This window comes from Acidimangrovimonas sediminis (assembly GCF_002871005.1).
Taxonomy (GTDB): Bacteria; Pseudomonadota; Alphaproteobacteria; order Rhodobacterales; family Rhodobacteraceae; genus Acidimangrovimonas; species Acidimangrovimonas sediminis.
In genome coordinates this window covers 1-55868 of sequence record NZ_PHSN01000027.1, presented here as the reverse complement: position 1 = coordinate 55868, position 55868 = coordinate 1, and the positions used below count along the sequence as shown (strand labels likewise).

Genomic DNA, 55868 nt, shown 5'->3' with positions numbered 1-55868 from the left:
GATCGTGTCGATCGTGCAGCCCTCGCGCAGACAGGTCAGCACGTCGGCGAGGCGGCGGCGGTGGGCGCGGTGCATCAGCACATCGCCCACCGCGACCATCGGGGCGTTCAGTTCCAGCGCCAGCGCGGCGCAGGTGTCGAACCAGGCCTGATCCGAGCCATCATAGCGCGGCGCGGCACCGAGAAAGACATGGCCGGGGTAGCGCCGCCCCAGCGCCCGGATCGAGGCACGCACGGCCTCGGGCACACCCGCCGCCGCCGCCAGCCGCGACATTGGGCCAAGCGCCGCGCGGGGGGCGGCGCCCGGGGACGGCGGCGAGGGGCGGCGGGGCCCGTCATCCGGCCCGCCTGGCGGTCCGTCTTCCGCGAAGCGGCGCGCTGTGCCCGGCGGGGGGCCACCCGCTGCCCCGCCTGCCGTCTTTCCAGCCGTCTTTCCTGCCGTTTTCCCGGGTCCGGCGGCGGGCTGGGGGCCGGGTGACTGGGGCCCGGATGAGTGGGGGCCGGGTGACTGGGGGCGGGGTGGCCGGGTTGGTCGCCGGGCGGGCGGCAGGGCGATCAGGATCATGCCCGCGCAGCCCTTCAGCAGGTCAGCGCGGGTCAAGTGGCACTGTCCCTTGGCAGCCCGCTGCTTGCCCTGGCTGAGAAGCCTTGAGAGCCGGTGATAGGCGGCGCGGTCAGTGGGTAGCGCCAGCCAGTCCACCGGATCGTCGGCGAGCACCAGCCGCGCACCGACGATCAGCCGCGGCAGCCCGGCGTCGGGCGGCGGATCGGGGCGGGCCACGTCCTGCGGATCGCCCACCTCCTGCCGCGAACAGCCGTCGATGCGGTGCTGCGACCGGATGCGGAGCCTGCCGGCCTCCTGCCGTGCCGCCTCCCCCGCCTTTTCCCCGGTCCCCTCTCCCGGGCCTTCGTGCTCCCCCGCCCTGGTGTCGGGTCGTTCCGCCACCTCCTGCTTGCCCGCCTCCTGCTTGCCCGCCTCTTGCTCCCCCGACTTTTCCTTCACCGACTGTTCCTTCAACGCCCGGTGCAATTCACGCAGCGCGGAATGCGCGCGCACCACCCCCGCCAGTGAGTTGCGGTCGGTGATGGCGAGGGCGCTCAGCCCCAGTTCGGCCGCGCGGGCGATCAGCTCCTCGGGGTGGGAGGCGCCGGTGAGGAAGGTGAAGTTGGAAGTTGTGCAGAGCTCGGCATAGGGGGCGCTGCCCCCGTCCCGCCCGCCGCTGCGCGCCGACCGGGCCTCCCCCGGGATATTTTCGCTCAGAAGAAGAGAAGGCGTGGACATGCGGGGCCGGGAACACTGGGGGAGACCGGCGGGGGGCGTGAGGGCCGGACCGCGGCGCCGGGTAGGAGACGGGACGAGCCGGGCCGGGCGACCGGTACCGGACGGCGGGAGGCGGGGTGGCGGGCGGTGCCGGTGGCTTCGGACACGGGGTGGAGGGCGCAAGGAAGGCAGGGCACAAAAGGAAGATGGGGGCCGCCCGGCAGCTGCGCGGGGGACCGGGCGGTGGCGGGGTGTGGAGCGGGACGCGCCGCATGCCCCGGGGCGCGGGGCAAGGGCAAGGGGCCGCCGGGAGAGAGCCGGGGTGCAGTCATCCGAAATCCCCCTGGACGAACCAGGCCGGGGCCTCGGGCGTGTGGAACAGCCACAGGCGGCGGCCTTCGCGGGTCTCGACCCGCCAATAGTCACGCAGGCCCCGGTGCCAGGCCTCGTCCTGCATCCACCATTCCGGCGTGAGGCGTTCCGGTCCCGTCGCCCGCGCGGTGGTGAGCGTCAGCCGGCGCCAGCGGAAGCGGCCGGGCGGGCGGGGGCCCTCGGCCAGGATCGGCTCGGGCGGGAACATCAGGACGGGGCGGGGGCGGGGCGGAGCCCAGCCCCCGCCAGGGCGCGACCAGGCGGCGGGCACCGTGAGGAAGGCGCGTTCCGGGATGTGGCTGTCGGCGGGCAGGAACCGGTGGATGTTTTCGATCCCGATGCGGGTGCCGATGCGGGTGATCAGGTCGTCGAGACGGGCCGAGCTCCGGGCGGCCTCACGCGGGTCGCCGGCACGCACCGTCAGCTGGCGGGCGGGCAGCGGCTCCACCTCCACCGCCTCGAGGCGGAGCTGGTCGAGGCCGAAGCCCGCGTCGACCTCCTCCACCCCGCGCTGGAAAAGCGGCAGGATGCGGGCCGGATCGCGCAGCGCGGCGGCAAGGCGCAACTCGACCTGCGCGTGGCCCCGGTCGACCCGGCGCAGCGTCAGGCACAGCCGGCGCGCGCCGACCTCGCGCGCCAGCAGGCGGGTGCAGAGCGCCTCGAGCAGGCGCCCGGTGCCGGCCATCACATCCTCGACCCTTCCGATCGGCTCGGGCAGGGTCAGCCGCACGGCCTGGCGCGGCGGCTCGGGCAGCGGGGCCACCGATTCGGGCTGCCGTCCCAGCGCTTGGTCGAGCCGGGCCAGCACCCCGGGACCGAAGCGCCGCGCGATGGGGGCGCGGGGCGTCGCCTCCAGATCCGCCACCCGGCGCAGGCCGAGACGTTCGAGCCCGGTCACCGCCTCGGGATCGAGCCGGAGCGCGGCCACCGGCAGCGGGGCCAGCGCCGCGCCCTGCCCGCCCGGCGGCGCGATCCCCTCGGCGAAATGCGCCAGCGCCCAGGCCGCACCCCGGGTGTCGGCCAGGCCCAGCCGCACCGTCAGCCCGGCCCGTGCCATCCGCGCGCCGAGATCGTCCAGCAGCGCGGCCTCGCCCCCCGCCAGGTGCGCCGCACCGGTGATGTCCATGACCAGCCCGTCCTCGCCCTCGAGTCCGACCCATGGGCAATACCGCGTGGCCCATCGCGCCAGCACCGCCAGATGTCGCGCGTCGCCACGCGGATCGGCCGGGCGGCTGACCAGCCCCGGGCAGAAGGCGCGCGCGTCGGTCGAGGTCATGCCACGGTAGAGCCCGGCCGCCTCGGCCGCGGCGTTCAGGCAGTGGATCCGCTCGGTATTGGCCTGGCGCTGGGTCAGCACGAAAGGTGGGGTCTGCCCCTGCAACGGCCCCTGCCCCGCGCCCTTCAACGGCCCAGACCCCTGCCCCGCGCCCACGGTACCACCGCCCCCGTCCAGCGGACGCAGGCGCAGCGCGCGGTCAGTGGCCAGGCGCGGAAACCACATCGAGACGATGCGTCTGTGCCCCCCATCGAACATCCCAGGCTCCAATTGTTCCTGATTTGTTCTTTGTAATTTCCCAGCGCATGCGAGTCGAGTCCTCCGGTGCGCCATGATCGGAGGCGGCAGCCAGCACCGGGGTGCAGCGCCAGCGGGTCTCGGCAGCGTTCGAGCCCATGCTCGACCCGCCGGGGCCGCGGTGGCTGGCCGGACCCTCGGGGATCAGGCACAGGCCCGTCGCCTGCCCCGCCCGGGCCGCCAGTTGCAGCCGCCGCCCCTCGCGCAGGTCGAGCGGGCGCGAGGTTTCCAGCACCACGAGGGCGATCACCCCGTCGCGCAGCGCTTCCTCGGCGACGGCGAGGGCGTCGGTCTGGTCGCGAGTCGCCGCGATCAGCAGGCGCGCGGGGTCGAGATAGGCGGCAAGGCCCTGCGGGTTCAGCCGCTCGATCCGCCACGATTCGCGGATCCACAGAAGCGGCCCCTGCACGCCGTCGCCGGCAATGGCGGCAAAGACCGGCGCGGCGGGGCCGAAGGCCTCGTGCACGCGCGCACGGCGCAGGGGGAAAAGATCGCTCAGAGGGCCGGTCATGCGCCGCAGGGTAGCGCGGGCGGACGGGGAATCAAATGGGGTGCCCAGCGGGGCAGGGGCGACAAGGCGGCGAAGGCCGCGGCGGAGCGCGCCCGGGGCGGCGGGGACGGAGCCGAGAACGGGCACGACACCGGGCAGACCTGTGGGCAGACCGGCGGCCAGACGGACGGCCAGACCGACCGCCATACCGACAGGGGCCGCGCCGCCCCCTACCCGCCGGCGATCACGAAGCGGACGAAGGCGCGGGCGGCGGCGCTCTGGCCCTCCTCGCGCCAGATCAGGGCGACCTCGTGTTCCGCCGCCTCCTCCTCGATCTCGACATAGGCGACGTTGGCGAAGGCGGCGCCGGCCAGCGAGCGGGGCACCAGCGACACGCCCATCCCCTGCCCCACCAACGCGACCACCGTGAACCAGTGCTGGATCCGGAAATCCGGGTCCGGCGTCAGCCCCGCGGATTGCAGGAGCCCCGCGATCCGGTCGTGGTAATGCGCGGCGAACTCGCGCGAGAAGACCAGCAGGCGTTCTCCCGCCAGCTCGCTCAGCCGTACCCGGCTGCGGCCGGCCAGCCGGTGGCCCTGCGGCAGGCAGCAGACCAGGCGCTCCGTCTCCAGCGGGTGGTGAGCGATGCCCTCGGGCAGCGGCACGCCGTGGATGAAGCCCACATCGGCCTGCATCCGGCCGATCGCCTCGATCTGCCGGGTGGTGTTCATCTCGTGCAGCACGAGGTCGACGCCCGGATGCGCCTCGGCGAAGGACTGAAGGAGGGGCGGCAGGCGACGAAACAGCATCGACGGCACGAAGGCCACCACGACCCGCCCGCCGCCGCCGCGGGCGGCCTGCACCGCGCTTGCCTCGGCCCGGCCGAGCTGGCCGAGGATGCGGCGCGCGTGTTCGGCAAAGACCGCGCCCGCGGGGGTCAGCCGCACCATCCGGTTCGAGCGTTCCATCAGCGCGACGCCGACCTCGCCCTCCAGCTGCTTGAGGCTGGCGCTCAGGGGCGGCTGCGAGATGTGCAGCCGCTCGGCGGCACGGCCGAAATGCAGCTCCTCCGCGAGGGCAAGGAAATAGCGAAGCTGGCGGAAGGTGATGGCCATGGGCCGGATGATAGGCAAAACCCTATCGAAACTTCCAGAGATAGTATTGGAAATCAGATCACGAAACCGCTTCCCTCCGGCGGCAGACCAGGGAGGCCCAGATGACAGACGCGATCCACCGTAACATTCCCGACAGCGCCGGGCGCAACGCCTTTCGGGCCGATCCGGCGATGGCAGACCTCCTGCGGGTCTACCTGCCGCCCGACATGCTCGACCTTGCGCTGCCCCGGCTCGACCGGATGGGCGCGCTGACGGGCGGGCGGCTCGAGCAGCTGGCGCTGCGCGCCGACAAGAACCCGCCGGTCCTGCACATCCGCGCCCGCAACGGCGCCGACGAAGAGCGGATCGAGAAGCACCCCGCCTACGAGGCGCTGGAACAGGTGGCCTTCGGCGAGTTCGGGCTTGCGGCGATGTCGCATCGCGGGGGCGTCTTCGGAGCGGAGGAAAAGCTGCCCCCGCTGGTGAAATACGCCCTCGTCTACCTCTTCGTGCAGGCGGAATTCGGGCTGTGCTGTCCGCTCTCGATGACCGATTCGCTGACCCGCACGCTGGTGAAGTTCGGATCGCCCGAGCTGGTCGCGCGCTACCTCGACCGGCTGACCAGCCAGGACATGGACAGCCTCTTCCAGGGCGCGATGTTCATGACCGAACAGATCGCCGGCTCCGACGTCGGCGCGATCGAGACGGTGGCGCGGCAGGAGGACGGCACCTGGCGGCTCTACGGTGACAAGTGGTTCTGCTCGAACCCCGATGCGGCGCTTGCGATGGTGCTGGCGCGGCCCGAGGGCGGCGGCGACGGCACCGGCGGCGCGGGAACGAAGGGGCTGTCGCTCTTCCTGCTGCCGCGGCACCTGGCCGACGGGCGGCGCAACGCCTACCGGATCCTGCGGCTCAAGGACAAGCTGGGCACCCGGTCGATGGCCTCGGGCGAGATCGCGCTGGAAGGGGCCGAGGCTTATCTGGTGGGCGACCCGGGACAGGGGTTCAAGCAGATGACCGACATGATCAACATGTCGCGGCTGGCCAATGGCGTGCGTTCGGCGGGGATGATGCGGCGCTCGGTCAACGAGGCGCTGTTCATCGCGGGCAACCGCCGGGCCTTCGGCAAGCGGCTGGACGAGATGCCGCTGATGCAGCGACAGCTGGCGAAGATGCTGGTCAGCGCCGAGCAGGGCCGGGCGATGGTGTTCCATACGGCGCGGGTGCTGGCCGCGGCGGACGCGGGAGAGGCCACGATGGCCAAGGTGCTGCGCATCCTGACCCCGCTGATCAAGTTCCGCACCTGCCGCGACGCGCGCAAGGTGGCAGGCGACGCGATGGAGGTGCGCGGCGGCTGCGGCTATATCGAGGAATGGTCCGACGCCCGGGTGCTGCGCGACAGTCACCTTGGCTCGATCTGGGAAGGGACGTCGAACATCGTGGCGCTGGACGTCGCCCGCGCGGTTCGGCGCGAGGGGGCGCTCGAGGCGCTTGGCGGCTATCTCGACGGGCTGGCGCAGGAGACAGAAGCGGTGCTTGGCCCACAGCCCGCGCTGACCGGGGCCTTCCGCCGCGCCGCGGAACTGATGGCGGCGGTGGCCGGCGACCGGGCGCGCGAATCCGAGGTGCGCACTGCGGCCTCGGCGCTCTACCACGCCACCTCGGCCGGGATCATGGCCTGGGAGGCGGCGCAGCTCTCGCGGAGAAACACGGCGGCAGGGGGGGACCGGCTGGCGCTGGCTCAGGCGGTGGTGTGCCACAAGCTGACCGCCCGCGATCCGCTGGCCCCCGCCACTGACGACGACCTGTCCGGGGTCCTTGCACGCGCCCTGTCCGACGCGGCCGCGATGCCGGAGGCGGCGGAATGAGCGGCGCGGCAGAGAGGAAAGGCGCCCTCGACGGGATCCGCGTGGTCGACCTCAGCCGCGTGCTGGGCGGGCCCTTCGCGGGGCAGGTGCTGGGCGATCACGGCGCCGACGTGATCAAGGTCGAACCGCCGCAGGGTGACGAGACGCGGGAATGGGGGCCGCCCTTCCTCGATGGCACGGCGAGCTATTTCCAGGGGCTGAACCGCAACAAGCGGGCGATCGCCCTCGACCTGCGCACCGGGCCCGGGCGGGAGGTGCTGCTGGCCCTGCTGGCCGAGGCCGACGTGCTTCTGGAGAACTTCAAGACCGGTACGCTGGAAGGCTGGGGGCTGGGGCACGAGGCGCTGGCCGAACGCTTCCCGCGGCTGATCCACTGCCGCGTCTCCGGGTTCGGCGCCGACGGGCCGCTGGGCGGGCTGCCGGGCTATGACGCGATCCTTCAGGGGATGAGCGGCATCATGAGCGTGAACGGCACGGCCGAGGGCGGCCCGACCCGCGTCGGCGTGCCGGTGGTGGACATGGTGACAGGCCTCAACGCGGTGATCGGGGTGCTTCTGGCCCTGCAAGCGCGCCATGCCACCGGTCGGGGGCAGTTCGTCGAGGCCGCCCTTTTCGACACGGCGATCTCGCTCCTCCACCCGCACGCCGCAAACCATGCGCTGAACGGCAAGGTCCCGGGGCGGAGCGGCAACGACCACCCGAACATCTCGCCCTATTCGACCTATGCGACGGGAACGCGGGAGATCTCGCTCACCGTGGGCAACGACCGCCAGTTCGCCCGCCTCTGCGACGAGATCGGCGCGCCCGGGATCGCCGAGGATCCGCGCTTTGCCACCAACGGCGGGCGGGTGACGCATCGCGCCGCACTGCGCGAGGCGCTGGAGTCGGCGATGGCCACGCTTGACGGCGTGGCGCTGGCCGACCGGCTGATCCGGGCGGGGGTGCCGGCCGGGCCGGTCCTCAACGTGGCCGAGGCGCTGGCGCTGGATCATACCGCGCATCGCGGCATGACCGTGCAGATCGGTCCCTACCGGGGCCTTGGCGCGCCGGTGAAGCTTTCGGCCAACCCCGCCAGCTACCGCCTGCGGCCGCCGGGCTATGCCGAGCACCGAGAGGAGATCCTCGACGCCGCCGGCGTGCCCGGCCCCCGTCGGGCGGAACTGCGCGCCGACGGGGTGGCACCGGTCGCGCGGCAGGGGTGAGGGGCAATACCGGGCCGCCCACCACACCCCCGGCCCACCTCCCCGGGGCGTATCCTGGCAAGAAAGAAGGCAGGAGAACGCCCGCTTGTCACGGAGTCGTGAGCTTGGGGCACGCAGACCTCAAGGCGCTTGCAAGAAATGAACCATCGTTCACTTATCGTGGCAGGGTCCGGGGAGGGACCCGAGGGAGGATGCCATGACGATGCCGAGGGACGGCGCCGCCCACGTGGCCGGCGCCACCGACGAACCGCTGATCGAGACGACCATTCCCGCGCTTCTGGCCGCGACGGTGGCGCGGTTTCCGGACCGCACGGCGGCGGTCTTTGCCGCCGAGGGGATCCGCTGGACCTGGGCCGAATTCGCGGCGCGGGTCGACCGGCTGGCCGCGGGATTCCTGCGGCTGGGCCTTGCCCGCGGCGACAGGCTGGGGATCTGGGCGCCGAACCGGTCGGAATGGCTGCTGACCCAGTTCGCGACGGCGCGGATCGGGGTGATCCTGGTCAACATCAACCCGGCCTACCGGCTGCACGAGCTGGAATTCGCGCTGCGCAAGACCGGCTGCCGCGCCCTGGTGCTGGCCGAGAGGTTCAAGACCTCGGATTACATCGGCATGATCAACCGGCTGGCGCCGGGCCTTGCCGCCTCGGCCCCTGGACAGCTTGCCTGCCCCGCCCTGCCGGACCTGCGCCATGTCATCGTGACAGGTGCCGCCGACCACCCCGGCTGCATCCGCTTTGCCGAGGTCGAGGCGATGGGCGGGGATGCAGGCGCGGAAGACAGCGCCGCGATCGCCGCGCTGGACGCGATCACCGCGACGCTGGACCGCAACGACCCGGTGAACATCCAGTTCACCAGCGGCACCACCGGCGCCCCCAAGGGCGCCACGCTGACCCACCGCAACATCGTCAACAACGCGCATTTCGTGACCCGCGCCATGGAAGCGACCGAGGATGACCGGATCTGCATTCCCGTCCCCTTCTACCATTGCTTCGGCATGGTGATGGGCACGCTGGGCTGTGTCACCAAGGGCGCCGCGATCGTCGTCCCCGCAGAGGGGTTCGACGCCGGGGCGACGCTTGCCTGCGTCGCGGCCGAACGCTGCACCGCGCTTTACGGCGTGCCGACGATGTTCGTGGCGATGCTGGAACACCCGGAGTTCGCACGTTTCGACCTGTCGTCGCTGCGCACCGGCATCATGGCCGGCGCCCCCTGCCCGATCGAGGTGATGAAACAGGTGCAGTCGAAGATGCACATGGGCGAGGTGACGATTGCCTACGGCATGACCGAGACGAGCCCCGTCTCGTTCCAGTCCGGCACCGACACGCCACTTGAGAAACGGGTTTCGTCGGTCGGCCGCGTGCAGCCGCACCTCGAGGTCCGCATCGCCCGCGAGGACGGCACCACCGCCGGTGTCGGCGAGCAGGGCGAGCTGATGACCCGCGGCTATTCGGTGATGTGCGGATATTGGGGCGAGCCGGAGAAAAGCGCCGAGGTGGTCGATGCCGAGGGCTGGATGCGCACCGGCGACCTCGCCCGGATCGACGCCGAGGGCTATTGCAACATCACCGGCCGGGTGAAGGACATGATCCTGCGCGGCGGAGAGAACATCTACCCGCGCGAGATCGAGGAATTCCTCTACACCCATCCGGACGTGAGCCAGGTCCAGGTCTTCGGCATCCCCGATCACCGCTACGGCGAGATCGTCGCCGCCTGGATCGTGCCGCGCCCGGGCACCACGCCCTGCGAGGAAACGATCCGCGATTTCTGCCGTGACCAGATCGCGCATTTCAAGGTGCCCGCGGTGGTGCGTTTCAAGCCCGAGTTGCCGATGACCGTCACCGGCAAGCCGCAGAAGTTCCTCATGCGCGACGCGATGATCGAGGAGCTGGGGCTGGCGGTGGAAGAGACCGCCTGACAAGGCCCCTCGACCCGCCGCCGCCCTTCCCCCGCGTCAGCCCCATGTTGACAGCGGCGTGAGGCGGCTTCCGGTTAGCTTGCACACGCGACAGCCGGCACGTATGTTAATAGCCGAAACATGCGGGGAGGGCGGTGCCGTGGACGGGTTGCAGACCGAGGGAGCCTCTCCCGCCGGCCGAACGACGGCAGACGGGGAGACGCAAGACCGGGAGACGCAAGGCCGGGAAGAGACGTCCCACTTGCAGACCGGTGGAGGACAGGTGGGCCGCGGGCTGACAGGCGATGAGGCGGCAACTGGCGGGCTGACAGGCCGCCCGCGTCCGCGCATCGGACGCGTGGTCTGGACGCTTGTCGATCTCATGGTGAACATGGGGGCGCCCTACCTGATCTACTCCTGGGCGCAGCCGCAATGGGGCGAGGTGAACGGGCTGTTGGCGTCCTCGCTGCCGCCGATCCTGTGGAGCCTTGGGGAATTCGCCATGCGTCGGCGCCTGGATGCGCTGTCGCTGATGGTGCTGGCCGGAATCGCGCTGTCACTGCTGGCCTTCGTCGGCGGCGGCTCGGCCCGGATGCTCCAGCTGCGCGAAAAGCTGGTGACACTGGCAATCGGGCTCGCCTTCCTGGTCTCGGCGCTGATGGGCCGGCCGCTGATCCTGTCGCTCGCACGGGCCTCCATGGCGCGGCGGTCCGGGGCGGACCTGGCGCGGTTCGAGGCGGCGGTGCAGGGTGGCGCGCTGCGGCGGATGATGTGGATGATGTCGCTGGTCTGGGGCGCCGGGCTGGTGGCCGAATTCTGCCTCGCCGTGGTCCTGATCTACGCCATGCCGATCGACCGCTTCCTGATCGTCGGCCCGGTGATGAGCTATGCCACGCTGGGGCTGCTCGGCCTCTGGACCGTGCTATACCGGCGTCGGGCGGTGCGGGGGATGCGCGCCGGGGGCTGAACCTCCGGCGGCAGGCATCCCCCGGCGCAAGGCCCACGCGACAAGACCGGCGCACCACGCTCAGGCCCGAAGGCCCGCGCGCCGCGCCGACCGGCTGCCGCCGTCGGTGCCACCCCCATCGAAGCGCACCACCTTGTCGTCGGATCCCCCGGCCAGGCGGAACCGTTCGACCAGCGCCGAAAGCTGTTCGGCCTCGCCGCGCAGAGCGTGGCTTTCGTTCGTCGATTGCTCGACCATCGAGGCATTGTGCTGCGTCACCTCCGACAGCTGGTTCGCACCGGCCGAGATCTCGGTCAGGCCGGTTGATTGTTCCTCCTGCGCGGCGGCGATGCCCGACACCAGGCTGGAGAGGTTGGCAACCGCGTCGAGCACGCTTTGCAGCGTCTCGCCCGCCTGTCCCACCAGCTTCACCCCCTGCCCGACATGGCCCGAGGATGCCGAGATCAGGTTCTCGATCTCCTTCGCCGCCTCGGAAGAGCGCTGCGCCAGATCCCGCACCTCCGAGGCGACGACGGCAAAGCCGCGCCCGGCCTCGCCCGCGCGGGCGGCCTCCACCCCCGCGTTCAGGGCCAGAAGGTTGGTCTGGAAGGCGATGTTGTCGATCACCCCGATGATCTTGGAGATCTGGCTCGACGAGGTCTGGATCTCGCCCATCGCGTCGACCGCCTGGCGCATCACCTTGCCGGAGGTCTCGGCATCGCCCCGCGCGGCGCGCACCGCCTGGTCGGCCTGGGCCGCGTTGGCCGCGGTGCCGCGCAGGCTGGTGGTGATCTTCTGCAGCGCGGCGCTGGTCTCCTCGAGCGTGGCGGCCTGGCTTTCGGTCCGGCGCGACATGTCGTCCGAAGCCCGGGCGATCCGCCCCGCCCCGTCGTTGATGCTGCGCGAAGAGCCGATCAGCTGCGCGACCAGCTCCTCGAGCTTTTCGCGCGCCGCGTTGAAATCTCGGCGCACCTCCTCGTATTCCGGCGCGAAGGGCCGGTCGAGCACCACCGTCAGATCACCCTCGGCCAGCGCCGAAAGGCCGCGGCGCAGGTCCTCGACCACAACGGCCTGAAGCTTGGCCTGCGCTTGCGCCTCTTCCTCGACCTTCATCCGCGCATGTTCCAGCCGGGTGACGTCGCTGCCGATCTCGGCGATGCGGTCAAGCTGCCCCTGACGGTTGAACACCGGGTTCATGACCACCTCGACAAAGACCTTGGCACCCGACTTGGTCGGCCGCTCGACCTTGCGCGTCACGGTCAGCCCGCCGCGCAGGCGCTGCATGCCGATGCGGGTATCCTCGTTCGGGCCGAACAGATCCTCGAAGGTCTTCCCGATCACCTCCTCGCCCCAGCCGAAGACCTCGGTGAACCGCTCGTTGAACTTGTGGACGCGGAACTCGGCGTCGTATTCGATCATGGTCTGGTTGCGGCGCAGCGCCTCCATGATGGCGAAGTTGATCCGGGTCTCGGCCACGTCCTGCCATTCCAGCGCCGCGCCGACATAGGTGCCCGTCTCATCGTGGATCGCCTCGATCACCAGTTGCAGCCGGGTCTCTCCCAGCACGATGTCGGCGGTGTAGGGAAGGTTGGCCGGATCGGCGAGCAGCGCGCGCTGATGGGCCGGATCCCGGTGGAACTTGTCGATGTTCACGCCGCACAGGTTGTCCGGGTCGAAATCCGGCCAGAGCTTGTGCAACTCGGGCAGGTTGTCGCTGAACACCTTCTTGAGCGCATCGTTGTAGTCGACGATGTTGAGGTCGCGGTCGACCAGCATGAAGGCCGCCGGCGCCGCCGAGAAGGCGCGCGCCTTGAACAGCGCCATCTTCTCTGCCTTCTCGTTGGCCTTGAGCTTGGCGCGGAAGGCCTCGAGGTTGCGGGCCATCGCGCCCGTCTCGTCGCCGCGGGACTGGTATGGCACGTCGAAATCGTAATCGCGGGCGGCGATCCGGTCCATCGCGCCGCCGACCACGGACAGCGGCTTGACGATCTGGCGCGCGGCCAGGTAGCCGATCAGCGCCGCCAGCGCCAGCGAGATGGCCATGAGCGCGAGGCCGCGGTTGCGCAGCGCGACCGCCCCGGCCATCAGCTCTGCCCTGTCCTGCTCGGCCAGCAGGGCCCAGGTCTGGCCGAAGATACCGATCGGCTGGAAGGCGGCGATCACCGGGGCCCCGCCTGCGATCGCCTTGGCCCGCATCACCACACTGGCCGTACCCTCCAGCGCGGCGGTCAATGCGGGCGTCGCCGCCACCGGATCGAGCAGCTTGCCCCCCTGCCCGTCGCTGCGCCGGGTGTCGTCGGGCCCGACAAGGACCACCCGGCCGGTCTTGCCCAGCCCAATCCTGTCCTCGGCCAGCGCGTCCAGCCTGTCGACGGAAAGCTGGACCGCGACCACGCCGATTACGGTACCCTTCCGGTCCTTCACCCGCTGCGCGAGAAACGCCGCGGGCGCGTCGTTCGACGGCGCGTAGGGGCTGAAATCGGCAAAGACGGGCTTGTCCGCGCCGCTGCCCATGGCCGCCCGGAACACCGCGCCCAGCCCGGTGCTGGCAAAGCGCCCGGTTTCGACGTTGGTCCCGAAATCGCTTTCCTTGAACACGGTGTAGACGACATTGCCCGCCGGATCGAAAAGGAAGATGTCGTAGAAGCCGCGCAGATCCTTCACCTGGCGCAGCGACGGGTGATAGGCGCCGTGCGCCCCGCTCCAGCCGCTGCGATCCGTGGCGCGGTCGAGCCGGTCCTTTTCCCCTGTCTTGTTCGGGTTTTCGTCGATGTAGAGCCGGCGCAGGTAGGCGCCCGGGCCGTCCGGATATTGCGTCTTGTCCTGCGCCATCTTCGCCCAGCCATTGGCGAAGAGACGCAGCGAATTGATCACCGTGCCGCTTTCGGCAAGCGCCTTCACCTCCGTCTCCTGGCGCTGCGCCCAGCCCTCCAGCGCGCGGCCCCGGGTCGCGGCGATGGCGGCCAGACGGTCGCGCGCCTCGTCCTGCAGGGTGGAGCGCGCGCTTTCATAGCTGGCGAAGGTGACGATCCCCGCTATGGCGACCACCACGGCGATCGCGAGAAGGGGAATTCTGACGGCGAGGGAGGAGAAATTCGGCTTCATGAACGCTTCCCATGTGGCGGGCCTCCCGGGGCGGGGGCACGACAGGATCGCGTCTGGTCATGGCAGCAACAGGTAAACGAAGCCTCAACCGTCCTGAAAAACCTTTGCCCGGGCATCCGTGGGCATTGGCGGGCATCTGCCCCTCAAGGCGCAGGCGCGGTGCTGCGCATCTCTCCGGCGGCGGCACGCACCGCCTCGGCCAGCTGGGTAAGCTGCTTGGTCAACGGGCTGGTGCGGCGCCAGACCATGCCGATGGTGCGCTGCGGCCGCGGCGCCGGAAAGGCCGAGACCGCGACCTCGGCCGAGCGTGTCTCCACCGGTACCGCCATCTCGGGGATCAGCGTCACCCCGATGCCCGCCGCGACCATCTGCACCAACGTCGACAGCGAAGAGCCGTCCAGCATCTCGCGCGGGGGGGCAGATTGCAGGTCGCAGAACGACAGCGCCTGATCGCGGAAGCAATGTCCCTCCTCCAGCAGCAGAAGGCGCATCTCGCGCAGGCGATCGGGCCCGGGCACCGGCCTGCCCGCATCTGCCGCAGGCCGGACGAGGACGAAGTCCTCGTCGAAGAGCGGCACCTCGCGCAGGCTGGGCTCGGACGCTGGTAGCGCCACGATCGCAGTGTCGAGCCGCCCCTCGGCCAGATCTGCCAGCAGCTTCGGCGTCACTGTCTCGCGCACCCGGATGTCGAGGCCTGGGCTCTCGATCGCCAGCCGCCCGATCAGCCGAGGCAGGAGATAGGGCGCGACGGTCGGGATCACGCCGATCCTCAGCCTCCCCGCCAGACGCTCGCGCGAGGCGCGCGCAAGATCGCCCAGCTCCTCGACCTGCCGAAGGATGCCCTGCGCCCGGTCGGCGAATTCCTCGCCGAAGCCGGTCAGCCGCAATTGCCGCCCACCGCGTTCGAAAAGCGGGGTGCCGAGGGTTTCCTCCAACTCCTTGATCTGCATCGACAAGGCAGGTTGGGATACGGCGCAAGCCTCGGCCGCGCGGCCGAAATGCCGGTGCCGGGCGAGGGCCTCGAAGTAGCGCAATTGCCGAAGGGTCAAATTGATCATAAGACTATCTTATTATTTCGATCAGAAGATTCAACTTAATCTAATGGAACAACCCTGCTACCTCTGGTCGCGGGAGAGAGATTGACCCGAGTCCGGCCGCCTCCGGCCCCCGTTCAGACACTGGCGCGGGGTTTCTCGGCGCGGGCGCGGCACTCGCTTCCACAATTCCGGGGGGGGGGCCTCTCCCGGCGTGCGGCAAAAGGCAATCGGAGACAGAGAGATGGACGGAAACGATATGGGCAAGACTGGCGGCTGCCCGGTCTTTCACGGCGGCAACACCCATGCGGGGATGCGCGCGAACCGCGACTGGTGGCCGAACCAGCTCAACCTGAAGATCCTGCACCAGAACACGCCCGCGTCGAGCCCCCTGTCGAAGGGCTTCGACTATGCCGAGGCGTTCAAGGGCCTCGACCTGGCGGCGGTGAAACAGGACCTTTTCGCGCTGATGACCGATTCGAAATCGTGGTGGCCCGCGGATTACGGCCATTACGGACCGTTCTTCATCCGGATGGCCTGGCACTCGGCCGGGACCTACCGCATCGGCGACGGCCGCGGCGGCGCCGGCTCGGGCACGCAGCGCTTCGCACCGCTGAACTCCTGGCCGGACAACGTGAACCTCGACAAGGCCCGGCGCCTGCTGTGGCCGATCAAGCAGAAATATGGTGACGCCCTGTCCTGGGCCGACCTCTTCGTGCTGACCGGCAATTGCGCGATCGAGTCGATGGGCCTGAAACCCTTCGGTTTCGCCGGCGGGCGCGAGGATGTCTTCGCCCCCGAGGAAGACATCTACTGGGGCAAGGAAAGCGAGTGGCTGGCCACCTCGGACAAGGCCGACAGCCGCTATTCCGGCGACCGTGAGCTGGAGGATCCGCTGGCGGCCGTGCAGATGGGCTTGATCTATGTGAACCCCGAAGGGCCGGACGGCAACCCCGACCCGATCGCCTCGGGCCGCGACATCCGCGAGACCTTCGCGCGCATGGCGATGAACGATTACGAGACGGTTGCGCTGACTGCGGGCGGCCACACCTTCGGCAAGACCCATGGCGCGGGCGATGCCGCGCTGGTCGGGCCCGAGCCCGAGGCCGCGCCGATGGCGCAGATGGGCCTTGGCTGGGTCTCGTCCTACAAATCCGGGAAGGGCGCGGACCAGATCGGGTCGGGCCTGGAAGGGGCGTGGACGCCGAACCCGATCAGCTGGGACATGGGCTATTTCGACGTGCTCTTCGGCTATGAGTGGGAGCTGACGAAAAGCCCCTCGGGCGCCTGGATCTGGCATGCGAAGGACCTCAAGGCCGACGATCACGCCCCGGATGCGGGCGACGGGACCAAGCGGGTGCCGATCATGATGTCGACCGCCGACATGGCGATGCGGATGGATCCGATCTATGGCCCGATCTCGCGCCATTTCCACGCCAACCCCGAGGAATTCGCCGACGCCTTCGCCCGCGCGTGGTTCAAGCTGACCCACCGCGACATGGGGCCGAAAGCGCGCTACCTCGGTCCCGATGTGCCGAAGGAAGACCTGATCTGGCAGGATCCGATCCCGCCGGTGGTGCACAAGCTGGTGGATGGTGCCGACGTCGATGCGCTCAAGGCGCAGATCCTGTCCTCGGGCCTGACCGGGCCGGAGCTGATCCAGACCGCCTGGGCCTCGGCCTCGACCTTCCGCGGGTCGGACAAGCGCGGCGGGGCGAATGGCGCCCGCATCCGCCTTGCGCCGCAGAAGGACTGGGAGGGGAACCAGCCCGAACAGCTGGGCCGGGTCCTTGCCAAGCTTGAAGAGATCAAGGCGGGCTTCAACAGCACGGCCGGGGGCGGCAAGAAGGTCTCGCTTGCAGACCTGATCGTGCTGGGCGGCACCGCGGCGGTGGAACAGGCGGCCCGGGCTGCGGGCCACGCGGTTGAGCTGGGTTTCACCCCCGGGCGCGCGGATGCCACCGCGGACCAGACCGACGTCGACACCTTCGATGTGCTGGAGCCGGTCTCGGACGGCTTCCGCAACTACCAGAAGAAGCAATACTCGGTCTCGGCCGAGGAGCTGATGGTCGACCGCGCCCAGCTGATGACGCTGAGCGCACCGGAAATGACCGTACTGGTGGCCGGCCTGCGGGTGATCGGCGGCAACGCCTACGGCTCGAAGCACGGGGTCTTCACCACGCGCGAGGGTCAGCTGACCACGGACTTCTTCCACAATGTTCTCGACATGGATACCGAGTGGGTCGCGCTGGACGACAGCGAGCAGGAGTTCGAGGGCCGCGACAGGGCGACCGGATCGGCGAAGTGGACCGCGACGCGCTCCGACCTCGTGTTCGGCGCCAACTCGCAGCTGCGCGCGATCTGCGAGGTCTACGCGGGTTCCGGCAACGAGGCGAAGTTCGTGCAGGACTTCTGCGACGCCTGGACCAAGGTGATGGAGCTCGACCGCTACGACCTCGCCTGACCGGCGGGACATGACACCGGGCCGGGGCGCGTTCCGCGCGTGCCCCGGCCTTCCCAACCCTCAGGCAGTGGCGCCAGACACCCGCTTGCGCATGAAGACGCGCCGGAACCCGTCCTGTTCGGCCCGCGCGTATTCCTCCCACCCGAGCCTGGGGTAGATCTTCAGGTTCTCGTGCATCATCTCGTTGGTGTAGAGGCGAAGCTCCTCCAGCCCCTGCGCCCGCGCGAAACCCTCGGCGAACTCCAGCAGCAACCGCCCGAGGCCGTGCCCCTGGTGCGCCCTGCCCACGGCCACGTTGTCGACAAGCAGATGATCGGGCCCCGGCACCAGCACGATCAGCCCCGCGACCGCCCCGTCGACCGTGACCACCCAGGCCTGCCCCGCTGCGACCAGCGCGGCGTAATCCTCCGTCATCGGTGCGGGCGGGCGCCCGATCCGCGCGACATAAGGCGTATAGGCCCCGATCACGATCTCCTGCATCGCAGGCACGTCCACGGACGCGGCCTTGCGAATGTCGATCCCCTGCATGTTTCCATGGCCTCCGGCCTACCTCTGCCCCGGGCCAGCCTAGCGGCCCCACCGCCGCAATGGAACGTCGCGAAACAGTGCGGCTGGGCGTGTCGGGCGGGGCTTTCCCTCGCCCCCCACAGGCGGCAGAATGACGCCATGCCCAGACGCATCGCCCTCTTCTCCCTCCTCGTGCCGGATTACGACGCGGCACTGGCTTTCTTCACGGCGATCGGCTTCGACTGCCGCGAGGATACCGACCTCGGCGGCGGCAAGCGCTGGGTCCGCATCGCGCCGCCCGGCGCAGAGACCGAGATCCTCCTCGCCCGCGCGGCGGGAGAGCGTCAGGAGGCCGCGATCGGCGAACAAGGCGGCGGCCGGGTCTGGCTGTTCCTCGAATCGCAGGATTTCGACGCCGATTGCCATCGGTTGGCAGCGGCAGGCGCGCGGTTCGAGGAGGCGCCGCGCGACGAACCCTATGGCCGCGTCGCGGTCTGGTCCGACCCCTGGGGCAACCGCTGGGACCTGATCCAGTTCGCCCGGCCCGACCGGGGCGGGACGGCGCCTTAAGCGCCCCGGCCCAAATTCCTTCGAAGGAATTTGCAAAACTCTTCGAAGAGTTTTGGTCTTCAGCCCGCCGCGTAGGTCTTCTTGATTTCCGCCACCACGGGGATCATGAACTGCTGGCCGATGTGGTCGACCTTGCGTTCCAGCCCCGCCTCTTCGAGGAACTCCATCACCGCCTCGCGCACATGCATCCGCCCGTCGCGCTTCCAGAACAGGTCGTCGCCCGCGATCACCCCGCCCTGGCGCACCTTGCGGGCCGCAACGGCAAGGTCCTGCTTCACGAAATCGTACAGGTGGTTCCCGTCGATGTAGATCCAGTCGAGGTGATCGTCGGGCAGGCCTTCCAGCACCTCGGCGGAAAAGCCCTGGTGCAGCTTGACCTCGGGCCGCTCGGCGAACTTTGCCGCCACGTGGTCTCGCATCGACCCCATGAAGGCATCATCCGAATGCTTCTTGTGAGTCTGCTCGCCGTCCGGACGATCCGACAGAAGGTCCCACGGGTCGATCAGGATCAGCTCACGCGGGCGCGTCACCTCGAGGATGTAGTCCGAGAAGGCCCCGTTCCACACGCCGATCTCGGCGCAACGGCCGCCGCGCGGCATCTGGGCCAGCATGCGCAGGCGCTTCTGGTGACGGTTGGGCGCCTTGAGTTCCAGCTCGCTGCCCTCGGGCACGCGGTAGGGCGGGGGCAGGTCGGTCAGGTCTTCGGCGTGGCTCCCGGCCATGTCGTCTCCTCTCAAGCTTCTTGCGGCAACGCGAGGTCGAGCACGCCCTCGCGCACCATGGCGCGCAGCACCCGCGCGCCGTAATCCGGCGTTCCATGCACGCCGTCTTCCTCCAGCATTGTGGCAGGAACGAGGCCCTGCGGCTCGGCGGCGAAGGCGCCTGCCGGGTCGAAGACCGTCAGCCCCGCGTCGCGGTACCAGTCCACCAGGATCTCGCGCACCGCGCGGTAGTTCGGCCGTTCGAAGGCCGGCGGCGGCACCACGAGGATCAGCCGCTCCTGCCGGGCCCAGCGACGGGCGATGCGGAAATGCCGCCGGCGGTGATGTTCGAGGTAATCGCGCAGGAACGCGCGCGATACGATGTCGGCGCCCTCGGGGAACCCTTCGTCCCGCGGCAGCATCTCGTGCCCATTCCAGCCGATCGGCGGCACCAGGCGGCCAAGGTGGAAGCCCAGGGTCGAGACCACCGGCATGCCCTCGGGCACCACCTTGTCGCGTCCGACCCGTGCCCTGAGCTCGTCCATCATCCGCCCGGCCTGCGGCAGGCCGCGCGGCGTGATCCCGTTGTCGTTCAGCGCGAACCGCCCCTCGTGCCAGGTCGAGCCGGACCACGACGCACCCTCGGCCCTCAGCCCGAGTTGCCGCGCCCCCGCCAGCAGCGCGGCGCAATGGCTGTCGCCGATGAAATAGACCTGCGGTTCCCGTTCAGCCTTCATTGAACTGCTCCAGCACGATCTCCTCGCAGACCAGGTCTTCCGCGGCCATGGCCGCCTCCGAGGCCTTCACCCGCGCCGCCTCGGCATCGCCGTCGGACGCGCGTTCGGGCGGGCCCGAGATGTCGAGGCCGGCAAAGAAATGGGTCATCACGAGGCTCACCCCCTCGGGGGCGATGGTGCGCAGGTTCGGTTCGAAAAAGGCCGCGCGGATCGGCGGTGCCGCGATGATCTCGTAGGAGGGGAAGTAATCCACCTCGTCGCGCGCATGGGCCAGATCCCCCGCCACCGCACGCAGCACCGACTTGGAATGCATCGTCGCGGTCAGCACATGTTCGCCCGAGGCGGTGGCCACCAACGGCACCGGAGAGACGGTGAACAGGAACCTCAGTCCCGGGTTGACCGCGCGCATCTTCTCCATCGCGGTCTCGAGGTCCTGCCGGATCCGCATGTAATCGTAGTTGAGGAAGACGTGGCGCCCGGCGTCGAAGGTGCCGACCCCGGTGCCGGGGCAAAGCGGCCAGACCTGACCCGTCTCGGCGTCTTCCCAGCCCTCGGTCAGCCCGAGGGTGAAGATGAACACCTCGGCCTCGGCAAAGGCGCGGCGGAAGGCCCGGGCCGTGGTGGCGAGCGAGGCGCGCGCCTCCGCGGCGCTCTCGAAGCCCTCCGGCTCGATCTTCGGGCGCAGCGTGTCATGGAACCGGCCCTCGGCGTCCTGCCAGATCTCGATGGCGTCGGGGCCCGCCTCCCCCAGCGCCAGCCGGGTCCAGAGAAGAAGCTGGGCGGCGGTGTAGATGTTGCCGGTGCGGGCGGTGAAGACGCCGTAATTGTATTTCTTCGCGATCTCGTCGGGGGTTCGGCCGGGCCGCGCCTCGGCCTCCTTCCAGTTCAGCCCGCGCGCGACGAGGGCGCGGCTGATGTGCTGGGCAAAGCAGGACCCGAAGGTCGAGAAGCGCGCATCCGACGGCAGGGTCCAGGGCGAGGCCCAGAGACCCTCCATGCCGAACAGCCCGGCCTCGGCGACGCCGGTGCGCCAGAATGCCTTGGGGGGAAGGTCCCGATAGGGGTTGTCTGCCACGTGCTCACCCTGCCTCGTCAACATGCGCACGACCCTTTGGCCGGTCCGCACCCGACGCGGAATTTCCGCGCCTTTTCACCCGGGGCGGCTGTGTCCCGCCCTCTTTCGCGCATCATGCCAAAGACCCCGCGGCCATGCCAGTTCTTTCGCGCGCCGGACACCGCCTGGAAGGCCCGCGCGTATCCATTCAGCGCCCGCCAAATATGCGCCCCCCGCCCCGCACTGCGCCGGTGCCGGCGCCGGTGCCGCGCCATGGGCGCCGCGTCCCGTGAGCGGGTGCCCGCCTTGCACCCGGCGGCCCGTTCCCTAGAGTCCGCCCGAGAGCCACCGACGACTGCACCGACCACTGCAGCCACGGCGGCACAGAGAACAATACGGAGAGACTGCCATGATCAGGACGCTTGCCACGCGCGAGATCTACCGCAACCGCTGGATGCGCCTGCGAGAGGATGATGTCGAGTTTCCCAACGGCGCGCGCGGCATCTACGGCGTGGTCGAGAAACCCGATTTCGTGGCGGTGGTCCCGGTCGATGCCGAGGGGCGGATCCACCTCGTGCAGCAGTACCGCTACCCGGTGGCGGGCCGGTTCTGGGAAGTGCCGCAGGGCGCGTGGGAAGACAGCCCCGACGCCGACCCCGAGGCGCTGGCGCGGGGCGAACTGGCCGAGGAAACCGGGCTGCGCGCCGAGACGATGATCCGGGCCGGGCAGTTCTTTCAATCCTACGGCTATTCCACCCAGATCTGCCACCTCTTCGTGGCGCGCGACCTGACCCCGGGCCCGACCGCGCTGGAAGAGACCGAGAGCGACCTGATCTCGGCCAGCTTCGCCCCCGCGGAACTGCGCGCCATGCTGGCGGGCGGCGAGATCCGCGACCAGACCACCCTCGCCGCTTTCGGCGCCCTGCTGGTGCGGCCCGAATTCGCCACGCTCCTCGGCTGACACCTGCGCCGGACCGGCGACGCGGGGCGCCTGGTCACAGAAGCAGGGGCCGGCTAGCGCCCGATCCGGTGCATCACCCGCAGGCGGACCTCTTCTGGTTCCTCCCCCAGCGCACGCATCAGCGCGACCAGGTCGCCGCGCGTGCCGTGCAACTGGTCGACCAGCCCCATCACCATGCCGAGCGCATCGTCGGGCAGGTCGAAATCGTCGCAGAGGTCGCACAAAAGCTCCATCCTCGCGACATCGACCTGGCGATAGACCGCATGGCCCGCGGAATCGGCGGGACGGATCACCTCGGCCCTGACGAACCGCGTAAGCCGCGCCCGGTCGAGCCGGGCGACGGCGGCGATCGCTTCTTCCTCGGACAGGAAACCGGTCTTGCGGGTCATGCCTTCACCCCCTTGCGCGGATCGTAGCCGTGGGTCTTGCGCCAGCCTTCCATGAATTTCGCCAGATCGTCGTCGACGGTCTTGGGCATCGCGATGCGCAGCTCGATGCGCTGGTCGCCGGGCTTGCGCCCCCCCGCCTTCTGCCCACCCGCCTTCTGTGCCGGCGGCTCGATCCCCCGGCCGCGCAGCCGCAGCACCTGACCGCTGGTCGCGCCTTTCGGCACCGTCACCTTGACCGGGCCGGCGATCGTCGGCACCTCGACCTTGGCACCAAGAACCGCCTCGTCGAGCGTGATCGGCAAGACCATCACGATGTCGTCGCCGTCACGCGTGAATACCGGGTGCGGCGCGACCGAAAGCGTCACGTAGGCATCGCCGGGCGCGCCGCCGCCATGGCCCGGCCCGCCCTTGCCGCGCAGCCGCAGGGTCTGACCGTCGCTCACGCCCTTGGGGATCCGGACCTCGAGATCGCCGCCGCCCGGCAGGGTGATCCGCATCGACCCGCCGTTCGCCGCGTCGAGGAACGGCACCTCGAGCGCGTATTGCGCATCCGCACCCCGGGCGCGGAAGGCATGGTCGCTGAAGCCCTGGCCGCCAAAGCCCTGGCCCCCGAACCCTTGGCCCCCGAAGCCCTGCCGGTCGAAACCCTGACCGCCTTGCCGCGCCTGGCGGCGCAGGAACTCGGCAAAGATGTCGGCCTCGTCTCCGTAACCCTCGTAGCGCGGGCCCTGGCGATAGGGGTTGCCCTGATCCTCGGCGAAATCGCGGTAGAACTGGCGTTCGCGCGGTTTCTCCTGACCGCTGGCATCAATCTCGCCGCGGTCGAACCGGGCCCGGGTCTCGGGGTCCTTCAGCAGGTCGAACGCCGCGTTGGCGGCCTTGAACCGCGCCTCGGCGGTGGCATCTCCGGGGTGCAGATCGGGATGGCTTTCCTTCGCGATCTTCCGGTAGGCCTTCTTGATTTCCTCGGCGCTGGCCTTCTTCGCCACGCCGAGCACGTCGTAGGGATCGTCGCTCATCGCCTTCCCGCGGGTTGAGTCCTTCGGCCCGAGTAGAGCGCCATCCGCGCCCCGCCGCAACCGCAGCTGACGGTTTCCACGGCGCCCGCGGCAAAGCGTCCGGGCCGTGCCGCACACCGCGCCTCGGGCACGCCGGGTGGCGGGGTCACTTCTTGGCGGGTCCGAAGACGGCGAGGTCGACCTTCCGGCCGGTGCCGATGTTCAGCCCGGTGACCGTACCCAGACGCCGGGCACCCAGCACCCGGGCGGCGTCGGCATCCGGCACCACGGCGGCAACGCATCGGTCGGAGGACAGCGCGGCCGTCAGCGCGGGCAGCGTGGACGCGACCACCGGGCCCGGCGCGAGGAAGACGAGCGACGGTTCGTCATAGCCGATCTCGTAAAGCGTGATCTGCTTGCAGGCGGCGTCGGGCGGGATCAGTGTGGCGATCGCCGGCGCAGGCCAGAGCGCGGGCGTCGCCGCCGCACTTGCCAGCGCGCCACCGGTGACACCCGCGCCCACCAGCCACAGGCCCAGCAAGGCGGCCTGCGGCAGGGCGGCGCGCAGCGCGGCATGGGTCAGGGCCAGCCCCAGCCCCAGCACCACGAACCCGGCGACGAGTGGCAGCACCGGCATCGCCCCCAGCGAGATGCAGTAGCCGCCCACGGCCGCAAGCATCAGCACCGGCAACGCCCCCAGCACGTAGAAGGCCCAGCGGCGCCCCTTCACCAGCGGCCGCACCGCCGCGCCGGACCAGACGATGCCGATGGCAAGCGCGAGGGCGGGATAGAACGGCAGCACGTAGTGCATCAGCTTGGTCGGCGCCGCCTCGAACACCAGCCAGCCGGGAACGGCCCAGGCCAGCGCGAAGGCCACGCCGGCGCGGTGCCGCGCGGCCCAGATCGCGGGCAGCGCGAGGCCGAGCGCGATCGCGGCCGGCTGGAAGGTGAACCACAGGAGCGCGAGGTAGGTGCCGGGCGGCGCGCCGTGGCTTTCCTGCGCCCCGGCCACCTTGCCCAGCAGGTCGCGCCCCAGCGCCGCGTCCCAGAAGCCCATGCCCGAGCGCCAGGTGATCGCCACGAACCACGGCAGCACGAGCAGGAGGTAAAGCATGATCCCCGGTTTCGGGCGCAGCGCCCCCAGCCAGCGCGCGCGCCGGTGGGCGATCGTCAGCGCAGCGATGGTCAGCGCGACCACGCCTGGCGCGATCGGCCCCTTCACCAGCGTGCCGGCCGCCAGCCCGCCCCAGAACAGCGCAACGCCGCCCCAGCCAAGCGGTGTCGGCGGGGCGAATTCCGCGGCACGGGCGTCGCGGTAGATGCGGGCAAGCGGCAGCTGGGCGCAAAGTATGGTCAGAAGCAGCACCGCGTCGGTGGTGGCAAGGTGCGCCTCCGCCCCCAGCACGAACATGCCGGCGAAGGGCAGACCGGCCGCCAGCCCCGCCGCCGCGCCGCCGAACACCATGGCCAGCCGTGCGGTCAGAACAGCCGCCAGCACCGCCGCGATCAGCGACGGGATCCGGTAATGCCAGATCGGCGCCGCGACGGGGCCGCCCGTCACCTCGGCCGCGGCGGCCTGAAGCCAGTAGATCCCCACGGGCTTCTTGTACCGGGGCTTGTCCTGGAATCGGATGTCGACGATGTCGCCGGTCGCGGCCATCTGGCTCGACGCCTGGGCAAAGCGCGCCTCGTCGCGGTCGACCGGCGGCAGCGTGGTGAACGCGGGAAGAAAGGCGGCCAGCGAAAGCAGCGCCACCAGCAGGCAGACGCCAAGGCCCGCGGCAAGGGGCGGCAGTCCGCAGAGGCGCGCAAGGGCCTGGTTCAGCCGGCGGGCGATCTGGGTCATGCAGCACTCGGGCCTGGTTCCGTGGTGCCGGATCGTTACATCGCCGGGCCGCGGGTGAAAAGCCCTGCCGGACCTGTGGCTTGCCTCAGCGGCTGGCCACCGTCATGACCGAGCCCGACAGCGCGGAAGCCGCGTCGGCCGTTTCGGCATTCGGGGCAAGCCCCTGCCAGCCGATCAACAGCAGGGCGGTCAGGCCCATCAGCGCGCAGAGCATCGGCTGGTTGACGCGGCGACGGTCGGCGGGGATTGCAAGAATCTGGTCCATAATGTGGCTTATACATGAAACGGCCCGGCGAATTGTGGCGAAATGGTGCAAATCGGCGCAACTCATCGTTTCCTCAGGCGAAATTTCCGGCAGCATTGTGGAACGCCTCCCAGGCATAGCCCCGCGGCCCCTCCGGCCCGCACTGCCCTTTCGCCCGGCGGACAGGCGCGGCGGCCGCCCCCCTCAGGTCGAGCGCCCCCGGAATGTCGGGGCTGGAGGGGGCTCGTTTCTCCTGTCCTGCCCTGCGCCGGACCGCCCCCGGCTGATCGTCCGGCGGCATCGCCCCGCGTCCGGTCGCGAACTTCACGAGATCGCGAGCATGCCCTTCCCGGGCCCTGCCGCCCCTTCCCGCAGGCCGCCGGAGAGCGACCCCGGCAAGCCCCGCGATCCGCCCACCCTTGCCGCCCCCGCCGCGGGCGCCTAGCATCCCCCGGCGGCGCCGGATCCGGCGATCGCAGGCGGTGGACGGAGGGGACATGAAGCCGATACCCTGCATGATCCTGGCGGGCGGCAAGTCGGAGCGCATGGGCACCGACAAGGCGCTGACAGACCTTGCCGGCGCACCGCTGATCGCCCATGCGATCGGCCGCCTCGCGCATCAGGTCTCGGCGCTGGCAATCAACTCCAACGGCGAGTCGGCCCTCTACGCGCGGTTCGACCTGCCGGTCCTCGCGGACAGCGTGGCGGGCCGGCCGGGACCTCTGGCGGGCATCCTGCGCGCGATGGAATGGGCCGCCCCGCAGGGGGTGAGCCATGTGATGACCGTGGCGACGGACATGCCGTTCCTGCCCTACGACCTTGCGCCCCGGATGCGGATGGTCATGCGGCCGGGGCGCATCGTGGTGCCGCATTCGCCCGCCGGGTTGCAGCCGGTCTGCGCGCTGTGGCCGGTCGAGCTTGCGGGGCCGCTGCGCGACTGGCTCCGGTCCGGTCCGACCCGGCGGGTGCGCGATTTCATGTTGCACCATCCGCATGACGTGCTGACCTTTCCGCCGCCCGGCCCGGATGCGCCCGATCCCTTCTTCAACGCCAACACCCCCGAGGACCTGGCGCTGGCCGAGGCGATCCTGGCTCCCGACAAGTCCGCCCCCGAAGAGAGTACCGCCGAGATCGCGGCGGAAGCCGGAAACAGCGACCTGGACGAGAGACACGACGAAATCGGCGACAGGGATTTCGACGAGAGCTTCGGCGACGGATTCGGCGACGATTTCGGGGAGGGGAACGACCTGGACGGGGAGGAAGGTTTCGCCGACGCCCCCGGCAGCCCGCCCCCTTCGCAGAGCGGCCGCACATGACCTCGACCCGGACTCACCCCGGCACAGCCCCGCGGATGCCCCCCGTATTCGGCATCACCGGCTGGAAGAATTCCGGCAAGACCACCCTGACCGAGCGTCTGGTGACCGAGTTCACCGCGCGCGGGCTGCGGGTGTCGACCGTGAAACACGCGCACCACGGGTTCGACATCGACCGGACCGGGACGGACAGCCACCGCCACCGCAGCGCCGGGGCCGCCGAGGTCGCGCTGGTGACCGGCGCACGCTGGGCGCTGATGCACGAGGTTCGCGACGGGCCGGAACCGACACTGGACGCGGTGCTTTCCAGGCTCGGTCCCTGTGACCTCGTGCTGGTCGAGGGGTTCAAGCGCGAACCGCAGCCCAAGATCGAATGCCGCCGCACCGCAACCCGCGACCGCGCACCGATCGCGCCGGGCGATCCCAGCGTCGTGGCGATCGCCGCCGACCACCCGGTCAGCGATGAGGGCCTGCGCCTCTTCGGCCTCGACGACATCCCTGCGATCGCCGATTTCATCGCCGAAACGCTCGGGCTGCCCCGCACGGCAGGCTGAGGGAGACAACAGGTGCCGGAGGTGATCGGAGGAGCGGGTGGCCCTGCCCTTCCCCTCCGCCCGGCTTTGCGCTAAGCCGCGGGCGACAGTTTTCCGAAGGGCCCGTGCGATGAAATTCACCCTGTCCTGGCTGAAGGATCACCTCGAGACCGAGGCCTCCCTGGATGAGATCCTCTATGCGCTTACCGACCTCGGCCTTGAGGTCGAGGAGGTCGAGAACCCGGCGGACACGCTGGGCGCCTTTCGCATCTGCCGGGTGATCGAGGCGGTGCAGCACCCGAATGCCGACCGGCTGCGGCTGTGTCGGGTCGAGACCTGGCCGAACGGCCCCGATGCGCCGTCGGAAGAGGTGCAGGTGGTCTGCGGCGCGCCGAACGCGCGCACCGGCCTGGTGGGCGTCTTCGCCCCGGTCGGGACGCATGTTCCCGGCACCGGCGTCGACCTGAAGCCCGGAGTGATCCGCGGCGTGGAATCGAACGGCATGCTGTGTTCGGAGCGTGAATTGGAGCTGTCGGACGATCACGACGGCATCATCGACCTGCCCGAAGACGCGCCGCTGGGCGCGCGGTTCATCGACTACCGCAAGCTCAACGACCCGATGATCTACATCAAGATCACCCCGAACCGGCCCGATGCCCTTGGCGTGCGCGGCGTCGCCCGCGATCTGGCGGCGCGCGGTCTGGGCACGCTGAAGCCGTTGGAAATCGCGGCGGTCGCGGGCACGTTCCCCAGCCCGGTCAGCGTGACCATCGACCCCGCGCTAAAGGATAAGGGCTGCCCCTACTTCGCGGGGCGGGTGATCCGCGGCGTCAAGAACGGCCCCTCGCCCGACTGGCTGCAACGTCGGCTGCGGGCGATCGGGCTCCGGCCGATCTCGGCGCTTGTCGACATCACCAACCTCTTCACGATGGACCTGAACCGCCCGCTGCACGTCTTCGACGTGGCCAAGGTGAAGGGCGGCGCGCTGACCATCCACCCGGCGCAGGGCGGCGAGGAGATCCTCGCGCTCGACGGCAAGACCTACACGCTGGCGCCGGGCATGATGGCGATCTCGGACGCCGAAGAGGTCGAGAGCATCGCAGGCATCATGGGCGGCGAGCTTTCGGGCTGCACCGAGGAAACGACCGACGTCTTCCTTGAAAGCGCCTATTGGGACCCGATCACCGTGGCCACGACCGGCCGCGCGCTGAAGATCAATTCCGACGCGCGCTACCGGTTCGAGCGCGGGGTGGACCCCGAATTCACCCTGCCGGGGCTGGAACTGGCGACGCAGATGGTCCTCGACCTCTGCGGCGGCGAGGCGTCGGAGGTGGTCTCCGACGGCGCGGTGCCCGACACGTCGCGGGCCTACAAGCTCGACACCGACCGTGTGCAATCGCTCGTCGGGATGGAGATCGCGCCCGAGACCCAGCGCGCGACGCTGACGGCGCTCGGCTTCACGCTCGACGGTGACATGGCGACGCCGCCGTCGTGGCGGCCCGACGTCCTGGGCTCCGCTGACCTGGTGGAAGAGGTGGCGCGGATCGCCTCGCTGACCAAGCTGGAAGGCAAGCCGATGGCGCGGACGCAGGCCGGGGTGCCCGCCCCGATCCTGACGCCCACGCAGGTGCGCGAGAACGCCGCCCGGCGGACGATGGCTGCGCTCGGCTACAACGAATGTGTGACTTACTCGTTCATCGACCAGGCCTCGGCCACGCTGTTCGGCGGCGGGGAAGAGGCGCTGCGTGTCGACAACCCGATCTCATCCGAGATGACGCACATGCGGCCCGATCTGCTGCCGGGCCTGTTGCAGGCCGCGGCCCGCAACCAGGCGCGCGGCTTCATGGATCTGGCTCTGTGCGAGATCGGCCCGGCCTTCACCGGCGGCGAGCCGGGCGAGCAGGTGCTGCATGCGACGGGCCTTCTGGTCGGGGCCTCGGCGCCCCGCGATCCCTTCGGGTCGCGCCGGCCGGTGGACCTTTACGATGCCAAGGCGGATGCCGAGGCGGTGCTGGCCGCACTTGGCGCGCCCGCCCGGACGCAGATCGACCGCAAGGTGGCGGGCTGGTGGCACCCGGGCCGGTCGGGCCGGATGACCCTTGGCCCCAACATGCTTGCGGCCTTCGGCGAGCTGCACCCCAAGGTGCTGGCCGAGCTGGGGGTGAAGGGGCCGGCGGTCGCCTTCACCGTCGCCGTCGCCAACGTGCCGCAACCCAAGGCCAAGGGCACCACCCGCCCCGCGCTGACGCTTTCGGGCCTGCAGGCGGTCGAGCGTGATTTCGCCTTCGTGGTGGATGCCGGCGTCGAGGCGCTGACGCTGGTGAATGCGGCGCAGGGCGCGGACAAGGCGCTGATCGAGCGGGTCGCCGTCTTCGACACCTTCTCGGGCGAGAAGGCCGAGGCGCAGATGGGCGCGGGCAAGAAATCGATCGCGATCACCGTGCGGCTGCAGCCCCGGGACAAGACCCTGACCGACGAGGAGATCGAGGCCGTGGGCGCCAAGATCGTCGAGAAGGTCGCCAAGGCGACCGGCGGCACGCTGCGCGGCTGAGCCGCGCGCGCCTGGGCGACACTGGGAACCCTGAGGCACTGCGAACCCTGAGACACGGGCCGGCGCGATCTTGCGCCGGCCCGGTCTTTTTCTGCGCCAATCCCCCGGAAACATGGTAAATGTTTTGGAGCCGCAAACAGTTGACCGGCCAGGCGGCGGCCGCGACCAGGGACAGACGAGGCGCAGGGATGCTCAAGGAATTCAGGGATTTCATTGCCAAGGGCAATGTCATGGACATGGCCGTCGGCATCATCGTCGGCGCGGCCTTCACCGCGATCGTCAGTTCGATGGTCAAGGACATCATCAACCCGATCATCGGGCTGTTCACCGGCGGCGTCGATTTCACCAACAACTACTTCGTGCTTTCGGGCACCGTGCCGGCCGCGGCCAGCCTCGACGAGGCGCGCAAGGCCGGGGCGTCGATCTTCGCCTATGGCAGCTTCATCATGGCGGTGATCAACTTCCTCATCATCGCCTTCGTCGTCTTCATGCTGGTCAAGATGGTGAACCGCGTGAAGGACGCCGCGACCAAGAAGGGCGAGCCGGTGCCCGCCGCGCCGAAGGGGCCGACCGAACTGGAAGTGCTGCTCGACATCCGCGACGCCTTGAAGAAGTGACCTGGGCTCGGCCGTGGGCTGCACGCCCCGGACCCGCCTGAATATTTCCACCAGGATGAAAGCCGGAGAGGGCCACGGTCGGCGGCCCCCTCCCCCCGGATCAGCGGCCGAAGACGTCGCGCCAGCGGCGGATGAACTGGGCGCGTTTCTGCGCGTCGAGCGCCACCAGCAGGACCGGGGTGATCGCGATGGGCCGCAGCACGCTTTCCGGCGGCGTACCCTCGTCGGTGCGGCTTACCATCACAAGGCCCGCGCGCGACAGGTCCTGCTGGCCGGCGGGCGAGAGCAGGAAATCCACCAGTCGCTCGGCCCAGGCGGCATGTCCCGCGCCCCGCGGGATCATGTAGCCGCGCGACAGCACCAGCGTGTAGTCGAGCGGCAGCACCACCCCCACCCCCGGGTCGCGCCGCGCGTTCACGTAGGATCCCAGCACGTTGTAGGCGATCTTGTAGGTGCCGTCCGACACCCCCTTGATGATCTCGGCCGAGCAGCAGGTCGCCACCGCATGGGCGCGACTGAACCCCTCGATCAGCGACCCGAAGGTCGAGGCCTCCAGGCTATCCTCGAACGCGAAAAGATAGCCCAGCCCCGAAGCCTCGATGTCGTAGGTCGCGATCTTCCCGTCGTAGCGCCGGTCGGACCGGCGCATCAGGTCAAGCAGGGCGAAGCGGGTGCGCGGCACATCCGCGGCAGGCACCAGATGGGTGTTGTAGATGATGACCGCAGGCTCCAGCGTCACGCCCCAGATCTCGTCGCGCCAGCGCCGCGCGGCGGGCAGCGACGCGGTCAGCGAGGACCGGTAGGGCTGTGCGCAGGCACGGTTGACCAGTTCGACCATCTGCTGCACCGCCGAGGACAGCACCGCGTCGGCGGCGGGACGGCCCGCGTCGCAGTCCCGGGCGGTGGCGGCGTAGAGGTCGTTGGAACCCCATTGCTGGAAATCCACCGCCACGCCGGGATTGCGCGCCACGAAATCGTCGATCGTCGGGCCCAGCACCTTGATGTCGGTGGTCGAGCGCAGCACCATCGCCGGCACCCCCTTGGGCCCGTAACGCTGCCGCGCCTCGATCGGCCCGGGCTGTCTCTGTGTCTGGGCCTGTTCCCGTGTCTGGGCCTGCGCCAACGCCGGCAGCAGCGACAGCCCGAGACAGAGGGAAAGCGCCCCCCGCCGCAGCGCCCACCCCCAGTCTCCGAGGAGCGTAGCGAGGAGGCGCCCGCCCCCCCGAGGCCACGAAAGGCGCCGCCCCCTCATGCCCCCGCCCCCGGCAGCACCAGCGCGGCCCGGAAGCCCCGCGGCACCGGCCGCAGCACGAGGGACCCGCCGTAGGCCTCGGCCACTTGCCGCGCGATCGACAGGCCCAGCCCCGCGCTCTCGCCGGTCGAGGCCGCGTTCTTCTCGAACCGCTCGCCGATCCGCGCCAGCACCTCGGGCGCGGGGCCCGGGCCGCTGTCTTCGACCCAGAGCACCGCGCGTCCCCCCTCGAACCCCGCGCCGATCCGCACCGCGCCGGCACCGTGGCGCAGCGCATTGCCCAGAAGGTTCTTCGCCGCCTCGCTCAGCGACAGCGCATCGCCCATGATCTCGACCGGGTCCTCGCCAATCTCGAGCACCACCTCGCGGCCAGGCGCCACCAGCTCGTGGTCGCGCCCCTCGATCACGTCGAGCGCCACGTCGCGCAGGTCGACGACCACGCGCCGCGCCGCATCCGTGCGGTGGATCACCAGCGCGCGGGACAGCATCTGGTCCAGCAGCTCCCCCAGCGACCGCGTCCGCCGCTGCAGGCGCGACAGCATCTGGGCGCGCCGCGCGGCATCGGGCTCCTCCGCCGCAAGCTCGGCCTGCACGCGCAGCGCGGCGACCGGGGTGCGCAGCTGGTGCGCAGTATCCGAGATCAGGTTGCGCATCGTTCCCACCTGCCGGTCGAGCCGCCCCATGAAGCGGTTCATCGCCCCCACCATCACGGCCGCCTCGGCCGGCACCGCCGTCTGCATCGGCGTCAGGTCGTGCGGGTCGCGCGCGGCCAGCCCCTCGGCCACCTGCGCCAGCGGGCGCAGCGCACGCGCCACCACGACCAGCGCCAGCACCAGCAGCAGCACGCCACCCAGCGCCGCCGCCACCAGCGCATCGCGGGTCAGCCCCAGCGCCATCGCCCGGCGCGCCCGCAGCGTCTGGCCCACGGTCACGCGGATCGTGCCGGAAAACGCGCGCTCCGCGAACCGCCGGGGCAGCGAGACAAACCGCGCCGGCGCCCCGTTCATCCGACCGTCGAAGAAGCTGGGTTTGCCGGGGGCGAGGTCGTTGGGCAGGGCCCCGTCCTCGCCGGTCAGCACATGACCCATCGGGCCGCGGACGGTGTACCAGATCCGGTCATCCGGGGCGAGTGCGAGCAGTTGGAACGCCGCCACCGGCAGATCGACCACCGGCTGCCCCTCGTGGATCGAGATCGCCTCGGCGATGTCGTTCGCGGCCCCCAGCAGCAACCGGTCGTAGCTTTCGCGCGCCGCGGTCTTGCCATAGGCGAAGGCCGCCACCGCCGCGACCAGACCGCCCAACAGCAAGAGCGCCAGCACCCCGAGGCCCACCCGGCGCTTGAGCGACCATGTCGCATCCGCGGGCAGCGCCTCAGCCATCCGTGTCCATCCGATAGCCGAGGCCGCGGCGCGTCTCGATCGCCACGCCCGAGCCCGCCAGCTTCTTGCGCAGCCGCGCAATGTACAGCTCGATCGCGTTCAGGCCCACGTCGGTGTCGGAGAAGGAGAAGAGCCCCTCGTAAAGCCGCTCCTTGCTCATGGTCCGGCCCGCGTTGCGGATCAGGAGACCCAACAGAACCGTCTCGCGCCGGGTCAGGTCGATCCGTTCGTCATCCACCCGGGCGCCCAGCGTGGCCGGGTTCCACGACAGTCGCCCCAACTTCAACTCCTCGCCCTTCTGGGCGGCGTTGCGGCGGATCAGGGCGCGCAGGCGGGCCTCCAGCTCGCGGTGATCGAAGGGCTTCACAAGGTAGTCGTCGGCGCCGTGGTCCAGCGCCGAGACCCGGTCGTCGACCGAGAACAGCGCGGTCAGCATCAGCACCGGCACCCGCAGACCCCGGGCGCGGAGGTCGCGCAGAAGTTCCGTGCCCGTACGATCGGGAAGGTGGATGTCGAGGACGAGCGCATCATAGGTGGTGACGGCAAGGTGATCCTCGGCCGCGGCGACGGTGCCCGCCACGTCGCAGGTCATGCCCGCACGATGCAGGTGGCCGCGCACGGCCTCGGCCATGTCTGCCGCATCCTCGACGATCAGCACCCGCATCCGGTGGTCTCCGTGCTCCTCCCGCCGCGGCGCCTTCACGGGCCCGCGCCCTGACAGGTTTATGACAGCTTGGCCGCTTATCCCAGCCGGAACCGACCGCGAGGAGGCTGCCCCGAGGGGTGGCGTGGCCGGTCGGGAACGCTGGGCCCCGGGACCTGATCCCGGGGGTCCGCCAACAACGGAACGGAGGAGACATCCATGTTTCTCAAGGCACCCCGCCTTGCGCTGGCCGCGGCCGCGCTGGCGATCACGGGCTTCGCAGCCCCGGCGATCGCCGCCGACTACACCCCCTCGAACCCCGAGTGCATCGCACCCGCGGCGCCGGGCGGCGGCTGGGACTTCACCTGCCGTCAGGTGGGCAAGACGATGCAGGACCTCGGGCTGATCAAGCAGACCATGCAGGTGACCAACCTCGCCGGCGGCGGCGGTGGCGTGGCCTATGCCGAGGTGGTCAACAAGCGTGACAGCGACAACGACCTGATCGTCGCCGCCTCCTCGGCCACCGCAACCCGCCTGGCGCAGGGCGCCTATCCGGGCAACGACATGAGCCAGGTGCGCTGGCTGGCCTCGATCGGTGCCGATTACGGCGTGATCGCGGTTGCCAAGAACAGCCCCTACAAGGATCTGAAATCGCTTCTGGACGAGGTGAAGAAGGATCCGTCCAAGATCTCGTTCGGCGGTGGCTCGGCCGTGGGCGGCTGGGACCACCTCAAGGTTCTGATCGCGGCCAAGGCCGATGGCATCAAGGACGTGCGCAAGGTCAAGTACATCGCCTTCAACGGCGGCGGCGAGGCGATCACCCAGCTTCTGGCCGGCTCGCTCCAGGCCTTCACCGGCGACCTCAGCGAAACCAAAGGCTTCATCAAGTCGGGCGACGTGCGGGTGCTCGCCGTGCTGGCGCCGAAGCGTCTGGAGGGCGAATTCGCCAACCTGCCGACCGCCAAGGAGCAGGGCATCGACGCCATCGGCGCCAACTGGCGCGGCTTCTACGCGCCGGGCAAGATGTCGGACGCGGCCTATGATTTCTGGACCAAGGAAATCGCCGCGACCTATGCCAGCCCCGAGTGGAAGAAGGTGATGGAGGCCAACGGCCTTGCCCCCCTCGACCTGCAGGGCGCGGACTTCCAGAAGTTCGTGAAGGAATCCGTGGCCCAGATCCAGGGCATCTCGAAAGAGATCGGCATCATCAAGTAAGGCCTAAAAGGCCCGCCCGATGCCATCGGGGGGCGGCGCGAAGGTGCCGCCCCCCTTTCCATCCAGACACCCGCCAAGACATTTCCGGGAGGAGACCATGAGCGACCGCATCTTCGGCGCCGTCGGCCTGCTGCTTGCCGCCTTCTACGCCTATGCCGCCACCCTGATCCAGGAGAGCTTCCTGACCGATACGGTGGGGCCCAAGGCGTTTCCCTTCATCATCGCGGGCGTGCTGGCGCTGGCCTCGATCGCCATCATCCTCCGCCCCGATGCCGAACCGCAATGGCCCGCCCTGCCCCGGCTGGTCGAGATCCTCGCCGCCGTCGTGGTGATGCTGATCTATGCCCAGACGCTGAAGATCGTGGGCTTTGTCATCGCGACCACGGTCGCCTCGGCCTACCTGAGCTGGCGCCTGGGGTCGAAGCCCCTCGCTGCGGTCCTTGCCGGGATCGGCACGGCGGTGGGCATCTACATCGTCTTCCACCTCGCGCTGGGGCTGTCGCTCGCGCGCGGGCCCTTCGGTTTCTGAGGTCGCCGCCATGGACATGCTTGCACAACTGGGCCACGGCTTCGAGGTCGCGCTGACCTGGCAGAACCTGGGCCTTGCGCTGATCGGCTGCTTTCTCGGCACGATCATGGGCGCGCTGCCGGGCCTCGGCCCGTCGAACGGCGTGGCGATCCTGATCCCGCTGGCCTTCACCCTCGGCCTCGGCGCCACACCGTCGCTGATCCTGCTGACCTCGGTCTATTACGGGGCGATGTACGGCGGGCGGATCTCGTCGATCCTTCTGAACATCCCGGGCGACGAACCGGCGATGATGACCTGTCTCGATGGCTACCCCATGGCCCGCAAGGGCATGGCGGGCGAGGCGCTGTCGATCTCGGGGATCGCCTCCTTCGTGGGCGCCTTCCTGGCGACCTGGGGCCTGATCCTGCTGGCGCCGCAGCTGGTGAAGATCGCGCTTCTGTTCAAGCCCGCGGATTACTTCGCACTTTACGCGCTGGCCTTCATGACCCTGGGCGGCGTGTCCTCGGCCAATCAGGCGAAATCGGCCTTTGCCGCCTGCATCGGGCTGGCGCTGGCCATGGTCGGCGTCGACACCGCCACCGGCGTGCCGCGCTTCACCTTCGGCGAGGTGCACCTGTACGACGGGATCGACTTCCTCGTCGCCATCGTCGGGCTCTTCGCGCTGTCCGAGGTCTTCGTCTTCCTCGAACACCGCCACGGATCGGCCGACGCCGAAGGCCACAAGATGGAGATCGGGCGGATCACACCGCCGGTGAAGATGGTGAAGGAAACCGCGCCGTCGATGCTGCGGGGGTCGGTCCTGGGCTTCCTTGCCGGCGTGCTGCCGGGGGCGGGCGCCTCGCTCGGCTCTTTCCTGGCCTATTCGACCGAGAAGAAGCTGGTCGACCGCGAGGGCACGTTCGGCAAGGGCGACCCGCGCGGGGTGGCCGCGCCGGAGGCCGGCAACAACGCGGCTGCGGGCGGGGCGCTGGTGCCGATGCTGGCGCTGGGTGTGCCGGGTTCGGGCACCACGGCGGTGCTGCTGGCGGTTCTGCTGTCGCTGAACATCACGCCGGGGCCGCTCCTCTTCGCGCAGAACCCCGATGTCGTCTGGGGCCTCATCGCCGCGCTGTTCATCGCCAACTTCATGTTGCTGGCGCTGAACATCCCGATGGTGGGCCTCTTCACCCGGATCCTGCTGGTGCCGCCGCGCATCCTGATGCCGATCGTCGCGATGGTGAGCTTCGTGGGTATCTACGGGATCTCCGGCTCTCCGTTCGACCTGACGGTGATGATCCTGTTCGGCATCGTCGGCTGGGTGTTGCGCAAGTTCGACGTGCCGCTGGTGCCGGTGATCCTTGGCGTGCTGCTGGGCAACCCGATGGAAAGCAACCTGCGTCGCGCGGTGCAAATCTCCAACGGCGACTGGTCGGTGCTGGTGCAAAGCTGGCTGTCGATCATCCTGTGGATCATCGCCATCGTGGGCTTCCTGATGCCGATCATCTTCGGCCGGGTGCTGCGCGCCCGGATGCGCGAGCGCGGCGACGACGAGGGCGCGCTGACAGACTGACCCCGGCGCATTCTCCGGTGAAAGACCAAAGGCCCCGGCGACACGTTCGCCGGGGCCTCTTGCGTTCCCGCCATACCGTTCCTGCCACGCCGCCCCTGCCCCGGCAGCCCCCTCAAACGCAGAACGCCCCGCCGACCGGCAGGGCGTTCACGCAGATGACGCGGTAGCGATCAGAGCTGCGCGGCCACCTCTTCCGGCACGTCAAAATTCGCGGTGACGTTCTGCACGTCGTCGTCGTCTTCCAGCGTGTCGATCAGCTTCATAAGCTTCTGAGCGGTCTCGAGGTCGACGTCGGTGCGGGTCTGGGGCTTCCAGATCAGCTTGGCCTCCTCGGCCTCGCCCAGCTCCTTCTCCAGCGCCTCGGAAACCTCCGACAGATCCTCCATCGGGCAGTAGATCCAGTGGCCCTCATCGTCGCTCTCGACATCCTCGGCGCCGGCCTCGATCGCGGCCATCATCACGGTGTCCGCGTCGCCCGCCTCGGCCTTGTAGGTGATCTCGCCCACCCGGTCGAACATGAACGAAACCGAGCCGGTGGTGCCCAGGTTTCCGCCATGCTTGGTGAAATAGCTCCGCACGTTCGACGCGGTGCGGTTCACGTTGTCGGTCAGCGTCTCGACGATGATGGCGATGCCGTTCGGGCCATACCCCTCGTAGCGGATCTCGTCATAGTTCTCGGCGTCGCCACCGATCGCCTTCTTGATGGCGCGGTCGATCACGTCCTTGGGCATGGACTGCGACTTGCCGGCCTTCACTGCGAGGCGCAGGCGCGGGTTCTTGTCGGGATCCGGGTCGCCCATCTTGGCGGCCACGGTGATCTCCTTGGCCAGTTTCGAGAACAGCTTAGAGCGTGCCGCGTCCTGCCGCCCCTTGCGGTGCTGGATGTTGGCCCATTTGGAATGGCCTGCCATGACCTTCTCCGTCCGACGAATTCATGAAATCCGCGCTTCTATAAGGCAAGCCCGGGGGGCGGGGCAAGCCCACCCGCCACCGAAGGCGGCCGGTGGCCCTTCCGCGGGGCGGCCTGCGGCGCGTGGCGAAGATGGTGCGGCCCGTCAGTCCAGCGCCTTTTCCAGAACCAGCGTTCCGCCGCCCTCCTCTTCCGCCCGGACCGCGAAGCCCGCGCGACAATAGGCGCCCAGAGCGCGGGCATTGTCCCATGCGACCCTCAGGCGCAGGGCCGTCAGCCCCGCCTCCCGCGCCCGTGCCTCGCAGGCGGCGATCAGCGCGGCGGCGCGGCCCGACCCCCGGTGACTTCGGCGCAGGTAGACCATCATGATCTCGCCCGGCGCACCCGGCACCGAGGTCAGCAGCCCTGCCAGACCCACCGCGACCTCGCCATCGAAACTTGCAAAGACCACCGCGCGGGCAAGCCGGGTGTGCCACTCCGCCTCGGGCAGCGCCGCTCAGTCGTCGTGCCGGCTGGCATAGGCCTGCGGTTCCAGCCGGAGCGCCTCAAGCCGGAGCGCGCGGAACAGCGCCACATCCGCTGGGCCCAGCTGGCGCAGGGTCACTCCGGATGGCCGGGCACCGCCCCTGAGGGCGCGGTATAGGGGCGTGTCACATCCTTCAGCGTCACCCCCAGCGCCTCGACTTCGGCGGCGATCGCGCCATCCCCCGCAAGGGTCAGGACCACGGTTCCGGCGCCGTCCTCGCCCTGCTCGAAGCTTACCGACATCAGCGAGAGCACGGTGTCGGCCTCGCCCGGCGCGATCCCCTGCGATCGGACGCGCCGCACCCCCTCGATCACCAGAAGCGCGCGCACCCGTTCGTAGGCGCGCCCCGCGCGTTCCGCTGCCGCGCGGTCCTCCCACCGGAAGCGGTTGAGGAGAACGGCAAGCCGTCGCTGCCCCTTCTGCCAGGACACGTCGGCGGGCGTCAGCACCGCGTCCTGCACCAGCGCCGACAGCACCGTCAGGTCCTCGGCATCCTCCGCCGCAAGATAGAGCGGGTGCTCGCCGCCATCCTCGAATCGTGCGTCCTGGTCGCTCATCCGGTCACTGCCCTTTCACGCGCTCCACCCGGGCGCCACAGGCGCCCAGCTTCTCCTCCAGCCGCTCATAGCCGCGGTCGAGGTGGTAGACCCGGCTTACCAGCGTCTCGCCCTCGGCCGCCAGCGCCGCGAGAATCAGCGAAACCGAGGCGCGCAGGTCCGTCGCCATCACCGGCGCGCCCTTCAGCCGCTCCACCCCCGTCACCGTGGCGTGACCGCCGTGGACGTCGATCGTCGCCCCCATCCGCACCAGTTCGGGCGCATGCATGAAACGGTTCTCGAACACCGTCTCCTCCAGCACGCTGACGCCGTCGGCCGTGCACAGAAGTGCCATCATCTGCGCCTGCAGATCGGTTGGAAAGCCCGGGAAGGGCGCGGTCACCACGTCCACCGCGCCGACACGCCCGTTCTTGCGCTTCACCTTCAGGCCGCGCCCGGTTTCCTCGACCTCGATCTCGGCCGCCTCAAGCTTGTCGCAGAAGCTTGCCACGAGGTCGCGGCGACCGCCGATGCATTCCACCTCGCCGCCGGCGATCGCCGGGGCCAGCATGTAGGTGCCAAGCTCGATCCGGTCGGTCACCACCGGATGGGTCGCGCCGTGCAGCCGGTCCACGCCCTGGATCTCGATGGTCGAGGTCCCCTCGCCCGAGATCTGCGCGCCCATGGCCCGCAGGCATTTCACCAGGTCGACGATCTCGGGCTCGCGCGCGGCATTCACCAGCTGCGACGACCCCTTGGCCAGCACCGCCGCCATCAGGAAGTTCTCGGTCGCGCCCACGGAGGCAAAGCGCATCTCGTAGCGCGCGCCCTTCAGCCCCTGCGCCGCCTTTGCATGCAGGTAGCCATCGCGCAGCTCGATCCTGGCGCCGAGCGATTCCAGCGCGTCGATATGCAGGTCCATCGGCCGGGCGCCGATGGCGCAGCCGCCCGGAAGCGACACGACCGCGTGCCCGAGCCGCGCCAGCAGCGGCCCGAGGACGAGGTTCGAGGCCCGCATCTTGCGGACGATGTCGTAATCCGCGATCGGGGTGATCTCGGCATGGCTCGACATCGCCTGCACCTTGCCGCCCGCAAGGTTCTGCACCTCGGCGCCCAGCGATTGCAGCAGCATCGTCATCGTGCGGATGTCCGACAGCCGCGGTGCATTGGTCAGCGTCAGCGGTTCTTCCGACAGCAGGGTCGCGGGCATCAGCGCGAGACAGGCGTTCTTGGCCCCCGCGATCTCGATCTCGCCCTTCAGCTCAGCGCCGCCGCGCACCAGTATGGAATCCATCAGACTGCCCTCATGCCTCGTTGTTTCCGTTCTTTGCCGGATCTGTATTGTCGTCTGCCTCGTTTCCCGCATCGGGCCCCGCGCCGGCATCGCGTTCGCGGGCCTGGGCCTTGCGCCGGGCGATATTCGCCTTCAGCGCGGCCTTCAACCGCTCTTCCCTTGAGGAAGAGGCGCGCGCGCTGGCGGTTCCGGTCTGGCGGGATTTTCTTTCCATGGCACCTTCCTACTTCAGGTGTAGAAAAGCGTCCAGAAGGGCCTTGCGCCGGGCCGACTCATCGTCTAATCAGCCGGCCACCGGCGCTGCTGTAGCTCAGTGGTAGAGCACTCCCTTGGTAAGGGAGAGGTCGACAGTTCAATCCTGTCCAGCAGCACCAGGTATCCCCCCGACATTCCCAAGATTCCGCGATGGCGCCTTCAGGTGCACGGCCCCGGCACGCGTTGGCACTGCATGATGCCGGAACGGCGGACACATGCCCTGCCCCGGAATGCAGACGGACCCGGCCTCCCCCGCGAGGGGAAAACCGGGTCCGCGCACCGGACCGCCTGAAGACCCGAGGGGACGGGGTGTTCGAGACTAGGCGAACAATACTTCCGGCCGGTCCGGTTCCGGGCCGGGACGGCGCGCTTGGGTCGCACCGCCCCGGAGGGGCCAGCGATAGCGGCGCCCGCGGAGCCTCACCTCGCGCGGGCGTCGCGTTCGGGAGGTCAGGCCTTCTTGTCGCTCTGCTTCATCTGGCCGACGTCGACATGGATCGTATCGGGCTTGCCACCACGCAGGATCTGCACGTCGGTCTTGGTGTTCGGCTCGGTCATCGCCACCGCGCGCGGCAGGTCGTGCACCGACTTGATCTCGGTCGATCCGAACTTGGTGATGATGTCGCCGCGCTTGAACCCTGCCTTGGCCGCCGGGCTGTCGGGCATCACCTGGGCGATCATGGCGCCCTGCGGCTTGTCCATGCCGAGCGCCGCGGCGACATCCGGCGAAACCTGCTGGATCTGCACGCCGAGCCAGCCGCGCGACACCTTGCCGTGATCCTTCAGCTCGCTCACGATCTTCTGCACGAGGTCCGACGGCACCGAGAAGCCGATGCCGACCGAGCCGCCGGTGGGCGAGATGATTGCGGTGTTCATGCCGATCACCTGGCCGTCCTGGTTGAACAGCGGGCCGCCCGAATTGCCCTTGTTGATCGCGGCATCGGTCTGCAGGAAATCGCCGTAGATCCCGTCGCCGATGTCACGCGCCTTGGCCGAGATGATGCCGGTCGTGACCGTGCCGCCCAGGCCGAAGGGGTTGCCCACCGCCATCACGTCATCGCCGACGCGCATCTTCGAGGACGAGCCGAACTTGACGTAGGGCAGCGGCTTGTCGGGCTGCACCTTGATCAGGGCGACGTCGGTCCCCGGGTCGCGGCCGATCACCTTGGCGGTGAACTCACGCCCGTCGGTCATCTTGACCTTGATGTTCGAGGCGCCGTCGACGACGTGGTTGTTGGTCACGATGTAGCCGTCGGGGCTGATGATGAAGCCCGACCCCACGCCGTGGAGCGAGCCTTGCGGCACCTGCTGCTGGGGCATGTCCGGCATCGGAATGCCGAACCGCTTGGAGAATTCCTGGAACGGAAAGTCGGGGGAGTTCTGCTGCTCGTATTCCTGGGTCTTCTTCTGGTTCTCGGTCACCTCGATGTAGACCACCGAGGGCGAGACTTGCTGCACGAGGTTGGCCCAGCCGCCCGCCGGTTCGGCGAAGCTGGCGGTGGGGGCGGCGACCATGGCCGTCACGGCGCCGGACGAGGCGAGCGCGGCGGCAAGGGCGAGGGTGGCCATGCGGCGCCGGGGCTGCTGTTTCGCGGTGAGGTTCTGCATCGGGCTTGGCTCCTGTAGCGATTCGACTGTCAGCGGTTCGGTGGGCCGGAGGGCAAGCTGCCGCCGCGACCCGATGACTGACAGATGCCAAGGCGGTCTCGCACCCCCCTGTCGCCGAGGTTACAAATTTGCAATCAGCCCCGGCGGTCCACTTTCGTGGCCTGCGGCGCGGCGGATACGGCGCCCGATCCGGCCTCTGCCGGGGCCGCCCCGGCGGCGGGCGCACCCGTCTCGCCCGTCCCGGCCGCGGGCGACTGGACGTGGCCGTAGGGGTGGTGATGGTGATGCGGCGTCTTCGACGGGGCGATCTCGTCACCCTTGCGCCTGAGCCAGCCCTTGCGCCAGAACCAAAGCAGCATGGTCCCCGCCGACAGCGCCATCAGCCCGAGCGAATAGAGATAGCCGTAGTGCCACTTCAGCTCGGGCATGTTCCAAGGCGAGTCGGTCGTGAAGTTCATCCCGTAGAGACCGGCGATGAAGGTCATTGGGATGAAGATGGTCGAGATCACGGTGAGAACCCGCATCACCTCGTTCATCCGGTTCGACAGCATCGACAGGTGCAAATCGACAAGGCCCTGCGCCACCTCGCGATACACCTCCAGCATGTCGATCAGCTGGGTCGAATGGTCGGCCACGTCGCGCAGGTAGGTGCGCAGCTCCTCGTCGATGAAGGGCACGTCGTGGCGCAGGAGGGCCGAGACAGCCTCGCGCTGGGGCCAGAGTGTGTGGCGCACCGTGACGAGTTCCCGCCGCAGCGCGTGGATCTCGGTCACCATGCCGTCCTCGCCGTCGAGGATCCGATCCTCGAGCGCCTCGGTATGTTCGCCGTAGGCCTCGAGATAGGGGAAATAGGCGTCGATCAGCGAATCCATCAGCGCATAGGCCAGGTAACCCGGGTTGCTGCGGATCCGCGGGCCGCCGGCCTTGAGGCGCTGGCGGACCGGATCGAAGCAATCGTCGGGCGTCTCCTGCACCGTCAGCACGAAGCCATCGCCGAGGATCAGGGTGAGCTGCTCGTCGATATAGGGATCCATCGACAGCGGCTGACGCAGCACGATCTGGACATAACCGTCGTAGATCTCGGCCTTGGGGCGCTGGCCGGTGTTGAAGATGTCGGCGACGGAAAGCTGGTGCAGGTGCAGCCGCTGGCAGATCGCCTGGATCTTTTCGACATCGTCGAGCCCCGCGATGTCGATCCAGATCCAGCCCCGCGGCGCGCCCTGCACCTCGGCCCCGGTGCGGGCGGCATCACCGGCGGGCGGGGCCGCCTCGGGCGCGGCCCGGGGCGCGGGCTCCGCCGCCTTCTCCGGCGTAGTCCCGGACGTAGCGTCTGGCGCGGCCCCTGGCGCGGCGTCAGGCACGACGCTCTCCGCCCGGGCCACGGCCCCGGCGGCGGCAGGCCCCGCCTTCGACTTGCCGGACGGCGCGCCGCGCAAACCGTCCAGCGCGGTATCGAGATCCTTGGGATGGGAAATCTTGTCGGGCAACACGCGGGTGAGGTAAAGCCGCGTCGGCAGCGCCCCCTCCTGCGCAACCACCTTGCCGGGTGGCGCCCCGGCCGGCGCGCGCGCCACCTTGCGCTTCTTCGCCTTGATCTTCTTGTGCGTCCTAGATCCGGCCCCGGCCCTGGTGTGCTGCGTCATGCTCGTCCTCCGCCGTTCCGGTCCTTCGACCCTTTCGCAACGCCCCGGGCCGGTCAACCGATCCCGCCGGACGGAAGAGATTACAGTTTTGCAATCTCGGGACAATCCGGCTGGAAGCTTGAGGGTTCACATCTGCATCATGGCAAGATCCAAGGAGGTGCGTGTCATGCAGACGATCAAGGGATATCTCGCGACATTCCTCGCCGTGCTGGCGGGGGTGGTCGCGCTGTGGATCGGGACGATGCTGTTCGTCACCCTTCTGGCCTGCGCCGCAGCGGCGGCGGTGGCATTCTGGCTGGGCACCGGGCCGCGGCCGATCACGATCCGCGGCCACGCGACGGCGGCCCCGCGCACCGGTCACCCCGCGCCCATCCCCGTCTCGGCCACCGGCGCCGACGCCCGGGGCGCGCAGGGCCATGCGGACCGTGCGCTGCGGTTCTGATGCCCCGCCGTGCCGCCCTCTTTCCCCTGGCCCTGCGTCGCGCATTCTCCGGCAACCTGCCGCGAGACTGGCGCGAGGACGCGTCGCAGGCTAGGAAACCGGGGGACCGGGCCGACGGTCACACCGGGGAAGGCCGCCGGAATACCTTCGGGGATGGCCCCGGGGATAGGCCCGGCCGGGGTCAAAGCAACGGCCCCCCGCGCGCGGATCGCCCGGCGGACCGGACGGACATCGGCCCCGCGGACCGGACCGGGGCCGCGCGGGGAACGGGAGACGCGATGAAGATACTTGTCGTGGAAGACGACGCGACGACGTCGGACTATATCGCCGAGGGCCTCCGGCAGGAGGGCCACACCGTCGATCTTATCGACGACGGGCGCGACGGGCTGATCCGCGCGACCTCGGGCGATTACGACGTCATGGTGATCGACCGGATGCTGCCGGGCCTTGACGGGATGTCGCTGGTCAAGGCGCTGCGCGCGGCGCAGAACCGCACGCCGGTGCTGTTCCTGACCTCGCTGGGCGGGGTGGACGACCGGATCGAAGGGCTACAATCGGGGGGCGACGACTACCTCGTGAAACCCTTCGCCTTCGGCGAGCTTTCGGCGCGGCTGCAGGCGCTTGGCCGCCGCCCGCACCTGAAAGAGGAAACCACCGTCCTCAGCGCGGGCGATCTGCGGATGGACCTGCTGGCCCGCCGGGTGACCCGCGCGGGCAAGGAGATCGAGCTTCTGCCGCGGGAATTCGCCCTGCTCGAACACCTTTTGCGCCGCAAGGGCCGGGTCCAGACCCGTACCATGCTGCTGGAAGCGGTCTGGGACATCTCCTTCGAGCCGCAGACCAACGTGGTGGAAACCCACATCTCGCGCCTGCGCGCCAAGGTTGACAAGCCGTTCGAGACCGAGCTGATCCGCACCGTGCGCGGCTCGGGCTACCGGATCGAGGCCTGAGGCCATGCGCCGCCGCCCCCAAGGCGCCTGATGACGCGCCGCACCCTGATCCCGCGCCGCTGGTCGGTGCTGCTGCTGTCGACGCCGCTGCGCCTTGCGCTGGGGCTGGTGCTGCTGTTCGCGTTGGTCAGCCTGTTCAGCTTCGGCGCGGCCTATATGGTGGTGCGCAACAACCTGGAATCGACCATGCGCGCCGACCTGGCGCAGGAAATGGCGGGCTTCCGGGCCGCGCCCTCGGCCGCGGCGCTGGCCTCGCTGATCGACGCCGAAGCCTCGGTCACCGACCCGTCGCGGCGCATCATCACCTATGTCGCGCCGGACGGAGAGGCCTTCGGCAACGTCATCCTCAGCCGCGGCAAGGACGGCTACCTCCAGATCAACCTGCCACCGGGCACGCGCGGCGCGGGCGGCAGCTACCTGGGCCTTGCGGGCGATTTCTTCGGCGGGCAGCTGATCGTCGCGCAGAGCCGCGAGCAGATGTCGGACCTCGGCGACATGTTCCGCAACGTGCTGATCCTGTCGCTGCTTCCTACGTTCGCGATCGCGCTGGGGGGCGGGATCTGGCTGGCAATGCGGTCCAAGGCGCGGGTGGAAAGCATCACCCAGACACTGGAGGTGCTGACCTCGGGCGACCTGTCGGCGCGTGTGCCCAAGATGCGGGGCCGGGCCGACGACCTGTCGCTGATCGGCGACCGGATCGACCGGATGGCCACCCGCCAGCAGGCCGCGACCGAAGCGCTGAGGCAGGTCTCGGCCGACATCGCGCATGACCTGAAGACCCCGATCCAGCGGGTCTCGGTCATGCTCAACCAGCTGGCCGAACGCGAGACCCTCTCCGATCCCGACGCGGAGCTGGCCGAACGTGCCCGGGCAGAGGCCGACCGCATCGTCGCCACCTTCCAGTCGCTATTGCAGATCGCGCAGATCGAGGGCGGCAGCCCCAAGGCACGGTTCGCCCCGGTGGACCTCTCGGAACTGGCGCAGACCTTCGTCGAGATCTTCGAACCCAGCGCCGAGGACCGCGGCCAGCACATCACCTTCGAGGACAGCGCGAAGGACAGCCCCGGCGGCGCGACCGTGCAGGGCGAAAAGGGCCTTCTGGGGCAGGTGCTGGCGAACCTCATCGAGAATGCGCTGCGCCACACCCCGGGCGGCAGCGAGATCGCGGTGCGGCTGGTGCGGCGCGACGGCGCGGTGGTGCTGGAGGTGGCCGACACCGGCCCCGGCATCCCGGCGCAGGAACGCCAGAACGTGTTGCGCCGGCTCTACCGGCTGGAACGGTCGCGCACCACGCCGGGCAGCGGGCTGGGCCTTGCGCTGGTCTCGGTGATCGCCGAGCTGCACGAGGCGCGGCTGGAACTTGCGGATGCAGGGCCCGGGCTTGTCGTCCGGCTGACCTTCGCGGCCTGAGGCGGCTATTCCTCGGTGAGGATCGCGGCCATGCGGGCCAGCCGGTCGACGTCGTCGCTGGTCTCCAGCGACCAGAGTTCCCCGATCGGAACCCATCGCGCCTCGAGGGCGTCGTCTGCGGCCACAGGCGCGCCGCCGCGCCATTCGCAACGGATCGCCACGAGGACGTAGTGAAAGCGCAGCGTGCCGTCGGGGGCGTGATCCACCACGTCGAGCGCGTCGAGCACCCGGCCGGGATGGGCACGCACGCCGGTTTCCTCGAAAAGTTCCCGCACCGCAGCCTCGGCCAGCGTCTCGGCCGCCTCGACCTTGCCGCCGGGATAGCCCCAGAGGCCGGCATCGGGCGGGTTGGCACGGCGGACCAGAAGCACCTCGGCCCCGCGCGCGACCACGGCCAGCACCGCGACGACCGGTCGATCGGGCGGGGTCGGGCCGGCCTGCGGGGCCGCGCGCCCGGGTGCACCTTCGGGCGCATCAGGCGGCGTCTCGGGCGGCATCAGTGGCCGACGGGGGCCGAACCGCCGCCCTTGGGTTTCGACATGATCAGAAGGAAAGGCAGCATCGCGAAGGCAAGATAGCCGGTCACACGGAACACCTGGATATACGCTTGCATCGCCGCCTGGGCGGCGACCTGCTGTGAAAGTGTCTCCAGCCCCCGGCTGCTGTCAAGCTGCAAGGAAAGCGGGCGCAGGAAGGCGCGCGCTGCCTCGGAAAACGCCGTGACATGCTCTGTCAGATGCGCCGAGTTCACTGCAAGGTCATGCGACAGGATCGCGCTGACCCCGGCGATGCCCACCGAGGAGCCAAGCTGCCGGGTCACGTTGAAAAGGCCCGAGGCCTCATCCTGCGATTCCTTGGAAATGCGGTCGAAGGCGAGCGTGGAAAGCGGCACGAAGACAAGGCCCATCCCCAACCCAGACAGCGCGCCGGGCATGGCCACCTGCCAGAAGCTGGCGTTGAGGTTCAGCTGCGCCAGCATCAGGTTTCCCGATCCGGTCAGGATGAGCCCCAGCGCGGCAAGGTAGCGGTCGTCGAACCGACCCGACAGCACCGCGCCGGTGATCACCATCGAGAAGCCGGCGCCAAGGCCGCGCGGGATGAAGATGTAGCCCGAATCGAGCACCGAGAAGTTCAGCAGGTTCTGCACGAACAGCGGCTGGATCGAGATCACCCCCAGCATGGTGATGATGAACCCCGAGATGATGATGCAGGAGGCCGCGAAGTTCCGGTCGGCGAAGAGGCCGAGGTTGACGATGTTCTTCTCGCCCTTCTCCCATCCGCGGTAGAGGAAGAAGATCCCCGCCACGATCGCGGTGACCAGGGCGACCTGGATCACCCGGGACGAGAACCAGTCCAGCGTCTCCCCCTGGTCGAGCATGAACTGCAACGCCCCCACGCCCACCGCCATGAGGCCGAGGCCGGTCCAGTCGGTGCGCAGCTTTTCCGGCGTGTCGGGGGGCAGTTCGCCCAGCAGCAGCAGCAGCGCCAGCGCCGCGATCGGCAGGTTGACGAAGAACACCATCCGCCACGAGAAGCTTTCGGTCAGGATGGCGCCGACGGTGGGGCCCAGCACCGGCGCCACGACGATGCCCAGACCGAACATCGCCATCGCCTGGCCACGCTTTTCCCTTGGGAAGGCGTCGAACAGGATCGACTGCGACAGCGGGATCAGGAATGCCCCGAGGATCCCCTGCCCGAGGCGGAAAACCACCATCGCCTGCAGCGACCACGACAGGCCGCAGAGCACAGAGAAGGCGGCGAACCCGATGACCGCCGACAGGATCAGCCGCCTGCGGCCGATCCGCCGCGACAGAAAGCCGGTCAGCGGCATGACCACCACCGAGGCGACAATATAGGAGGTCAGCACCCAGGTGATCTGGTCGTTGGTGGCGCCGAAGGCGGCCTCGATATGCGGCAATGCCACATTGACGATCGTGGTATCGAGCACCTCGAGGATCGCGGCGCAGACCACCGCGATCACGATGGTGAAGCGCACCCCTTCCTCGGCCGCGGGCGGCGCGGCACCGCCGCCGGATCCGTTCGCCGCCCCGTCGCGGGGCGTGTCGTCCGGATCGTCACCGGGAGTGGCGGTCGCGTCGGTCATTGCCCGGCCTGATCAGAACCGTCGCCGCCGGCGGTGGTATCGACCGTCGCGGTGACCGAGGCCCCGGTGCGCAGCTGCACATCGGTCTTGTCGAGCGCGATGCGCACGGCGAAGCGCTGGGTCACCTTGACCCAGTTGCCGCTGGCGTTCTCGGAAGGCAGCAGCGAGAAGGTCGAACCGGAGCCCGCCCCGACCGATTCCACGTGGCCCTTGAGCTTGACGCCCGGCAGCATGTCGATGCTGATCGACACCGGCTGGCCCGTGCGGATGCGCGTCAGGTCGGTTTCCTTGAAATTGGCCTCGACCCACCACTTGTCGCTTTCCACCAGCGCGAACAGCGGCGTGTAGGCCGAGGCCGTCGCGCCGGGACGCAGGTCGAGGTTGGAGATCCAGCCATCCGCGGGTGCCTTCACCACGGTATGGTCGAGGTTGAGCTGCGCGGTCGCCAGCTGCGCCTGCGCCGAGGCGAGGCTGTCCTGCTTGGACTGCTGATCCGAATTGGCCTGGGTCAGGCTGGAACGCGCCTTGTCGAGCGAGGCCTGATCCTGCGCGACCTGGCTCTGCTGTTGTTCCAGCGCGGCCTCGGAGATGTTGCCATTCTTGAACAGCGCCTGGGTCCGGTCGAGCTGTTTCTTGGCGGTGTCGTAGGTCGACTGGGCACTGCCGACACCCTGCTTCGCGGCCTGGATCTGGGCCGCGGTGGCCTGCAGCGCATCCCGCGCCATCTTCACCTGCGCCTCGGAGGATTTGACGGCATTGCGGTACTGCGCCGGATCGAGGCGGAACAGCACGGTGCCCTTGGTCACCTTCTCGTTCTCGTGCACGTCGACCGAAATCACCTGCCCCGTCACCTGCGCCGCGACATTGACGATATGGGCGCGCAGGAAGGCATCCTCGGTGGAGGGGTGGGCATCCTCGTATTGCCACCAGAAGTAGAGCCCGACCCCGATGGCAAGGACGAGCGCGCCCGCAATGATCAGCTTGATGTTCTTCATCTCGGGCCTCTTCGTCGATCGCGTCCTGCCGGGCCGCGTGAGAGCGTGGCAGACCGGGCAGCGGGCCGATGGCGGAATGCAACCGGCATCATGTCACAGTACGTACCTTGGGGAGACGCGGATCAACAAGACCGGGTTCCAAGGCGGCCCGGTTGACCTAACGTCCACATCGGAAAACGTCCCCGGTTCCGTGGCTTGAGGGCGCCCCTGCCCCGCCGGAAGCTCCAGGCGGGGGGGCGTTTCGGCGGGGGGCCGGCCGTCCGTTTCGGCGCGCGCGGTCAGTTCATGTACCATCCGTGGCTGACCACGACCGACTGACCGGTAAGCGCGTTGGTCGGGAAGGCCGCAAACACCCAGGCGAGTTCGGCCACGTCCTCGACCGTCGTGAACTCCTGGTCCACGGTGTCGCCCAGCATGATCTTGTTGACGACCTCCTCCTCGGAAATCCCGAGATCCTTCGCCTGCTCGGGGATCTGCTTTTCAACCAGCGGTGTCTTCACGAAGCCCGGGCAGATCACGTTGGCCCGCACCCCGTATTCGCCGCCCTCCTTCGACACCACGCGGGCAAGGCCGAGAAGGCCGTGCTTGGCAGTGACGTAGGGCGCCTTGAGCGCCGAGGCCTCCTTGGAATGGACCGACCCCATGTAGATCACGGCACCGCCGCCGCGTTTCTTCATGTGCGGAATCGCGGCCTTGGTCGTCAGGAACGCCCCGTCGAGGTGGATCGACAGAAGCTTCTTCCACTCGTCGAACGGGAAATCCTCGACCTTGTGGACGATCTGGATGCCGGCATTCGCGACAAGGACGTCGACCCCGCCCCAGGCCTTCACCACCGCGTCGGTGCCCGCGTTGACCTGCTCTTCGCTGGTCACGTCCATCTTGACGCCCATCGCCTCGCCCGGGCCCTTCTCGGTCAGCTCGCGGGCGGTTTCGTTTGCCTTCTCGAGATCGAGATCCGCGATCGCCACCTTGGCGCCGTCGGCGACGTAGCGCGTCGCGATCGCCTTGCCGATGCCGCTGGCCGCGCCGGTGACGATGCAGATCTTGTCCTTCATGCTCATGGTCATGTCGAAATCTCCTCTGGTTCCGTTATTCGACGGCCCGGGCGGCGGCGCCGTCCTCGGCCATGTAATCGTGCACGACTCGGCCGAGACCCAAGGTCAGGTCGGTCAGATAATGGGTCGCCCCCAGCACCTCGCGCACCGGCAGGTCGGCCACCGGGGCCAACGCATGGGAATGCAGATCGATCCCTGCCGGCCCCTCCCACGCGCCTTTCACGACCACATCCTCGAGATGGTATTCCACCAGTTCGCAGATCCGGGGCGTGCAATCGGCATGCGGGATGATCTTGAGCAGGAAGTTCGGCCCCAGCAGCGACTGGCGCACCTTCTCGACGTCCAGCGACCGGTGCTTGTAGCCCATGGTGGCGTTGACCACCCGGACCCCGTTCACGTCGAGCGTGCCGCGCAGCACGTCCTTGTCCGAGACCAGCTCGGGGGCGGCGAACTTCTTGGGAAAGCCCCAGATCTCGCGCCCGCCGGCGATCGGGCTTTCGTCGTCGAGATACATCGCGTGGGTATAGCCGCCCTCCCGCCCCTGAAAGCGGACGGGGATCACCTGCCCCGTCTCGGTGTAATTCCCGAAGCCAGTCGAATCCGGCATGCGGATGAATTCGTATTTCACCAACGGTTCGGCGATCTCCAGCGGCTCGGGCACCACGCGGCGCAGCGCCTCCATGTCAGTGCGGTAGGTGATTGTCATGAATTCGCGGTCGTAGAACCGGTAGGGCCCGGGCGGGTAGGACGCGTTGGTCAGCGGCATCGCGAAGGCGTTCGTTTTCACGTCGGCAAGGTTCACTTCGCAAGCTTCCTTCTGAGTTTCGGGGTTCCCCCCTGCCCGTCCGATGCCCGTCCCCGGGTGCCTTTCGCCGCGCGCTTCGCCGCCGCGGCCTCGGACCGGGCCGCCGCCGCTTCGGCGCCGCGCAGACGCCGCGCATGCTCGGCCAGGCCCGCGCGCGTCAGGTCGAACACCTGCACCCGGCCTTCGCGGGTGTGCACCCCGGCCTCGCCCTCATGCTCGAACGTGTCCTCCACGTCGCGCTCGCCCGCCGCCCAGTGATCCAGCATGGAGCGCCGCGAGAATTCGTAATCCTTCGACTGGCGCTCGTGTTTCGACTGTCGGTAGATCAGGTGCACGACGCAGAGCCGCGCCTTGAACCGACGGTTGAGCAACGCCTGGATCCGCTCGTCCTCCTGCAACTCCTTGGGAAGCTTGTCGAAGGCCTCCTGCGCCCGGGCCGCGTATTCGTAGATCTGACCCAGAAGGTCGGTGTTCAGCCGGGTGCGGCTGGAATAGCGGATGTCCTTGATCCGGTCGTCGATGTCCCAGACCGAGGTCGGCATCGTTCCCTGCGCCTTGAACAGGTCGACCTGCCAGACGCATTTGTCGGCCCCGGTCGCGGCCTCGAACAGCACGTATTGCAGCGGCGTGTTCGACAGAAGGCCGCCATCCCAGTAGAAGGCGCCGTCGATCTCGACCGGCGGAAAGCCCGGCGGCAGCGCCCCCGAGGCCATGATGTGCTCGGGCCGGATCTCTTCCGTGTTGCTATCGAACCAGGCCATGGAACCGGTCTCGACGTTCACCGCGCCGACCGACAGCCGCGGGCCCTCGGAATTGAGATAGTCGAAATCGACCAGCTCCAGCAGCGTCTCGCGCAGTGGCGTGGTGTCGTAATAACCCATCGCCTCAAGCGTGCCCGGAGCCCGGAACGGTGCCGGCGGGATCTGCGGGCGAAAGAAGCCCGGCACACCCTGCGTCATGGTCTGCAGCGCATAGGTCTCGTTCAGCACGTGCCGGCCCAGCGGCCAGAGCATGGGCGCGGCCCAACCGGTGCCGCGGGAAACCCGTTCCCAGAAGGTGGTGAGACGGTCGAGACGGTCCTCGGGCCGGTTGCCGGCGATCAGCGCCGCGTTGATCGCGCCGATCGAGATGCCGGCCACCCAGTCGGGCAGCACGCCCCGGCCGGCCAGCGCCTCATAGACACCTGCCTGATAGGCCCCGAGGGCGCCTCCGCCCTGCAAAACCAGGATCTGTTCCTCGCCGCGGCGCGGCAATCCCTGCGCTGTTTCGGATGCCATCTGAAGCCCCTCACGTGTCGTTGCCGGACAGGCGGGACAGCGATCGGTGTCCTTGGGAACATCTGCCTCCCGTCAAATAGGCATGTTGGGGCTTGCGAGACGCGGGGGAAGGTTCGGGAACGTACTTGTGAATACAGAATGCTGCAGCGCGGCAAGAACGCCACAGGGAAGCAGACGGCAATATCGTGCCAACCCCTTGCAAGGGCAGCGAAAGACGTCAATCTGAGTGAAATTTGGTGGAGTCGAGGTCCAACAAACTAGTGTCCGATCCTGTCCGGTGCTTTCCGCGCCATGCATTGAAAACAAACTGTTTCTTTTGCCGACGCTCCAATTCTGCTCGCTTCAGTTCAGAATGATCCTATGCTTTCTGATGGGACGAATGATGGGACATAGGCAATGCCCAAACTCACTGCACGGAAAGTGGAAACCCTTAAGCAACCCGGCATGTATGGGGACGGCGACGGGCTTTACCTTCGTATAGGGCCGACCGGCGCGAAATCGTGGATACTGCGTGTAGTGGTGCCACTGACCAGCAAGCGACGGGACCTAGGCCTTGGCTCCGCGGCGTTGGTGTCGCTTGCGGAGGCGCGCGAAAAAGCGAGGGAGCTTCGGAAATTCGTTCGCGATGGCGGCGACCCCGATGCATTGCGAAAGCGCGAGCACCTCACCTTCGCGGAAGCGGCAAAGCGGGTTCACGCCCAACTCTTGCCGACATGGAAGAACAAGAAGCACGCTGAAACGTGGCTAACTTCGATTAACACCTATGCGAACCCCCACTTTGGCGACCGGCCTATAGAGACCGTGAGAACGGCAGACGTATTGCGGGCACTTACCCCCATTTGGACCGAGAAGCACGAAACGGCGAGCCGACTGAAGCAGCGCATCTCTACCGTCTTCGACTGGGCTAAAGGCAGCGGACATTACCCCCATGAGAACCCGGTAAACGGGTTGAAGAAAGCACTGCCCATCGTTCGTACCGCTGACAATCATATGGCCGCGCTGCCGTGGCAGGATGTACCCAACTTCATGTCTGATCTGGCAGTGCGGGAAGGCACCTCCGCCCGCACCTTGGAGTTCATCATCTTGACGGGGGTCCGCTCCGGCGAAGCTCGCGAAGCGCGTTGGGCTGAATTCGACCTTGAGGCTGAAACGTGGATTATCCCTGCGGGACGCATGAAGCGGCCAGTTTCACATCGGGTGCCGCTATGCAAAGAAGCCCTTGCCGTACTCGAAAATGTCAAAGGATTAGATAGGGACTGGGTGTTCCCGAGCCGCCATCGGGCGAAAGATGGCTCGGCCAAGCCGCAGTCCAATATGGTGTTCAAGTCCCTTTACGGCCGGATGAAGGTTGAAGGTTTCACCACGCACGGTTTCCGCAGCGCCTTTCGGGACTGGTGCAGCGAAAGTGCACATGCAGAGCGTGAGCTTGCCGAGGCAGCCCTTTCCCATGCCACAGGCAATGCTGTGGAGCGCGCCTATGCCCGGTCTGACCTTTTTGAGCGGCGGCGCAAGCTGATGGACCAGTGGGGTAGGTTCGCGGCGGGCAAGGACGGGAACGTGGTGCGGTTGGCGAGGGCGTAGTGCAACGGGTTTCAACTCGGTTGAAGAAGCAGGAAGCTGCGGAAGTCGAACGCGCAGCAAAGGAATATGTGCTGACCGCCGCTAGTAGCTTTACCCCGGTGGAATGGTGGGGGCCGATTGCGGATGCGCTCGGCTTTGCCGTCGGGCTTTCAAAGCGCGAGATGAAGATCGACGGCGCAATGCAGTGCTACTATGTGATGTCCGCACCTGGGGGCCCAGCTTTGTTGAGGCGGGCCGCCGCGGAGAACCGCGATGCTTTCTTGTTCACCAAATACATCGTCGCCTCCTATATCCAGGCAGGCCAATCCGTCCCTACCGAGTTGCGAGACTTCGCAGCGCAGGTTCTCACTGGTACAATTGCGGTTCCCGCGGAAAAGACTGGCCCGAAAGATAGAGACCATTGGTCACGGGACGTTTTCCTTTACTTCACGGCGCGGGCACTTGTTCGGGAGTTTGGGCTCCAACTAACGAGGGTCAACCGTCGTGGGTACATTGGCCCTCGGAGCGCATGTGAACTCCTCTACGAGGCGCTTGCAGACACCCTGTGCGCGGGTCTGAAGGATGACGGTCGCGTACAAGAAATCTGCGAGCATAGGGCGATTTGGGGGAAAATCGACGAGGCTTGCAATAAACTTGGCCCGTGGTTCTTGCCGCATCTCGAGACTGTGGCGGCCAACTTTAGGGAAAGTTGAGAGCTAACTCGCCGGGTTACCGCTGAAACGAATCGGTCTAGCTAGGGGCATCTCGAACAAAGACGGATGTCCTCGATGAACTCGCTCACAAGCAACGACGTTCCTGGCACGATGCCAAAGCCGTTTCTTCCGGCCGCTGCCGACGAATTCTGGACGATCAAGCACCTCTGCGCCTACCTGAAGTTGGGCAAGACGTCGATCTGGGACGGCGTGCGGCGTGGGCGCATCCCGAAGCCTGTTCGCATCGGTGGCTCCACACGTTGGAAGCGCTCGACAATCGAAGCTTGGGAGCAAACGCTCAGCTAACAGAAACCCCCGCCGATGCAGGACCGGACGGGGGCGCTAGCTCTTCTGTGACAAGCTGAGCATACCGCACCGGCACCGCGTCCTCAAGGCTCACCCGAAGATGACAGAGAATGACCACCGGCACAACGCGCCGGGGGCCGACCCAATATTGGGTTTTTGACCCCGACGACAAGACCACCTTCACTTTCACTCTTCAGCACAGCCGGATGCGCGACGTGCTAAATGCACTTATCCAGAGGGGCGCAACAGGGTGCAATTTCTATGATGCCCCGGCGCCGCCCTGGGCGTCCTCTGTCCCTCGCTTGCGCAAGGTTGGGCTCGACATCGAGACCATCCGGGAAGAGCACGGTGGAGAACATCCCGGCCACCACGCGCGGTACATACTCCGCTCAAAGGTGTGGGCAGGCCCGCAAGGCGGCACGCAATGACCGCCCTGCGCAACGACCGCCGCGAGAGTTCGGATCTCTACATCGGCGAAATCTGCCGAGCGAGCGCGGGCGCTGGCAGCTTCCGCGTCATCGTTTGCCGAGACGGCATTCAGTGGATCGGTAATCCCCCCCGATCTTAAGGGGATGCGGAAGTAGAATTT

The 55868-nt window shown here is 68.7% G+C and carries 51 protein-coding genes and 1 tRNA gene (1 of these 52 running past the window's edge); 22 read left to right on the top strand and 30 right to left on the bottom strand.

Annotated features, from left to right (window positions below; translation table 11 throughout):
• The 4 genes from CVV76_RS20680 to CVV76_RS20660 all read right to left on the bottom strand — a co-directional run.
• On the bottom strand, positions 1-1281 hold the beginning of the coding sequence (locus tag CVV76_RS20680; RefSeq protein WP_146010340.1) for an error-prone DNA polymerase. Its footprint begins 2601 nt before the window's first position; the window shows 1281 of its 3882 coding nt (coding positions 1-1281); its start codon is at positions 1279-1281; its stop codon lies off the left edge, out of view.
• Between the two features lie 307 nt (positions 1282-1588).
• A complete protein-coding gene (locus tag CVV76_RS20670) occupies positions 1589-3166 on the bottom strand; it encodes a Y-family DNA polymerase (RefSeq protein ID WP_102226585.1) in 1578 nt (525 codons plus the stop codon).
• Positions 3108-3716, bottom strand: a complete 609-nt coding sequence (locus CVV76_RS20665) for an ImuA family protein (protein ID WP_102226584.1) — start codon at positions 3714-3716, stop codon at positions 3108-3110. Before CVV76_RS20665 ends, CVV76_RS20670 begins: the two co-directional genes overlap by 59 nt.
• 209 nt (positions 3717-3925) lie before the next feature.
• Positions 3926-4810 (bottom strand): LysR family transcriptional regulator, encoded by an 885-nt coding sequence (locus CVV76_RS20660; RefSeq protein ID WP_102226583.1) that lies wholly within the window; start codon positions 4808-4810, stop codon positions 3926-3928.
• 101 nt (positions 4811-4911) lie between these two features.
• Here CVV76_RS20660 and CVV76_RS20655 point away from each other — a divergent pair, with 101 nt between their 5' ends.
• The 4 genes from CVV76_RS20655 to CVV76_RS20640 all read left to right on the top strand — a co-directional run bounded on the left by CVV76_RS20655 (position 4912) and on the right by CVV76_RS20640 (position 10720).
• A complete protein-coding gene (locus CVV76_RS20655) occupies positions 4912-6657 on the top strand; it encodes an acyl-CoA dehydrogenase family protein (RefSeq protein ID WP_102226582.1) in 1746 nt (581 codons plus the stop codon).
• On the top strand, positions 6654-7859 hold the full coding sequence (locus CVV76_RS20650; protein WP_102226581.1) for a CaiB/BaiF CoA transferase family protein: 1206 nt from the start codon (positions 6654-6656) through the stop codon (positions 7857-7859). Before CVV76_RS20655 ends, CVV76_RS20650 begins: the two co-directional genes overlap by 4 nt.
• Before the next feature lie 196 nt (positions 7860-8055).
• Positions 8056-9774: an AMP-binding protein gene (locus tag CVV76_RS20645; protein ID WP_102226580.1), complete on the top strand. Its 1719-nt coding sequence runs from the start codon at positions 8056-8058 to the stop codon at positions 9772-9774.
• 241 nt (positions 9775-10015) lie between these two features.
• Positions 10016-10720, top strand: coding sequence for a VC0807 family protein (locus CVV76_RS20640; protein WP_199178663.1), 705 nt, complete (start codon positions 10016-10018; stop codon positions 10718-10720).
• A 60-nt stretch (positions 10721-10780) separates the two neighbouring features.
• Here CVV76_RS20640 and CVV76_RS20635 read toward each other — a convergent pair whose 3' ends face one another.
• Both CVV76_RS20635 and CVV76_RS20630 read right to left on the bottom strand, forming a co-directional pair.
• Positions 10781-13804 carry a methyl-accepting chemotaxis protein gene (locus tag CVV76_RS20635; RefSeq protein WP_102226579.1) on the bottom strand — a complete coding sequence of 1008 codons (3024 nt, stop codon included), beginning with the start codon at positions 13802-13804 and terminating at the stop codon, positions 10781-10783.
• Between the two features lie 143 nt (positions 13805-13947).
• The gene (locus tag CVV76_RS20630) at positions 13948-14862 is read right to left on the bottom strand and encodes a LysR substrate-binding domain-containing protein (protein WP_102226578.1); all 915 of its coding nucleotides are present in this window, start codon (positions 14860-14862) and stop codon (positions 13948-13950) included.
• Positions 14863-15082: 220 nt separating this feature from the next.
• Here CVV76_RS20630 and katG point away from each other — a divergent pair, with 220 nt between their 5' ends.
• The gene (katG, locus tag CVV76_RS20625) at positions 15083-17302 is read left to right on the top strand and encodes a catalase/peroxidase HPI (RefSeq protein ID WP_102226577.1); all 2220 of its coding nucleotides are present in this window, start codon (positions 15083-15085) and stop codon (positions 17300-17302) included.
• Between the two features lie 60 nt (positions 17303-17362).
• On the opposite strand, the gene CVV76_RS20620 is transcribed toward katG, so the two are convergent.
• Positions 17363-17830 carry a GNAT family N-acetyltransferase gene (locus tag CVV76_RS20620; RefSeq protein ID WP_102226576.1) on the bottom strand — a complete coding sequence of 156 codons (468 nt, stop codon included), beginning with the start codon at positions 17828-17830 and terminating at the stop codon, positions 17363-17365.
• 138 nt (positions 17831-17968) lie between these two features.
• On the opposite strand from CVV76_RS20620, the gene CVV76_RS20615 reads away from it, so the two are divergent.
• Positions 17969-18379 (top strand): VOC family protein, encoded by a 411-nt coding sequence (locus tag CVV76_RS20615; RefSeq protein ID WP_102226575.1) that lies wholly within the window; start codon positions 17969-17971, stop codon positions 18377-18379.
• Between the two features lie 59 nt (positions 18380-18438).
• Here CVV76_RS20615 and CVV76_RS20610 read toward each other — a convergent pair whose 3' ends face one another.
• The 3 genes from CVV76_RS20610 to CVV76_RS20600 are packed head-to-tail and all read right to left on the bottom strand — an operon-like array spanning position 18439 to position 20892.
• Positions 18439-19101: a class I SAM-dependent methyltransferase gene (locus CVV76_RS20610; RefSeq protein ID WP_102226574.1), complete on the bottom strand. Its 663-nt coding sequence runs from the start codon at positions 19099-19101 to the stop codon at positions 18439-18441.
• A gap of 11 nt (positions 19102-19112) precedes the next feature.
• The gene (locus tag CVV76_RS20605; protein ID WP_102226573.1) at positions 19113-19817 is read right to left on the bottom strand and encodes a hypothetical protein; all 705 of its coding nucleotides are present in this window, start codon (positions 19815-19817) and stop codon (positions 19113-19115) included.
• A complete protein-coding gene (locus tag CVV76_RS20600; RefSeq protein WP_233193059.1) occupies positions 19807-20892 on the bottom strand; it encodes a GSCFA domain-containing protein in 1086 nt (361 codons plus the stop codon). Before CVV76_RS20600 ends, CVV76_RS20605 begins: the two co-directional genes overlap by 11 nt.
• A gap of 388 nt (positions 20893-21280) precedes the next feature.
• On the opposite strand from CVV76_RS20600, the gene CVV76_RS20595 reads away from it, so the two are divergent.
• Positions 21281-21832, top strand: coding sequence for an NUDIX domain-containing protein (locus tag CVV76_RS20595; protein WP_199178662.1), 552 nt, complete (start codon positions 21281-21283; stop codon positions 21830-21832).
• A 53-nt stretch (positions 21833-21885) separates the two neighbouring features.
• Here the strand turns inward: CVV76_RS20595 and CVV76_RS20590 are convergent, their stop codons facing one another.
• The 4 genes from CVV76_RS20590 to CVV76_RS20575 all read right to left on the bottom strand — a co-directional run bounded on the left by CVV76_RS20590 (position 21886) and on the right by CVV76_RS20575 (position 25426).
• Positions 21886-22221 carry a hypothetical protein gene (locus CVV76_RS20590; protein ID WP_102226571.1) on the bottom strand — a complete coding sequence of 112 codons (336 nt, stop codon included), beginning with the start codon at positions 22219-22221 and terminating at the stop codon, positions 21886-21888.
• Positions 22218-23240 carry a DnaJ C-terminal domain-containing protein gene (locus CVV76_RS20585; RefSeq protein ID WP_102226570.1) on the bottom strand — a complete coding sequence of 341 codons (1023 nt, stop codon included), beginning with the start codon at positions 23238-23240 and terminating at the stop codon, positions 22218-22220. Before CVV76_RS20585 ends, CVV76_RS20590 begins: the two co-directional genes overlap by 4 nt.
• A 145-nt stretch (positions 23241-23385) precedes the next feature.
• Entirely contained in the window at positions 23386-25065 is a 1680-nt protein-coding gene (locus tag CVV76_RS20580; protein ID WP_102226569.1) for an ArnT family glycosyltransferase, read from the bottom strand.
• 85 nt (positions 25066-25150) lie between these two features.
• Complete coding sequence (locus tag CVV76_RS20575) at positions 25151-25426, bottom strand: hypothetical protein (RefSeq protein ID WP_146010339.1); 276 nt, start codon at positions 25424-25426, stop codon at positions 25151-25153.
• 380 nt (positions 25427-25806) lie between these two features.
• Here CVV76_RS20575 and mobA point away from each other — a divergent pair, with 380 nt between their 5' ends.
• From mobA to mscL, 4 genes are all read left to right on the top strand, one after another.
• Positions 25807-26625 carry a molybdenum cofactor guanylyltransferase MobA gene (mobA, locus tag CVV76_RS20570; RefSeq protein WP_102226567.1) on the top strand — a complete coding sequence of 273 codons (819 nt, stop codon included), beginning with the start codon at positions 25807-25809 and terminating at the stop codon, positions 26623-26625.
• Positions 26626-26660: 35 nt separating this feature from the next.
• Positions 26661-27176, top strand: coding sequence for a molybdopterin-guanine dinucleotide biosynthesis protein B (gene mobB / locus CVV76_RS20565; protein WP_102226566.1), 516 nt, complete (start codon positions 26661-26663; stop codon positions 27174-27176).
• A gap of 109 nt (positions 27177-27285) precedes the next feature.
• Positions 27286-29706, top strand: coding sequence for a phenylalanine--tRNA ligase subunit beta (gene pheT / locus CVV76_RS20560; RefSeq protein ID WP_102226565.1), 2421 nt, complete (start codon positions 27286-27288; stop codon positions 29704-29706).
• 188 nt (positions 29707-29894) lie between these two features.
• Positions 29895-30323 carry a large conductance mechanosensitive channel protein MscL gene (gene mscL, locus CVV76_RS20555; RefSeq protein WP_102226564.1) on the top strand — a complete coding sequence of 143 codons (429 nt, stop codon included), beginning with the start codon at positions 29895-29897 and terminating at the stop codon, positions 30321-30323.
• A 100-nt stretch (positions 30324-30423) separates the two neighbouring features.
• Here mscL and CVV76_RS20550 read toward each other — a convergent pair whose 3' ends face one another.
• From CVV76_RS20550 to CVV76_RS20540, 3 genes are all read right to left on the bottom strand, one after another.
• Complete coding sequence (locus tag CVV76_RS20550) at positions 30424-31350, bottom strand: ABC transporter substrate-binding protein (protein WP_233193055.1); 927 nt, start codon at positions 31348-31350, stop codon at positions 30424-30426.
• Positions 31351-31571: 221 nt separating this feature from the next.
• The gene (locus CVV76_RS20545; protein ID WP_102226562.1) at positions 31572-32954 is read right to left on the bottom strand and encodes a sensor histidine kinase; all 1383 of its coding nucleotides are present in this window, start codon (positions 32952-32954) and stop codon (positions 31572-31574) included.
• Positions 32947-33618 carry a response regulator transcription factor gene (locus tag CVV76_RS20540; protein ID WP_102226561.1) on the bottom strand — a complete coding sequence of 224 codons (672 nt, stop codon included), beginning with the start codon at positions 33616-33618 and terminating at the stop codon, positions 32947-32949. Before CVV76_RS20540 ends, CVV76_RS20545 begins: the two co-directional genes overlap by 8 nt.
• Positions 33619-33816: 198 nt before the next feature.
• Here CVV76_RS20540 and CVV76_RS20535 point away from each other — a divergent pair, with 198 nt between their 5' ends.
• From CVV76_RS20535 to CVV76_RS20525, 3 genes are all read left to right on the top strand, one after another.
• The gene (locus CVV76_RS20535; RefSeq protein ID WP_102226560.1) at positions 33817-34812 is read left to right on the top strand and encodes a Bug family tripartite tricarboxylate transporter substrate binding protein; all 996 of its coding nucleotides are present in this window, start codon (positions 33817-33819) and stop codon (positions 34810-34812) included.
• A 97-nt stretch (positions 34813-34909) separates the two neighbouring features.
• Complete coding sequence (locus tag CVV76_RS20530) at positions 34910-35341, top strand: tripartite tricarboxylate transporter TctB family protein (RefSeq protein ID WP_102226559.1); 432 nt, start codon at positions 34910-34912, stop codon at positions 35339-35341.
• Between the two features lie 10 nt (positions 35342-35351).
• Positions 35352-36890, top strand: a complete 1539-nt coding sequence (locus tag CVV76_RS20525) for a tripartite tricarboxylate transporter permease (RefSeq protein ID WP_102226558.1) — start codon at positions 35352-35354, stop codon at positions 36888-36890.
• Positions 36891-37060: 170 nt separating this feature from the next.
• Here CVV76_RS20525 and CVV76_RS20520 read toward each other — a convergent pair whose 3' ends face one another.
• The 5 genes from CVV76_RS20520 to CVV76_RS20500 form a co-directional block, all read right to left on the bottom strand.
• Positions 37061-37801, bottom strand: coding sequence for a YebC/PmpR family DNA-binding transcriptional regulator (locus CVV76_RS20520; RefSeq protein WP_102226557.1), 741 nt, complete (start codon positions 37799-37801; stop codon positions 37061-37063).
• Positions 37802-37945: 144 nt separating this feature from the next.
• Positions 37946-38290, bottom strand: coding sequence for a GNAT family N-acetyltransferase (locus tag CVV76_RS20515; protein WP_102226556.1), 345 nt, complete (start codon positions 38288-38290; stop codon positions 37946-37948).
• 110 nt (positions 38291-38400) lie between these two features.
• A complete protein-coding gene (locus tag CVV76_RS20510) occupies positions 38401-38883 on the bottom strand; it encodes a DUF2948 family protein (RefSeq protein WP_102226555.1) in 483 nt (160 codons plus the stop codon).
• A 4-nt stretch (positions 38884-38887) separates the two neighbouring features.
• Entirely contained in the window at positions 38888-40156 is a 1269-nt protein-coding gene (gene murA / locus CVV76_RS20505) for a UDP-N-acetylglucosamine 1-carboxyvinyltransferase (RefSeq protein WP_102226554.1), read from the bottom strand.
• 10 nt (positions 40157-40166) lie between these two features.
• Positions 40167-40370 carry a hypothetical protein gene (locus CVV76_RS20500; protein ID WP_102226553.1) on the bottom strand — a complete coding sequence of 68 codons (204 nt, stop codon included), beginning with the start codon at positions 40368-40370 and terminating at the stop codon, positions 40167-40169.
• A gap of 85 nt (positions 40371-40455) precedes the next feature.
• Between CVV76_RS20500 and CVV76_RS20495 the strand changes: the two genes are divergently transcribed.
• Positions 40456-40530: transfer RNA gene (locus CVV76_RS20495), tRNA-Thr, on the top strand.
• Between the two features lie 331 nt (positions 40531-40861).
• On the opposite strand, the gene CVV76_RS20490 is transcribed toward CVV76_RS20495, so the two are convergent.
• Together CVV76_RS20490 and corA are read right to left on the bottom strand one after the other, a co-directional pair.
• A complete protein-coding gene (locus CVV76_RS20490; RefSeq protein WP_233193053.1) occupies positions 40862-42019 on the bottom strand; it encodes a Do family serine endopeptidase in 1158 nt (385 codons plus the stop codon).
• A gap of 134 nt (positions 42020-42153) precedes the next feature.
• The gene (gene corA / locus CVV76_RS20485) at positions 42154-43662 is read right to left on the bottom strand and encodes a magnesium/cobalt transporter CorA (protein ID WP_102226552.1); all 1509 of its coding nucleotides are present in this window, start codon (positions 43660-43662) and stop codon (positions 42154-42156) included.
• Positions 43663-43828: 166 nt separating this feature from the next.
• Between corA and CVV76_RS20480 the strand changes: the two genes are divergently transcribed.
• The 3 genes from CVV76_RS20480 (at position 43829) to CVV76_RS20470 (ending at position 46464) form a co-directional block, all read left to right on the top strand.
• Positions 43829-44104, top strand: a complete 276-nt coding sequence (locus CVV76_RS20480; RefSeq protein ID WP_102226551.1) for a hypothetical protein — start codon at positions 43829-43831, stop codon at positions 44102-44104.
• A gap of 278 nt (positions 44105-44382) precedes the next feature.
• Entirely contained in the window at positions 44383-45054 is a 672-nt protein-coding gene (locus CVV76_RS20475; protein ID WP_102226550.1) for a winged helix-turn-helix domain-containing protein, read from the top strand.
• A gap of 30 nt (positions 45055-45084) precedes the next feature.
• Positions 45085-46464, top strand: a complete 1380-nt coding sequence (locus tag CVV76_RS20470; RefSeq protein ID WP_102226549.1) for a sensor histidine kinase — start codon at positions 45085-45087, stop codon at positions 46462-46464.
• Between the two features lie 5 nt (positions 46465-46469).
• Here CVV76_RS20470 and CVV76_RS20465 read toward each other — a convergent pair whose 3' ends face one another.
• The 6 genes from CVV76_RS20465 to CVV76_RS20440 all read right to left on the bottom strand — a co-directional run bounded on the left by CVV76_RS20465 (position 46470) and on the right by CVV76_RS20440 (position 52700).
• The gene (locus CVV76_RS20465; protein WP_102226548.1) at positions 46470-46961 is read right to left on the bottom strand and encodes an NUDIX hydrolase; all 492 of its coding nucleotides are present in this window, start codon (positions 46959-46961) and stop codon (positions 46470-46472) included.
• Positions 46961-48568: a DHA2 family efflux MFS transporter permease subunit gene (locus CVV76_RS20460; RefSeq protein WP_102226547.1), complete on the bottom strand. Its 1608-nt coding sequence runs from the start codon at positions 48566-48568 to the stop codon at positions 46961-46963. The genes CVV76_RS20465 and CVV76_RS20460 overlap by 1 nt, the downstream gene beginning before the upstream one ends.
• Positions 48565-49563, bottom strand: a complete 999-nt coding sequence (locus tag CVV76_RS20455; protein WP_102226546.1) for an HlyD family secretion protein — start codon at positions 49561-49563, stop codon at positions 48565-48567. The genes CVV76_RS20460 and CVV76_RS20455 overlap by 4 nt, the downstream gene beginning before the upstream one ends.
• Before the next feature lie 278 nt (positions 49564-49841).
• On the bottom strand, positions 49842-50630 hold the full coding sequence (locus tag CVV76_RS20450; protein ID WP_233193048.1) for a 3-hydroxybutyrate dehydrogenase: 789 nt from the start codon (positions 50628-50630) through the stop codon (positions 49842-49844).
• Positions 50631-50652: 22 nt separating this feature from the next.
• Positions 50653-51420 (bottom strand): acetoacetate decarboxylase, encoded by a 768-nt coding sequence (locus tag CVV76_RS20445; RefSeq protein WP_102226545.1) that lies wholly within the window; start codon positions 51418-51420, stop codon positions 50653-50655.
• Positions 51417-52700, bottom strand: coding sequence for a patatin-like phospholipase family protein (locus CVV76_RS20440; RefSeq protein ID WP_102226544.1), 1284 nt, complete (start codon positions 52698-52700; stop codon positions 51417-51419). Before CVV76_RS20440 ends, CVV76_RS20445 begins: the two co-directional genes overlap by 4 nt.
• A gap of 396 nt (positions 52701-53096) precedes the next feature.
• On the opposite strand from CVV76_RS20440, the gene CVV76_RS20435 reads away from it, so the two are divergent.
• The 4 genes from CVV76_RS20435 (at position 53097) to CVV76_RS25705 (ending at position 55707) form a co-directional block, all read left to right on the top strand.
• Positions 53097-54281, top strand: a complete 1185-nt coding sequence (locus tag CVV76_RS20435; protein WP_102226543.1) for a tyrosine-type recombinase/integrase — start codon at positions 53097-53099, stop codon at positions 54279-54281.
• A gap of 20 nt (positions 54282-54301) precedes the next feature.
• Positions 54302-54973, top strand: a complete 672-nt coding sequence (locus CVV76_RS20430; RefSeq protein WP_146010338.1) for a hypothetical protein — start codon at positions 54302-54304, stop codon at positions 54971-54973.
• Positions 54974-55048: 75 nt separating this feature from the next.
• Complete coding sequence (locus tag CVV76_RS20425; protein ID WP_158243207.1) at positions 55049-55279, top strand: helix-turn-helix transcriptional regulator; 231 nt, start codon at positions 55049-55051, stop codon at positions 55277-55279.
• 110 nt (positions 55280-55389) lie between these two features.
• Complete coding sequence (locus tag CVV76_RS25705; RefSeq protein ID WP_408607896.1) at positions 55390-55707, top strand: winged helix domain-containing protein; 318 nt, start codon at positions 55390-55392, stop codon at positions 55705-55707.
• The last annotated feature ends 161 nt before the right edge of the window (positions 55708-55868 follow it).

What these genes read in the sequence shown, in the direction of transcription:
- CVV76_RS20460 (WP_102226547.1), bottom strand. Translation starts at nt 48,568, where the DNA reads ATGACCGACGCGACCGCCACTCCCGGTGACGATCCGGACGACACGCCC.
- CVV76_RS20435 (WP_102226543.1), top strand. Translation starts at nt 53,097, where the DNA reads ATGCCCAAACTCACTGCACGGAAAGTGGAAACCCTTAAGCAACCCGGC.
- CVV76_RS20590 (WP_102226571.1), bottom strand. Translation starts at nt 22,221, where the DNA reads ATGACCCGCAAGACCGGTTTCCTGTCCGAGGAAGAAGCGATCGCCGCC.
- CVV76_RS20550 (WP_233193055.1), bottom strand. Translation starts at nt 31,350, where the DNA reads ATGGTGCTGCGCTCGACCACCGACATCAAGGTGCTGGGCCCGACGATC.
- CVV76_RS20500 (WP_102226553.1), bottom strand. Translation starts at nt 40,370, where the DNA reads ATGGAAAGAAAATCCCGCCAGACCGGAACCGCCAGCGCGCGCGCCTCT.
- CVV76_RS20470 (WP_102226549.1), top strand. Translation starts at nt 45,085, where the DNA reads ATGACGCGCCGCACCCTGATCCCGCGCCGCTGGTCGGTGCTGCTGCTG.
- pheT (WP_102226565.1), top strand. Translation starts at nt 27,286, where the DNA reads ATGAAATTCACCCTGTCCTGGCTGAAGGATCACCTCGAGACCGAGGCC.
- CVV76_RS20490 (WP_233193053.1), bottom strand. Translation starts at nt 42,019, where the DNA reads ATGCAGAACCTCACCGCGAAACAGCAGCCCCGGCGCCGCATGGCCACC.
- CVV76_RS20615 (WP_102226575.1), top strand. Translation starts at nt 17,969, where the DNA reads ATGCCCAGACGCATCGCCCTCTTCTCCCTCCTCGTGCCGGATTACGAC.
- CVV76_RS20545 (WP_102226562.1), bottom strand. Translation starts at nt 32,954, where the DNA reads ATGGCTGAGGCGCTGCCCGCGGATGCGACATGGTCGCTCAAGCGCCGG.
- CVV76_RS20440 (WP_102226544.1), bottom strand. Translation starts at nt 52,700, where the DNA reads ATGGCATCCGAAACAGCGCAGGGATTGCCGCGCCGCGGCGAGGAACAG.
- CVV76_RS20630 (WP_102226578.1), bottom strand. Translation starts at nt 14,862, where the DNA reads ATGATCAATTTGACCCTTCGGCAATTGCGCTACTTCGAGGCCCTCGCC.
- CVV76_RS20580 (WP_102226569.1), bottom strand. Translation starts at nt 25,065, where the DNA reads ATGACCCAGATCGCCCGCCGGCTGAACCAGGCCCTTGCGCGCCTCTGC.
- CVV76_RS20635 (WP_102226579.1), bottom strand. Translation starts at nt 13,804, where the DNA reads ATGAAGCCGAATTTCTCCTCCCTCGCCGTCAGAATTCCCCTTCTCGCG.
- CVV76_RS20655 (WP_102226582.1), top strand. Translation starts at nt 4,912, where the DNA reads ATGACAGACGCGATCCACCGTAACATTCCCGACAGCGCCGGGCGCAAC.
- CVV76_RS20665 (WP_102226584.1), bottom strand. Translation starts at nt 3,716, where the DNA reads ATGACCGGCCCTCTGAGCGATCTTTTCCCCCTGCGCCGTGCGCGCGTG.
- CVV76_RS20605 (WP_102226573.1), bottom strand. Translation starts at nt 19,817, where the DNA reads ATGAAGGCTGAACGGGAACCGCAGGTCTATTTCATCGGCGACAGCCAT.
- corA (WP_102226552.1), bottom strand. Translation starts at nt 43,662, where the DNA reads ATGACGCAGCACACCAGGGCCGGGGCCGGATCTAGGACGCACAAGAAG.
- CVV76_RS25705 (WP_408607896.1), top strand. Translation starts at nt 55,390, where the DNA reads ATGACCACCGGCACAACGCGCCGGGGGCCGACCCAATATTGGGTTTTT.
- CVV76_RS20535 (WP_102226560.1), top strand. Translation starts at nt 33,817, where the DNA reads ATGTTTCTCAAGGCACCCCGCCTTGCGCTGGCCGCGGCCGCGCTGGCG.
- katG (WP_102226577.1), top strand. Translation starts at nt 15,083, where the DNA reads ATGGACGGAAACGATATGGGCAAGACTGGCGGCTGCCCGGTCTTTCAC.
- CVV76_RS20620 (WP_102226576.1), bottom strand. Translation starts at nt 17,830, where the DNA reads ATGCAGGGGATCGACATTCGCAAGGCCGCGTCCGTGGACGTGCCTGCG.
- mscL (WP_102226564.1), top strand. Translation starts at nt 29,895, where the DNA reads ATGCTCAAGGAATTCAGGGATTTCATTGCCAAGGGCAATGTCATGGAC.
- CVV76_RS20525 (WP_102226558.1), top strand. Translation starts at nt 35,352, where the DNA reads ATGGACATGCTTGCACAACTGGGCCACGGCTTCGAGGTCGCGCTGACC.
- CVV76_RS20585 (WP_102226570.1), bottom strand. Translation starts at nt 23,240, where the DNA reads ATGAGCGACGATCCCTACGACGTGCTCGGCGTGGCGAAGAAGGCCAGC.
- CVV76_RS20650 (WP_102226581.1), top strand. Translation starts at nt 6,654, where the DNA reads ATGAGCGGCGCGGCAGAGAGGAAAGGCGCCCTCGACGGGATCCGCGTG.
- CVV76_RS20455 (WP_102226546.1), bottom strand. Translation starts at nt 49,563, where the DNA reads ATGAAGAACATCAAGCTGATCATTGCGGGCGCGCTCGTCCTTGCCATC.
- CVV76_RS20480 (WP_102226551.1), top strand. Translation starts at nt 43,829, where the DNA reads ATGCAGACGATCAAGGGATATCTCGCGACATTCCTCGCCGTGCTGGCG.
- CVV76_RS20575 (WP_146010339.1), bottom strand. Translation starts at nt 25,426, where the DNA reads ATGCTGCCGGAAATTTCGCCTGAGGAAACGATGAGTTGCGCCGATTTG.
- CVV76_RS20530 (WP_102226559.1), top strand. Translation starts at nt 34,910, where the DNA reads ATGAGCGACCGCATCTTCGGCGCCGTCGGCCTGCTGCTTGCCGCCTTC.
- CVV76_RS20660 (WP_102226583.1), bottom strand. Translation starts at nt 4,810, where the DNA reads ATGGCCATCACCTTCCGCCAGCTTCGCTATTTCCTTGCCCTCGCGGAG.
- CVV76_RS20475 (WP_102226550.1), top strand. Translation starts at nt 44,383, where the DNA reads ATGAAGATACTTGTCGTGGAAGACGACGCGACGACGTCGGACTATATC.
- CVV76_RS20595 (WP_199178662.1), top strand. Translation starts at nt 21,281, where the DNA reads ATGATCAGGACGCTTGCCACGCGCGAGATCTACCGCAACCGCTGGATG.
- CVV76_RS20645 (WP_102226580.1), top strand. Translation starts at nt 8,056, where the DNA reads ATGACGATGCCGAGGGACGGCGCCGCCCACGTGGCCGGCGCCACCGAC.
- murA (WP_102226554.1), bottom strand. Translation starts at nt 40,156, where the DNA reads ATGGATTCCATACTGGTGCGCGGCGGCGCTGAGCTGAAGGGCGAGATC.
- CVV76_RS20510 (WP_102226555.1), bottom strand. Translation starts at nt 38,883, where the DNA reads ATGAGCGACCAGGACGCACGATTCGAGGATGGCGGCGAGCACCCGCTC.
- CVV76_RS20520 (WP_102226557.1), bottom strand. Translation starts at nt 37,801, where the DNA reads ATGGCAGGCCATTCCAAATGGGCCAACATCCAGCACCGCAAGGGGCGG.
- CVV76_RS20450 (WP_233193048.1), bottom strand. Translation starts at nt 50,630, where the DNA reads ATGACCATGAGCATGAAGGACAAGATCTGCATCGTCACCGGCGCGGCC.
- CVV76_RS20425 (WP_158243207.1), top strand. Translation starts at nt 55,049, where the DNA reads ATGAACTCGCTCACAAGCAACGACGTTCCTGGCACGATGCCAAAGCCG.
- mobB (WP_102226566.1), top strand. Translation starts at nt 26,661, where the DNA reads ATGCCCCCCGTATTCGGCATCACCGGCTGGAAGAATTCCGGCAAGACC.
- CVV76_RS20610 (WP_102226574.1), bottom strand. Translation starts at nt 19,101, where the DNA reads ATGGCCGGGAGCCACGCCGAAGACCTGACCGACCTGCCCCCGCCCTAC.
- mobA (WP_102226567.1), top strand. Translation starts at nt 25,807, where the DNA reads ATGAAGCCGATACCCTGCATGATCCTGGCGGGCGGCAAGTCGGAGCGC.
- CVV76_RS20670 (WP_102226585.1), bottom strand. Translation starts at nt 3,166, where the DNA reads ATGTTCGATGGGGGGCACAGACGCATCGTCTCGATGTGGTTTCCGCGC.
- CVV76_RS20465 (WP_102226548.1), bottom strand. Translation starts at nt 46,961, where the DNA reads ATGCCGCCCGAGACGCCGCCTGATGCGCCCGAAGGTGCACCCGGGCGC.
- CVV76_RS20540 (WP_102226561.1), bottom strand. Translation starts at nt 33,618, where the DNA reads ATGCGGGTGCTGATCGTCGAGGATGCGGCAGACATGGCCGAGGCCGTG.